At 43.8% G+C, this 52,852-nt stretch carries 71 protein-coding genes and 1 tRNA gene (2 of these 72 only partly in view); 54 read left to right on the top strand and 18 right to left on the bottom strand.

Annotation, left to right across the window (positions count from 1 at the left end; all coding sequences use genetic code 11):
• The 28 genes from rpsJ to rplQ all read left to right on the top strand — a co-directional run.
• A protein-coding gene (gene rpsJ, locus ACI882_RS03485; RefSeq protein WP_008044356.1) for a 30S ribosomal protein S10 crosses the window boundary here: on the top strand, window positions 1-82 show its 3' portion. The gene continues 230 nt to the left of window position 1, outside the view; the window shows 82 of its 312 coding nt (coding positions 231-312); its start codon lies beyond the left edge, outside the window; its stop codon occupies window positions 80-82.
• Window positions 83-183: 101 nt separating this feature from the next.
• Complete coding sequence (gene rplC, locus ACI882_RS03480) at window positions 184-816, top strand: 50S ribosomal protein L3 (protein ID WP_411743272.1); 633 nt, start codon at window positions 184-186, stop codon at window positions 814-816.
• A 9-nt stretch (window positions 817-825) separates the two neighbouring features.
• The gene (rplD, locus tag ACI882_RS03475; protein ID WP_216000492.1) at window positions 826-1,434 is read left to right on the top strand and encodes a 50S ribosomal protein L4; all 609 of its coding nucleotides are present in this window, start codon (window positions 826-828) and stop codon (window positions 1,432-1,434) included.
• Window positions 1,431-1,727 (top strand): 50S ribosomal protein L23, encoded by a 297-nt coding sequence (gene rplW / locus ACI882_RS03470; protein WP_411743273.1) that lies wholly within the window; start codon window positions 1,431-1,433, stop codon window positions 1,725-1,727. The genes rplD and rplW overlap by 4 nt, the downstream gene beginning before the upstream one ends.
• 17 nt (window positions 1,728-1,744) lie before the next feature.
• On the top strand, window positions 1,745-2,569 hold the full coding sequence (gene rplB / locus ACI882_RS03465; protein ID WP_411743274.1) for a 50S ribosomal protein L2: 825 nt from the start codon (window positions 1,745-1,747) through the stop codon (window positions 2,567-2,569).
• 22 nt (window positions 2,570-2,591) lie between these two features.
• A complete protein-coding gene (gene rpsS, locus ACI882_RS03460; protein WP_411743275.1) occupies window positions 2,592-2,864 on the top strand; it encodes a 30S ribosomal protein S19 in 273 nt (90 codons plus the stop codon).
• A gap of 12 nt (window positions 2,865-2,876) precedes the next feature.
• Window positions 2,877-3,212: a 50S ribosomal protein L22 gene (gene rplV / locus ACI882_RS03455; protein ID WP_411743299.1), complete on the top strand. Its 336-nt coding sequence runs from the start codon at window positions 2,877-2,879 to the stop codon at window positions 3,210-3,212.
• A 15-nt stretch (window positions 3,213-3,227) separates the two neighbouring features.
• The gene (rpsC, locus tag ACI882_RS03450; protein ID WP_411743276.1) at window positions 3,228-3,920 is read left to right on the top strand and encodes a 30S ribosomal protein S3; all 693 of its coding nucleotides are present in this window, start codon (window positions 3,228-3,230) and stop codon (window positions 3,918-3,920) included.
• Between the two features lie 12 nt (window positions 3,921-3,932).
• Window positions 3,933-4,346, top strand: a complete 414-nt coding sequence (rplP, locus tag ACI882_RS03445; RefSeq protein ID WP_216000487.1) for a 50S ribosomal protein L16 — start codon at window positions 3,933-3,935, stop codon at window positions 4,344-4,346.
• Window positions 4,346-4,537, top strand: coding sequence for a 50S ribosomal protein L29 (gene rpmC / locus ACI882_RS03440; RefSeq protein WP_216000486.1), 192 nt, complete (start codon window positions 4,346-4,348; stop codon window positions 4,535-4,537). Before rplP ends, rpmC begins: the two co-directional genes overlap by 1 nt.
• A gap of 1 nt (window position 4,538) precedes the next feature.
• Entirely contained in the window at window positions 4,539-4,799 is a 261-nt protein-coding gene (rpsQ, locus tag ACI882_RS03435) for a 30S ribosomal protein S17 (RefSeq protein WP_411743277.1), read from the top strand.
• 16 nt (window positions 4,800-4,815) lie between these two features.
• Entirely contained in the window at window positions 4,816-5,184 is a 369-nt protein-coding gene (rplN, locus tag ACI882_RS03430; RefSeq protein WP_411743278.1) for a 50S ribosomal protein L14, read from the top strand.
• A gap of 49 nt (window positions 5,185-5,233) precedes the next feature.
• On the top strand, window positions 5,234-5,563 hold the full coding sequence (gene rplX, locus ACI882_RS03425) for a 50S ribosomal protein L24 (protein WP_411743279.1): 330 nt from the start codon (window positions 5,234-5,236) through the stop codon (window positions 5,561-5,563).
• Window positions 5,564-5,574: 11 nt separating this feature from the next.
• Complete coding sequence (gene rplE / locus ACI882_RS03420) at window positions 5,575-6,114, top strand: 50S ribosomal protein L5 (protein WP_411743280.1); 540 nt, start codon at window positions 5,575-5,577, stop codon at window positions 6,112-6,114.
• A gap of 12 nt (window positions 6,115-6,126) precedes the next feature.
• Window positions 6,127-6,432: a 30S ribosomal protein S14 gene (gene rpsN, locus ACI882_RS03415; protein WP_411743281.1), complete on the top strand. Its 306-nt coding sequence runs from the start codon at window positions 6,127-6,129 to the stop codon at window positions 6,430-6,432.
• A gap of 70 nt (window positions 6,433-6,502) precedes the next feature.
• Window positions 6,503-6,895 carry a 30S ribosomal protein S8 gene (gene rpsH / locus ACI882_RS03410; RefSeq protein WP_411743282.1) on the top strand — a complete coding sequence of 131 codons (393 nt, stop codon included), beginning with the start codon at window positions 6,503-6,505 and terminating at the stop codon, window positions 6,893-6,895.
• A gap of 14 nt (window positions 6,896-6,909) precedes the next feature.
• On the top strand, window positions 6,910-7,443 hold the full coding sequence (gene rplF / locus ACI882_RS03405) for a 50S ribosomal protein L6 (protein WP_411743283.1): 534 nt from the start codon (window positions 6,910-6,912) through the stop codon (window positions 7,441-7,443).
• 11 nt (window positions 7,444-7,454) lie between these two features.
• A complete protein-coding gene (gene rplR, locus ACI882_RS03400) occupies window positions 7,455-7,805 on the top strand; it encodes a 50S ribosomal protein L18 (RefSeq protein WP_411743284.1) in 351 nt (116 codons plus the stop codon).
• Between the two features lie 12 nt (window positions 7,806-7,817).
• On the top strand, window positions 7,818-8,324 hold the full coding sequence (gene rpsE / locus ACI882_RS03395) for a 30S ribosomal protein S5 (RefSeq protein WP_411743285.1): 507 nt from the start codon (window positions 7,818-7,820) through the stop codon (window positions 8,322-8,324).
• Window positions 8,325-8,329: 5 nt separating this feature from the next.
• Window positions 8,330-8,515 carry a 50S ribosomal protein L30 gene (gene rpmD, locus ACI882_RS03390; RefSeq protein ID WP_216000476.1) on the top strand — a complete coding sequence of 62 codons (186 nt, stop codon included), beginning with the start codon at window positions 8,330-8,332 and terminating at the stop codon, window positions 8,513-8,515.
• A gap of 4 nt (window positions 8,516-8,519) precedes the next feature.
• Entirely contained in the window at window positions 8,520-8,954 is a 435-nt protein-coding gene (gene rplO, locus ACI882_RS03385; RefSeq protein ID WP_411743286.1) for a 50S ribosomal protein L15, read from the top strand.
• Between the two features lie 6 nt (window positions 8,955-8,960).
• Window positions 8,961-10,265: a preprotein translocase subunit SecY gene (secY, locus tag ACI882_RS03380; protein WP_411743287.1), complete on the top strand. Its 1,305-nt coding sequence runs from the start codon at window positions 8,961-8,963 to the stop codon at window positions 10,263-10,265.
• 42 nt (window positions 10,266-10,307) lie between these two features.
• Window positions 10,308-10,424 (top strand): 50S ribosomal protein L36, encoded by a 117-nt coding sequence (gene rpmJ, locus ACI882_RS03375; protein ID WP_411743288.1) that lies wholly within the window; start codon window positions 10,308-10,310, stop codon window positions 10,422-10,424.
• 129 nt (window positions 10,425-10,553) lie between these two features.
• On the top strand, window positions 10,554-10,910 hold the full coding sequence (gene rpsM / locus ACI882_RS03370; RefSeq protein WP_411743289.1) for a 30S ribosomal protein S13: 357 nt from the start codon (window positions 10,554-10,556) through the stop codon (window positions 10,908-10,910).
• A gap of 35 nt (window positions 10,911-10,945) precedes the next feature.
• Entirely contained in the window at window positions 10,946-11,335 is a 390-nt protein-coding gene (gene rpsK / locus ACI882_RS03365) for a 30S ribosomal protein S11 (protein WP_216000471.1), read from the top strand.
• Between the two features lie 18 nt (window positions 11,336-11,353).
• Window positions 11,354-11,974: a 30S ribosomal protein S4 gene (rpsD, locus tag ACI882_RS03360; RefSeq protein ID WP_411743290.1), complete on the top strand. Its 621-nt coding sequence runs from the start codon at window positions 11,354-11,356 to the stop codon at window positions 11,972-11,974.
• Between the two features lie 23 nt (window positions 11,975-11,997).
• On the top strand, window positions 11,998-12,999 hold the full coding sequence (locus ACI882_RS03355; protein ID WP_411743291.1) for a DNA-directed RNA polymerase subunit alpha: 1,002 nt from the start codon (window positions 11,998-12,000) through the stop codon (window positions 12,997-12,999).
• Between the two features lie 36 nt (window positions 13,000-13,035).
• Window positions 13,036-13,422: a 50S ribosomal protein L17 gene (gene rplQ / locus ACI882_RS03350; RefSeq protein WP_411743292.1), complete on the top strand. Its 387-nt coding sequence runs from the start codon at window positions 13,036-13,038 to the stop codon at window positions 13,420-13,422.
• 375 nt (window positions 13,423-13,797) lie between these two features.
• Here the strand turns inward: rplQ and ACI882_RS03345 are convergent, their stop codons facing one another.
• The 4 genes from ACI882_RS03345 to ACI882_RS03330 form a co-directional block, all read right to left on the bottom strand.
• On the bottom strand, window positions 13,798-15,063 hold the full coding sequence (locus tag ACI882_RS03345) for an inorganic phosphate transporter (RefSeq protein ID WP_411743293.1): 1,266 nt from the start codon (window positions 15,061-15,063) through the stop codon (window positions 13,798-13,800).
• Between the two features lie 33 nt (window positions 15,064-15,096).
• Window positions 15,097-15,777: a TIGR00153 family protein gene (locus ACI882_RS03340; RefSeq protein ID WP_411743294.1), complete on the bottom strand. Its 681-nt coding sequence runs from the start codon at window positions 15,775-15,777 to the stop codon at window positions 15,097-15,099.
• A 184-nt stretch (window positions 15,778-15,961) separates the two neighbouring features.
• Complete coding sequence (locus tag ACI882_RS03335; RefSeq protein WP_411743295.1) at window positions 15,962-18,043, bottom strand: alpha-amylase; 2,082 nt, start codon at window positions 18,041-18,043, stop codon at window positions 15,962-15,964.
• A 111-nt stretch (window positions 18,044-18,154) separates the two neighbouring features.
• On the bottom strand, window positions 18,155-18,550 hold the full coding sequence (locus tag ACI882_RS03330) for an acyl-CoA thioesterase (RefSeq protein ID WP_411743296.1): 396 nt from the start codon (window positions 18,548-18,550) through the stop codon (window positions 18,155-18,157).
• Window positions 18,551-18,757: 207 nt separating this feature from the next.
• Here ACI882_RS03330 and ACI882_RS03325 point away from each other — a divergent pair, with 207 nt between their 5' ends.
• From ACI882_RS03325 to phoU, 5 genes are all read left to right on the top strand, one after another.
• Window positions 18,758-19,792: a substrate-binding domain-containing protein gene (locus tag ACI882_RS03325; protein WP_411743297.1), complete on the top strand. Its 1,035-nt coding sequence runs from the start codon at window positions 18,758-18,760 to the stop codon at window positions 19,790-19,792.
• Between the two features lie 110 nt (window positions 19,793-19,902).
• Window positions 19,903-21,291: a phosphate ABC transporter permease subunit PstC gene (gene pstC / locus ACI882_RS03320; RefSeq protein WP_411742941.1), complete on the top strand. Its 1,389-nt coding sequence runs from the start codon at window positions 19,903-19,905 to the stop codon at window positions 21,289-21,291.
• Window positions 21,284-22,597, top strand: a complete 1,314-nt coding sequence (gene pstA, locus ACI882_RS03315) for a phosphate ABC transporter permease PstA (RefSeq protein ID WP_411742942.1) — start codon at window positions 21,284-21,286, stop codon at window positions 22,595-22,597. Before pstC ends, pstA begins: the two co-directional genes overlap by 8 nt.
• A 34-nt stretch (window positions 22,598-22,631) precedes the next feature.
• Window positions 22,632-23,465, top strand: coding sequence for a phosphate ABC transporter ATP-binding protein PstB (gene pstB / locus ACI882_RS03310; RefSeq protein ID WP_411742943.1), 834 nt, complete (start codon window positions 22,632-22,634; stop codon window positions 23,463-23,465).
• A 10-nt stretch (window positions 23,466-23,475) separates the two neighbouring features.
• A complete protein-coding gene (gene phoU / locus ACI882_RS03305) occupies window positions 23,476-24,189 on the top strand; it encodes a phosphate signaling complex protein PhoU (RefSeq protein WP_411742944.1) in 714 nt (237 codons plus the stop codon).
• Here phoU and ACI882_RS03300 read toward each other — a convergent pair.
• Window positions 24,179-24,958, bottom strand: coding sequence for a hypothetical protein (locus ACI882_RS03300; protein WP_411742945.1), 780 nt, complete (start codon window positions 24,956-24,958; stop codon window positions 24,179-24,181). The genes phoU and ACI882_RS03300 overlap by 11 nt on opposite strands.
• A 162-nt stretch (window positions 24,959-25,120) precedes the next feature.
• Here ACI882_RS03300 and ACI882_RS03295 point away from each other — a divergent pair.
• The 7 genes from ACI882_RS03295 (at window position 25,121) to ACI882_RS03265 (ending at window position 28,888) form a co-directional block, all read left to right on the top strand.
• Window positions 25,121-25,196 (top strand) — tRNA-Thr (locus ACI882_RS03295).
• 242 nt (window positions 25,197-25,438) lie between these two features.
• A complete protein-coding gene (locus ACI882_RS03290) occupies window positions 25,439-25,810 on the top strand; it encodes a VOC family protein (protein WP_411742946.1) in 372 nt (123 codons plus the stop codon).
• A gap of 154 nt (window positions 25,811-25,964) precedes the next feature.
• On the top strand, window positions 25,965-26,348 hold the full coding sequence (locus tag ACI882_RS03285; protein WP_411742947.1) for an ester cyclase: 384 nt from the start codon (window positions 25,965-25,967) through the stop codon (window positions 26,346-26,348).
• Between the two features lie 41 nt (window positions 26,349-26,389).
• Window positions 26,390-27,022, top strand: coding sequence for a GyrI-like domain-containing protein (locus tag ACI882_RS03280; protein ID WP_411742948.1), 633 nt, complete (start codon window positions 26,390-26,392; stop codon window positions 27,020-27,022).
• 362 nt (window positions 27,023-27,384) lie between these two features.
• The gene (locus ACI882_RS03275; RefSeq protein WP_411742949.1) at window positions 27,385-27,720 is read left to right on the top strand and encodes a hypothetical protein; all 336 of its coding nucleotides are present in this window, start codon (window positions 27,385-27,387) and stop codon (window positions 27,718-27,720) included.
• A 101-nt stretch (window positions 27,721-27,821) separates the two neighbouring features.
• Window positions 27,822-28,121 carry a hypothetical protein gene (locus ACI882_RS03270; RefSeq protein ID WP_411742950.1) on the top strand — a complete coding sequence of 100 codons (300 nt, stop codon included), beginning with the start codon at window positions 27,822-27,824 and terminating at the stop codon, window positions 28,119-28,121.
• A gap of 152 nt (window positions 28,122-28,273) precedes the next feature.
• Window positions 28,274-28,888 carry a 3'-5' exonuclease gene (locus tag ACI882_RS03265; RefSeq protein ID WP_411742951.1) on the top strand — a complete coding sequence of 205 codons (615 nt, stop codon included), beginning with the start codon at window positions 28,274-28,276 and terminating at the stop codon, window positions 28,886-28,888.
• A gap of 50 nt (window positions 28,889-28,938) precedes the next feature.
• Here the strand turns inward: ACI882_RS03265 and ACI882_RS03260 are convergent, their stop codons facing one another.
• Complete coding sequence (locus tag ACI882_RS03260) at window positions 28,939-29,643, bottom strand: hypothetical protein (RefSeq protein WP_411742952.1); 705 nt, start codon at window positions 29,641-29,643, stop codon at window positions 28,939-28,941.
• A 159-nt stretch (window positions 29,644-29,802) separates the two neighbouring features.
• On the opposite strand from ACI882_RS03260, the gene ACI882_RS03255 reads away from it, so the two are divergent.
• From ACI882_RS03255 to ACI882_RS03235, 5 genes are all read left to right on the top strand, one after another.
• A complete protein-coding gene (locus ACI882_RS03255) occupies window positions 29,803-30,078 on the top strand; it encodes a hypothetical protein (protein ID WP_411742953.1) in 276 nt (91 codons plus the stop codon).
• A gap of 60 nt (window positions 30,079-30,138) precedes the next feature.
• On the top strand, window positions 30,139-30,465 hold the full coding sequence (locus tag ACI882_RS03250) for a DUF3392 family protein (RefSeq protein ID WP_411742954.1): 327 nt from the start codon (window positions 30,139-30,141) through the stop codon (window positions 30,463-30,465).
• A complete protein-coding gene (locus ACI882_RS03245; RefSeq protein WP_411742955.1) occupies window positions 30,390-31,241 on the top strand; it encodes a S1/P1 nuclease in 852 nt (283 codons plus the stop codon). Before ACI882_RS03250 ends, ACI882_RS03245 begins: the two co-directional genes overlap by 76 nt.
• A 453-nt stretch (window positions 31,242-31,694) precedes the next feature.
• Entirely contained in the window at window positions 31,695-32,501 is an 807-nt protein-coding gene (locus tag ACI882_RS03240; RefSeq protein ID WP_411742956.1) for a hypothetical protein, read from the top strand.
• A gap of 66 nt (window positions 32,502-32,567) precedes the next feature.
• Entirely contained in the window at window positions 32,568-33,485 is a 918-nt protein-coding gene (locus tag ACI882_RS03235) for a response regulator (protein ID WP_411742957.1), read from the top strand.
• Window positions 33,486-33,548: 63 nt separating this feature from the next.
• On the opposite strand, the gene phoR is transcribed toward ACI882_RS03235, so the two are convergent.
• From phoR to ACI882_RS03215, 4 genes are all read right to left on the bottom strand, one after another.
• Window positions 33,549-34,844: a phosphate regulon sensor histidine kinase PhoR gene (phoR, locus tag ACI882_RS03230; protein WP_411742958.1), complete on the bottom strand. Its 1,296-nt coding sequence runs from the start codon at window positions 34,842-34,844 to the stop codon at window positions 33,549-33,551.
• Between the two features lie 3 nt (window positions 34,845-34,847).
• Window positions 34,848-35,549 carry a phosphate regulon transcriptional regulator PhoB gene (phoB, locus tag ACI882_RS03225; protein WP_411742959.1) on the bottom strand — a complete coding sequence of 234 codons (702 nt, stop codon included), beginning with the start codon at window positions 35,547-35,549 and terminating at the stop codon, window positions 34,848-34,850.
• 103 nt (window positions 35,550-35,652) lie between these two features.
• The gene (gene ubiA, locus ACI882_RS03220; protein ID WP_411742960.1) at window positions 35,653-36,507 is read right to left on the bottom strand and encodes a 4-hydroxybenzoate octaprenyltransferase; all 855 of its coding nucleotides are present in this window, start codon (window positions 36,505-36,507) and stop codon (window positions 35,653-35,655) included.
• Entirely contained in the window at window positions 36,504-37,016 is a 513-nt protein-coding gene (locus tag ACI882_RS03215) for a chorismate--pyruvate lyase family protein (RefSeq protein WP_411742961.1), read from the bottom strand. Before ACI882_RS03215 ends, ubiA begins: the two co-directional genes overlap by 4 nt.
• 284 nt (window positions 37,017-37,300) lie before the next feature.
• Here ACI882_RS03215 and ACI882_RS03210 point away from each other — a divergent pair, with 284 nt between their 5' ends.
• Complete coding sequence (locus tag ACI882_RS03210) at window positions 37,301-37,579, top strand: HU family DNA-binding protein (protein ID WP_411742962.1); 279 nt, start codon at window positions 37,301-37,303, stop codon at window positions 37,577-37,579.
• Between the two features lie 47 nt (window positions 37,580-37,626).
• Here the strand turns inward: ACI882_RS03210 and ACI882_RS03205 are convergent, their stop codons facing one another.
• The gene (locus ACI882_RS03205; RefSeq protein WP_411742963.1) at window positions 37,627-38,541 is read right to left on the bottom strand and encodes a LysR family transcriptional regulator; all 915 of its coding nucleotides are present in this window, start codon (window positions 38,539-38,541) and stop codon (window positions 37,627-37,629) included.
• Between the two features lie 125 nt (window positions 38,542-38,666).
• On the opposite strand from ACI882_RS03205, the gene ACI882_RS03200 reads away from it, so the two are divergent.
• The 5 genes from ACI882_RS03200 to ACI882_RS03180 are packed head-to-tail and all read left to right on the top strand — an operon-like array spanning window position 38,667 to window position 43,186.
• Window positions 38,667-39,902 (top strand): acyl-CoA dehydrogenase family protein, encoded by a 1,236-nt coding sequence (locus ACI882_RS03200; protein ID WP_411742964.1) that lies wholly within the window; start codon window positions 38,667-38,669, stop codon window positions 39,900-39,902.
• On the top strand, window positions 39,899-40,711 hold the full coding sequence (locus ACI882_RS03195; protein ID WP_411742965.1) for an SDR family oxidoreductase: 813 nt from the start codon (window positions 39,899-39,901) through the stop codon (window positions 40,709-40,711). The genes ACI882_RS03200 and ACI882_RS03195 overlap by 4 nt, the downstream gene beginning before the upstream one ends.
• Window positions 40,704-41,771: a phosphotransferase family protein gene (locus ACI882_RS03190; RefSeq protein ID WP_411742966.1), complete on the top strand. Its 1,068-nt coding sequence runs from the start codon at window positions 40,704-40,706 to the stop codon at window positions 41,769-41,771. Before ACI882_RS03195 ends, ACI882_RS03190 begins: the two co-directional genes overlap by 8 nt.
• Window positions 41,768-42,433 carry a histidine phosphatase family protein gene (locus tag ACI882_RS03185; RefSeq protein WP_411742967.1) on the top strand — a complete coding sequence of 222 codons (666 nt, stop codon included), beginning with the start codon at window positions 41,768-41,770 and terminating at the stop codon, window positions 42,431-42,433. Before ACI882_RS03190 ends, ACI882_RS03185 begins: the two co-directional genes overlap by 4 nt.
• Before the next feature lie 6 nt (window positions 42,434-42,439).
• Window positions 42,440-43,186 carry an SDR family oxidoreductase gene (locus tag ACI882_RS03180; protein WP_411742968.1) on the top strand — a complete coding sequence of 249 codons (747 nt, stop codon included), beginning with the start codon at window positions 42,440-42,442 and terminating at the stop codon, window positions 43,184-43,186.
• Window positions 43,187-43,263: 77 nt separating this feature from the next.
• Here the strand turns inward: ACI882_RS03180 and ACI882_RS03175 are convergent, their stop codons facing one another.
• Window positions 43,264-44,937 carry a TIGR01244 family sulfur transferase gene (locus ACI882_RS03175; protein ID WP_411742969.1) on the bottom strand — a complete coding sequence of 558 codons (1,674 nt, stop codon included), beginning with the start codon at window positions 44,935-44,937 and terminating at the stop codon, window positions 43,264-43,266.
• 168 nt (window positions 44,938-45,105) lie between these two features.
• On the opposite strand from ACI882_RS03175, the gene ACI882_RS03170 reads away from it, so the two are divergent.
• Both ACI882_RS03170 and ACI882_RS03165 read left to right on the top strand, forming a co-directional pair.
• Complete coding sequence (locus tag ACI882_RS03170; RefSeq protein ID WP_411742970.1) at window positions 45,106-45,474, top strand: SCP2 sterol-binding domain-containing protein; 369 nt, start codon at window positions 45,106-45,108, stop codon at window positions 45,472-45,474.
• 88 nt (window positions 45,475-45,562) lie between these two features.
• Window positions 45,563-46,453 (top strand): adenylate kinase family protein, encoded by an 891-nt coding sequence (locus tag ACI882_RS03165; protein ID WP_411742971.1) that lies wholly within the window; start codon window positions 45,563-45,565, stop codon window positions 46,451-46,453.
• A gap of 23 nt (window positions 46,454-46,476) precedes the next feature.
• On the opposite strand, the gene ACI882_RS03160 is transcribed toward ACI882_RS03165, so the two are convergent.
• The 3 genes from ACI882_RS03160 to metE form a co-directional block, all read right to left on the bottom strand.
• On the bottom strand, window positions 46,477-46,806 hold the full coding sequence (locus tag ACI882_RS03160; RefSeq protein ID WP_411742972.1) for a hypothetical protein: 330 nt from the start codon (window positions 46,804-46,806) through the stop codon (window positions 46,477-46,479).
• Between the two features lie 32 nt (window positions 46,807-46,838).
• A complete protein-coding gene (rnk, locus tag ACI882_RS03155; RefSeq protein ID WP_411742973.1) occupies window positions 46,839-47,234 on the bottom strand; it encodes a nucleoside diphosphate kinase regulator in 396 nt (131 codons plus the stop codon).
• A gap of 477 nt (window positions 47,235-47,711) precedes the next feature.
• On the bottom strand, window positions 47,712-50,000 hold the full coding sequence (metE, locus tag ACI882_RS03150; RefSeq protein WP_411742974.1) for a 5-methyltetrahydropteroyltriglutamate--homocysteine S-methyltransferase: 2,289 nt from the start codon (window positions 49,998-50,000) through the stop codon (window positions 47,712-47,714).
• A 113-nt stretch (window positions 50,001-50,113) separates the two neighbouring features.
• Here metE and ACI882_RS03145 point away from each other — a divergent pair, with 113 nt between their 5' ends.
• Window positions 50,114-51,025 carry a LysR family transcriptional regulator gene (locus ACI882_RS03145; protein ID WP_411742975.1) on the top strand — a complete coding sequence of 304 codons (912 nt, stop codon included), beginning with the start codon at window positions 50,114-50,116 and terminating at the stop codon, window positions 51,023-51,025.
• Window positions 51,026-51,044: 19 nt separating this feature from the next.
• On the opposite strand, the gene ACI882_RS03140 is transcribed toward ACI882_RS03145, so the two are convergent.
• The 3 genes in view from ACI882_RS03140 to ACI882_RS03130 are tightly spaced (each overlapping or abutting the next) and all read right to left on the bottom strand, a layout consistent with a single transcriptional unit that may run on beyond the window.
• Complete coding sequence (locus tag ACI882_RS03140) at window positions 51,045-51,737, bottom strand: response regulator transcription factor (protein WP_411742976.1); 693 nt, start codon at window positions 51,735-51,737, stop codon at window positions 51,045-51,047.
• Window positions 51,737-52,735 (bottom strand): tetratricopeptide repeat protein, encoded by a 999-nt coding sequence (locus ACI882_RS03135; protein ID WP_411742977.1) that lies wholly within the window; start codon window positions 52,733-52,735, stop codon window positions 51,737-51,739. The genes ACI882_RS03140 and ACI882_RS03135 overlap by 1 nt, the downstream gene beginning before the upstream one ends.
• Window positions 52,732-52,852, bottom strand: partial view of a hypothetical protein gene (locus ACI882_RS03130; protein WP_411742978.1) — the 3' portion only. The gene runs 293 nt beyond the window's last position; 121 of the gene's 414 nt are visible here — the last part of the coding sequence; its start codon lies beyond the right edge, outside the window — the gene reads right to left on this strand; its stop codon occupies window positions 52,732-52,734. The genes ACI882_RS03135 and ACI882_RS03130 overlap by 4 nt, the downstream gene beginning before the upstream one ends.

The following is a 52,852-nucleotide window of genomic DNA, read 5'->3' as shown; positions in this document are numbered from 1 at the left end:
TGAACCAACCGAGAAAACAGTGGATGCACTGCGGAAGTTGGATTTGGCAGCAGGTGTGGATATTCAGATTAGCTTAGGCTAGTAATAAAGTAGATGCTCTACTGTAACGGCCTTGAGGTTGCTGCAAAGTAACATTGGGGCGGCCATAGCGGGTTTTAGCCCCGTACATAGAGGAATAAAGTAATGTCAATTGGTTTAATTGGCCGTAAACAAGGTATGACTCGTATCTTCACTGAAGATGGCGTATCAATACCAGTAACGGTTGTAGAGGTTGAGCCTAATCGCGTTTCGCAAGTTAAAACTATCGAAACCGATGGCTATGTCGCTATCCAGCTTACAGTTGGAAATAAGCGTGCAAATAAAGTTAGCAAGGCAGAGGCAGGTCATTTTGCTAAAGCTAACGTTGAAATGGGTGATTCTACTCGCGAATTCACAGTAGCAGATGCTTCAGAATATGAAGCTGGTAAAGAGCTAACTGTTGGGTTGTTTGAAGCGGGTCAGAAAGTTGATGTGACCGGAACCTCTAAAGGTAAAGGCTTCGCTGGCTCTATTAAGCGCCACAACTTCTCTATGCAAGACGCAACTCATGGTAACTCCCTTTCTCACCGTGCTCCTGGTTCTATCGGGCAGTGCCAAACGCCTGGTCGTGTTTGGAAAGGTAAGAAAATGGCAGGTCACATGGGTGCAGTTCGCAATACCGTTCAATCTTTAGAGGTTGTACGTGTAGATGTAGAGCGTAACTTGCTACTCATTAAAGGTGCGGTACCCGGTGCAACCGGTGGTCGTGTAGTTGTTCAACCCGCGGTTAAAGGCTAGGAGGTAGCAATGGATATTCAAGTTGCTGGCAATGCTAGTACCAAGGTTGAGCTAAGCGAAGCCACCTTTGGTAATGAATATAATGAAGCGTTAGTCCATCAAGTAGTTAATGCTTATTTGGCTGGTGCTCGTCAAGGTAGTCGTGCAACTAAGACTCGTTCTCAAGTTGCTGGTGGTGGTGCTAAGCCATGGCGTCAAAAGGGTACGGGCCGAGCTCGTGCTGGTACTATCCGCTCCCCTATATGGGTTGGTGGTGGTCACGCTTTTGCACGTACTCCACAAGACTGGTCTCAGAAAGTTAACCGTAAAATGTATCGTGGTGCGGTTAAATCTATCTTATCTGAGTTAGTTCGTCAGGATCGTTTAGTTGTTGTTGAAGATCTTAAATTTGAACAACCTAAAACTAAATTGTTCTTGGCAAAAATGAAAGAAATTGATGTAACGAGCGCTTTGATCATCGCAGATGAAGTTGATCAAAACCTGCATCTTTCTTCTCGTAACGTTCCACACATTGAAGTAAGTGACGTTGCTGGTGTAAACCCAGTCAACCTTGTTGCTTATAAGAAAGTGTTGGTAACTGTAGCTGCGCTTAAGAAGCTTGAGGAGGTTTACGCATGAACCAGGAACGTATCTATCAGGTCGTTTTAGGTCCGCACATCTCTGAAAAAGCGACGATCGTAGCGGAAGGGAATAGTCAATACGTTTTCCGTGTGGCTAAAGATGCAACTAAGCCTGAAATCAAAAAGGCTGTCGAGCAATTGTTCGAAGTTAAGGTTGACTCAGTACGTACTCTTGTTCAAAAGGGTAAAACCAAGCGCACACAGCGTGGCATGGGTAAACGTGTTGATGTTAAGAAAGCTTACGTTCGATTAGCTGACGGTCAGGAAATTGATTTCCTGGGCGCAGAATAAGGTAGGGGTTTCGAGCAATGGCTATTGTCAAAGCAAAACCGACCTCAGCGGGTCGTCGTCACCTAACTAAAATAGTACACGAAGAGCTTCATAAGGGCTCTCCGTACGCTCCTTTAGTTGAGAAGAAATCTAAATCAGGTGGTCGTAATAACAACGGTCGTATCACTGTTCGCCATATTGGCGGCGGTCATAAGCATCACTATCGTCTAGTTGACTTTAAACGCAACAAAGATGGTATTGCCGCGAAAGTCGAGCGTTTGGAATACGATCCAAACCGTTCTGCGCATATTGCATTAGTTTGCTACGCAGATGGTGAGCGTCGTTATATCTTAGCACCGGGCGGTTTGAAAGCTGGTGATCAAGTTATATCTGGCGATCACGCACCAATCAAAGTTGGTAACACAATGCCTTTGCGCAGCATGCCTGTTGGTTCTGTTGTGCATAATATTGAAATGAAGCCAGGCAAAGGCGGTCAAATCGCTCGTTCAGCCGGCACTTCAGTTCAGTTGGTCGCACGTGAAGGTGCTTATGCAACTCTTCGTTTGCGTTCAGGTGAAATGCGTAAAGTTTTATCTGATTGCCGAGCCACCTTAGGTGAAGTCAGCAACTCAGAGCACAGCTTACGCCAACTTGGTAAAGCAGGTGCTTCACGCTGGCGTGGTGTTCGTCCGACTGTTCGTGGTGTTGCCATGAACCCGGTAGATCACCCGCATGGTGGTGGTGAAGGTCGTACTTCGGGCGGTCGTCATCCAGTTACTCCTTGGGGTATTCCAACTAAGGGTTACAAAACACGTAAGAACAAGCGCACGGATCAGTACATTGTCCGTCGTCGTTCTAAGTAATTTATTTTAAGAGGAAAAGGCTGTGCCACGTTCACTTAAGAAAGGTCCATTTGTAGACCTGCACTTGATGAAAAAGGTAGAGGCTGCACTGGAAGCGGGCGAAAAGCGACCAATTAAGACTTGGTCTCGTCGCTCCACAATCTTCCCAGAATTTGTTGGGTTGACCTTTGCAGTCCATAATGGCCGTCAACATGTGCCAGTGTTTGTAACCGAAGATATGGTTGGACACAAGTTGGGTGAGTTCGCACTTACCCGTACTTATAAAGGCCATGCTGCGGACAAGAAAGCTAAGTAAGGGGTAGATATGATGGAAACACAAGCTGTAATGCGCGGTGCGCGTCTGTCTGCTCAGAAAGGTCGACTTATTGCGGATCTAATCCGTGGCAAGTCGGTTGCTGATGCTTTAGACATTCTAACGTTTAGCCCTAAAAAAGGTGCTGACTTAGTTAAGAAAGTTCTTGAGTCTGCAGTTGCAAACGCTGAACACAACAATGGTGCTGATGTTGACGAGTTAAACGTCTCTACTGTCTTCGTAGATGAAGGCATGACCATGAAACGTATTCGTCCGCGTGCTAAAGGCCGTGCAGACCGGATCCTAAAAAGATCTTGTCATATCACGGTTAAAGTTGCCGAGCAGAATTAATAGGAGAAAGTTCAAATGGGTCAAAAGGTTCATCCGACTGGTATCCGACTCGGCATTACTAAAGACCATAATTCGGTCTGGTATGCGGAAAGTGATACTTACTCGAAGAAACTATTGAACGATATTGAAGTTCGTAGCTTCCTAGAGAAGAAATTAGAAAAGGCGTCTGTTAGCAAGATCGTTATTGAACGACCTGCGCAGAATGCGAAAATCTCAATTCATACCGCTCGTCCAGGTATTGTGATCGGTAAGAAAGGTGAAGATGTTGAAGTATTGCGTCAAGAGTTGACTGCAATGATGGGCATTCCTGTCCACATCAATATCGAAGAAATTCGTAAGCCAGATCTTGACAGCAAGTTAGTTGCTCAGTCTATAGCTGGTCAGCTAGAGCGCCGTGTAATGTTCCGCCGTGCTATGAAGCGCGTTATGCAGAATGCTATGCGTGGTGGTGCTCAAGGTATACGTGTACAAGTAAGTGGTCGTTTAGGCGGCGCTGAAATTGCTCGACAAGAGTGGTACATGGAAGGTCGAGTACCTTTGCATACCCTACGTGCTGACATTGATTACTCTACTGCCGAAGCTAATACCACATACGGTATTATCGGTATTAAAGTTTGGATTTTTAAAGGTGAAGTTTTAGGCGGTATTGATGAAGTACGCGCCAATGCGAAAGCAAAAGCAGCACCTAAGAAAAACGCGAAGCGATAAGGAGTACGTTCAATGTTAATGCCTAAACGTACGAAATTCCGCAAGATGATGAAAGGCCGTAACCGTGGCCTTGCACTTCGCGGAAGCAAAGTAAGCTTTGGTGAATATGCACTTAAAGCAACTGGCCGTGGTCGTATTACTGCGCGTCAGATTGAAGCCGCACGTCGAGCTATGACTCGTCATATTAAACGTGGTGGTAAAATCTGGATTCGTGTATTCCCAGATAAGCCGATTACTCAGAAGCCTCTAGAAGTGCGTCAGGGTAAAGGTAAGGGTAACGTTGAATACTGGGTATGCCAGATTCAACCAGGTAAAGTTCTATACGAAATGGAAGGTGTTAGTGAAGAAATTGCACGTGAAGCTTTTGCTTTAGCGGCTGCAAAGATTCCTATTGCTACTACATTCGTTAAACGACAGGTGATGTGATGAACACAAAAGATCTTCGTGAAAAGTCTGTTGAAGAGCTGAACAACACTCTGTTGGACTTGCTACGCGATCAATTTAAATATCGCATGCAAAAGACGACTGGTCAGTTAAGCCAGACGAATTTGCTTGGGCAGGTCCGTAAGGATATTGCACGTGTGAAAACTGTATTGAACGAGAAGGCAGGTGCTTGATATGTCTGAAAACACAGCTCGTACCGTAACTGGTCACGTTGTCAGCGATAAAGCTGACAAGACAATTACTGTATTGTTGGAGCGTCGCGTTAAACATCCTATTTATGGGAAGTACGTGAAACGTTCTACTAAGATCCATGCTCATGATGAAAAGAATGAGTGCGGCTTAGGCGATACCGTAACTGTTGAAGAGTGCCGTCCATTGTCTAAAACAAAGACATGGCGGTTGGTTAGTATCGACGAACGCGCAGTTCGCGTTTAATTCGGGAGTTTGATCCATGATCCAAACAGAATCCGTATTGGATGTAGCTGACAACAGCGGTGCTAAACGCGTCCAATGTATTAAAGTTTTGGGTGGCTCACACCGCCGTTACGCTCATATCGGTGACTTAATTAAAGTTTCTGTGAAGGAAGCAATTCCTCGCGGTAAAGTTAAGAAAGGTCAAGTTATGAACGCGGTAGTAGTGCGCACCAAGAAAGGTGTTCGTCGAGCGGATGGTTCTGTTATCCGTTTTGATGTAAACTCAGCGGTTTTGCTGAACGCAAACAACGCGCCAATTGGCACCCGTATTTTCGGGCCAGTGACACGCGAATTGCGTACAGAAAAATTCATGAAAATCATTTCCCTGGCGCCGGAAGTACTATAAGCCCTTCGGGGCTTGTTTTATGAGACGGTAGCAGGAGGTGGAGTAAAAAATGCAAAAGTTAATAAAAGGCGATGACATTATTGTTATTGCTGGTAAAGACAAAGGTAAGCGCGGCAAGATTTCTTCCGTGATCTTTGATGAGAAGAAAGGTGATAAGTTCTTGGTTTCTGGCATTAACCTTGTCAAGAAAAACCAAAAGCCTAATCCTCAAGCTGGTGTCCAAGGTGGCATTATTGAGAAGGAAGCGCCTATTGCGGTATCTAATGTTGCAATCTTCAATCCAGAAACTAACAAGGGTGACCGTGTTGGATTTTTGGTAAAAGAAGATGGCAAAAAAGTACGCATCTTTAAGTCCACGAAAAAAGTGATTGGTGAATAAGGGATACAACTATGTCTAGACTAAAAGCTCTATACAAATCTGACGTTGTGTCTGCGCTCCAAAAAGAGTTCGGCTACAAGAACGTTATGGAAGTCCCACGAGTCACTAAGATCACCCTAAACATGGGCGTGGGCGAAGCAATCGGCGACAAGAAGCAAATAGAAAGCGCAGTGCGCGATCTAGAAGCAATTTCTGGTCAAAAGGTTGTTGTTACAAATGCACGTAAATCGGTTGCAGGCTTCAAAATTCGTGAAGGCTGGCCAATCGGTGTAAAGGTTACTTTACGTAAAGATCGCATGTGGGAATTTATGGACCGTTTGGTTGATATCTCTCTACCACGTGTACGTGACTTCCGGGGTATTAACCCTAAGTCATTCGATGGCCGTGGTAACTACAGCATGGGTGTTAAAGAGCAAATTATTTTCCCTGAAATCGAGTATGACAAGGTAGATAAATTGCGCGGTATGGATATCACCATTACCACATCTGCAAACACCAATGATGAAGGCCGCGCTCTATTGAAAGCGTTGTCCTTCCCGTTCAAAAGCTAAGGGGATAGGTTCATGGCTAAAGAGAGTATGAAAGCTCGCGAAGCGAAGCGTACCAAGCTAGTTGCTAAGTATGCAGAAAAGCGTGCAGCGCTTAAAGCGACCATAAATAGCCCTAAATCTTCAGCTGAAGATGTATGGGAAGCACAAATTGCACTACAAAAGCTGCCAAGAGACGCAAGTCCTGTTAGAATGCAGCGCCGTTGCCAAGTGACGGGTCGACCACACGGTGTATACCGTAAGTTTGGCCTATCTCGTAACGTACTCCGTGAACAAGCCATGTTAGGCAACATTCCCGGTCTTAAAAAAGCAAGTTGGTAAGCTAAACGGTCTGGGCCGGGGTATTTCACCCCGGCTACCGCGTTTAAGCTGAACATAGAGGTTATATCTAATGAGTATGCAAGATACGCTTGCGGATATGTTTACACGTATTCGTAACGCACAGCGATCAGGCCATGCTGCCGTTGCTATGCCTTCTTCTAAAGAGAAGATGGCTATCGCAGAAGTATTAAAGAATGAAGGTTTCGTAGCTGGCTATGCCGTTGAAGGTGAAGCTAAGAAAGTTATGACCATTGAGCTTAAGTATTTCGAAGGCAAGCCTGTAATCGAATCAATTCAGCGTGTATCCCGCCCTGGTTTACGTCAATACCGTAGTGCAAAAGATTTGCCTAAGGTATCTGGTGGCTTAGGAATCGCGATCATTTCTACTTCTCATGGTGTCATGACCGACCGAGCAGCTCGTGCTGCAAGTGTTGGTGGTGAAGTCATTTGTGAAGTTTTCTAAGGAGTGAACTAGCGATGTCTCGAATAGCCAATTCCCCAGTGACAGTTCCTGCCGGTGTTGAAGTTAAATTAGACAGTGAACTTATCACTGTTAAAGGCGGAAAAGCAGTGCTTTCGCAAGCAATGCATCCTTCTGTTGAAATTAAACAAGAAGGCGAAACTCTTACTTTTGCAGCACGTGATGGTGGTAAAATATCACGCGCGATGTCGGGTACAATGCGTGCGTTAGTCAACAACATGGTTGTTGGTGCGTCAGAGGGTTTTGAAAAGAAACTTCAGTTAAATGGTGTTGGTTACCGTGCGAAAGCAACCGGTAACTCTATCAACTTAACTTTAGGTTTTTCTCATCCAGTTGATTACGTACTTCCTGAAGGCGTTACAGCAGAAACTCCGAGCAATACGGAAATCGTATTGAAGGGCGCGAACAAGCAGCAGCTTGGTCAAGCGGCCGCAGAGATTCGCGCTTTCCGTCCGCCAGAGCCATATAAAGGCAAGGGTGTACGCTACGCAGACGAATACGTTCGTCGTAAAGAAGCCAAGAAAAAGTAAGGGCATAGGTCATGAGCGAAAAGAAAGTTTCCCGTTTGCGCCGTGCTCGTCGCAGTCGTGCAAAAATGCGCGAATTGTGTACGAATCGCTTAAGCGTAAATCGATCAAATCAGCACATATATGCGCAGATTATTTCAGAAGATGGCAGCAAGATTTTAGCAAGTGCTTCTACTCTAGATGAAACATTGCGTGCAAGTGCAACAGGTAATAGCGAAGCAGCAGCAAAAGTAGGCACTCTGATAGCAGAGCGCGCTAAAGCAGCTGGTATCGAAAATGTAGCTTTCGACAGATCTGGTTTTAAATACCACGGTCGAATGAAAGCATTGGCAGACGCGGCCCGTGAAGGCGGCCTGAAATTCTAAGGGGTTTGACTGATGGCGAATAATGATCAAGTTCAAGCTGGCGGCGATCTGCAAGAAAAGTTAGTACAGGTCAACCGTGTAGCTAAAGTAGTTAAGGGTGGCCGTATTTTCGGTTTCACAGCTTTAACAGTAGTTGGTGATGGTGAAGGTAAAGTTGGCTTCGGTCGCGGCAAAGCGAAAGAAGTGCCTATTGCTATCCAAAAGGCCATGGACGCAGCGCGTCGTAACATGGTTGAAGTTAACATTGTAGACGGCACGGTACAGTACGCTGTAACGGCTCGACATGGTGGTTCTAAGGTGTATATGCAACCAGCCTCTGAAGGTACTGGTGTGATTGCAGGCGGCGCGATGCGTGCTGTTCTTGAAGTTGCAGGCATACACAACATCTTAGCTAAGTGTTATGGATCTACGAACCCAGCAAACATCGTTCGCGCGACTGTTAAGGGTTTGACCATGATGCGTTCACCTGAAGATATCGCTGCGAAGCGTGGTCTGTCTGTAGACAAGATTCTGGGGTAAACACCATGGCTAAGAAAACAGTAAAAGTTCAATTGTTCCGCAGCCCGATTGGTGCTCAACCTAAACACCGCGCGTCGGTTAAAGGTTTAGGTCTCACCAAGATGAATCAGGTACGCGAGCTAGAAGACACTCCCGCAGTACGCGGTATGATCAACAAAGTGCACTATTTAGTGCGCGTGGTTGAGGGATAAGCAAATGTATTTGAATAAAATAAGCCCAGCAGAAGGATCCACCCATGCACCTAAGCGTGTTGGTCGTGGTATCGGTTCTGGTCTAGGTAAAACTTGTGGTCGTGGCCATAAAGGCTTGAAATCACGTTCTGGTGGTTCAGTTAAAGCTGGTTTTGAAGGCGGTCAAATGCCTTTACAGCGTCGCTTGCCAAAGTTCGGCTTCAATTCTCGCATGGCGGGAAAAACAGCAGAGATTCGTTTGAACGAATTGACGTTGATTGAAGGCGATGTTGTCACAGTTGACGCACTAGTTAAGGCTGATGTTATCAGTCATAACATCCAGCGCGCTCGCGTTATCCTATCTGGTGAAATTACTAAAGCTGTTACCGTTAAAGGCTTAAAAGTAACCAAGGGTGCGAAAGCAGCGATTGAAGCAGCAGGCGGTAAGGTAGAGGAATAATCCCTAATGACCACACAAGGACTACCTGCAGGAATGAGTGGTAAAGGGCTGGGCGAACTTTGGGTTCGCCTCCGTTTCGTACTTCTAGCATTGCTAGTTTATCGAATCGGTGCCCATATCCCTGTTCCTGGTATTAATCCGGATCAGTTGGCAGCAATGTTCGAGCGTAACCAAGATACTATCTTAAGCATGATCAACATGTTTTCAGGTGGTTCTTTGGAGCGTATGAGTATATTTGCACTCGGTATTATGCCGTATATTAGTGCTTCTATTATCATGCAGCTGATGACTGTAGTAAGCCCTCAGTTAGAGCAGTTAAAGAAAGATGGTGAATCGGGTCGTCGTAAGATGTCTCAATACACTCGTTATCTGACACTTGCACTAGCCGTTGTTCAGTCGTTTGCTATTTCGGCAGGCCTAGCAAGTCAAGAAATCGCATTTGAATCTAGCGCTAGCTTTTACTTTATTGCTGTCGTTACGTTCACTACGGGCACCATGTTTATGATGTGGCTTGGCGAGCAGATTACTGAGCGCGGTATTGGTAACGGTATTTCTTTGTTGATCTTTGCGGGTATTGTTGCTGGTCTACCAGGCGCTATTGGCCAAAGTTTTGAGTCTGCTCGTACGGGCAGCTTAAGCATTATTGCACTGTTGTTGATTGGTTTGTTTGCCATCGCAGTTGTCGCATTTATTGTCTTTATTGAACGTGGCCAACGTCGAATTACCATTAATTACGCAAAGCGCCAGCAAGGCCGTAAGGTTTTTCAGGCGCAAAGCAGTCATTTACCTTTAAAAGTTAATATGGCTGGTGTGATTCCACCAATCTTTGCATCAAGTATCTTGCTGTTTCCAGCATCGCTTGGTAATTGGTTTGGTGCGAGAGAAGGTTTAGGATGGTTGCAGGATGTAGCATTGCTGTTAGGCCCTAACCAGCCGTTGTATCTCGTATTGTTTGCGGTAGCGGTTATTTTCTTCTGCTACTTCTACACTGCGATAACCTTCAATCCGAAAGATGTTGCTGAAAACTTAAAGCGTAGCGGAGCATTTATTCCTGGGATACGTCCTGGTGAGCAAACGTCACGTTATATCGATGGTGTCTCAGCACGATTAACATTTTTTGGGGCTTTGTATATCACCGCCGTGTCTTTGCTTCCGCAAGGCTTGGTGATGGCAGCAGATGTACCGTTCTATTTAGGTGGTACTTCTTTGTTGATCGTGGTGGTGGTTGTCATGGATTTCATGGCCCAAGTACAGAGTCATCTAATGTCGCATCAGTATTCATCATTGATGAAGAAGGCGAATTTGAAATAACCGAGCGTCTTTTTGAGACCCGGTAACTGGATGGAGTTAAGCATGAAAGTACGTGCATCCGTAAAGAAGATCTGCCGAAACTGCAAAATTATCCGTCGTAACGGTGCTGTGCGAGTGATCTGTACAACAGATCCAAAACATAAGCAACGCCAAGGGTAATATAGTTTATTGGGATATTACTTGATTTTAAATTTATCAAGCGGTATCCTTTCGCGCCCTCAGATTACTGAGGGTTTTTGTTGGGGCGCATTAACGCAGCCCCAATTTTATTACTAACGGAGAAGTTGAATGGCCCGTATAGCAGGCGTCAATATACCTGACAACAAGCATGCGGTGATTTCCCTGACTTATATCTTTGGTATAGGCCGCACCCGTGCTAGTGGCATCTGTAAGTCTGTTGGTGTTGAACCAACGACCAAAGTGTCCAGTCTCGATGAAGCTAAGCTTGACGAGATTCGCGCTGCAGTCGGAGAACTCACTGTTGAAGGTGACTTGCGCCGTGACATTCAGATGAATATCAAGCGCTTAATGGATTTAGGTTGTAATCGTGGGATTCGTCATCGTCGTAACCTGCCCGTTCGCGGACAGAACACGAAGAATAACGCACGCACCCGTAAAGGTCCTAAGAAGCCTATCAAACGATAAGTTTGATTTGAATTAATTTACATAGGAAATCGAAGATGGCAAAGCCAGGTACGAAGGCACGAAAGAAGGTGAAAAAGCAAGTAGCGGATGGCATCGCGCACATCCATGCTTCTTTTAATAACACCATCGTGACTATCACGGACCGCCAAGGCAATACCCTGAGTTGGGCAACTGCTGGTGGCTCCGGTTTCCGTGGATCACGTAAGAGCACTCCTTACGCTGCACAGATCGCCGCTGAGCGAGCTGGTGTAGCAGCACAGGAATATGGTCTTAAGAATTTAGATGTGGAAGTTAAAGGTCCAGGTCCAGGTCGTGAGTCTGCGGTACGAGCATTAAACGCGGTGGGTTATCGCGTCAGTAACATAACTGACGTAACACCGATTCCTCATAACGGTTGTCGCCCGCCTAAAAAGCGTCGCGTTTAATTAAGGAGACAGAAATCAATGGCACGTTATATTGGTCCTAAGTGTAAGCTGTCTCGTCGTGAAGGCACAGACCTCTTTCTAAAGAGCGGCGTTCGAGCACTTGATTCAAAGTGTAAACTCGAAGCAGTTCCAGGAGTTCACGGTGCACGTCGTGGTCGTTTATCTGACTACGGTGTTCAGCTTCGCGAAAAGCAGAAAGTTCGTCGTATTTACGGTGTTTTAGAAAAGCAATTCCGTAACTACTACGCAGAAGCCGCTCGTCTTAAAGGCGCAACAGGTGAAAACTTGTTAAAGCTTTTAGAACAGCGTCTAGATAATGTTGTTTATCGAATGGGTTTTGGTGTAACTCGTGCGGAATCGCGCCAGTTAGTATCACATAAAGCTATTTTGGTGAATGGCCAGACGGTTAACATTCCGTCATACCAAGTTAAGCCTGGTGACGTTATATCAGTTCGTGAAAAGTCTACTACTCAGTTGCGCATTAAAAACGCAATAGATGTAAACGCGACACGTACTGCAGTTGTCTGGTTAGAAGTTGATACTAAGAAAATGGAAGGTAAGTTTAACTCTATTCCAGAGCGAGCTGAACTTTCACAAGATATCAACGAAAACTTGATTGTAGAATTGTACTCTAAGTAATCTCACTGCAAATAGGGGCATCTATGCAGCGTTCAGCCAACGAGTTTTTGACACCACGTCACATCGATGTGCAGGAAATCAACGCAAATCGCGCTAAAATTACGCTTGAGCCATTAGAGCGTGGTTTCGGCCATACCTTAGGTAATGCGTTGCGTCGTATTCTGTTGTCGTCTATGCCAGGCGCGGCTATCACCGAAGTAGAAATCGACGGTGTATTACATGAATACAGCACAATTGAAGGTGTTCAGGAAGATGTACAAGAAATCTTACTCAACCTGAAAGATGTGGCTGTTAAATTACATGAAAGAGACGAGTGCACACTTACTTTGAAAAAGGCAGGTGCAGGTACTTTGACAGCTGGAGATATTCAGCTCGATCATGGTGTTGAAGTCGCGAACCCTGACCATGTGATTGCTCACTTGGGCAGCAGCGCAGACGTCAACATGACTCTGAAAGTTACTGTTGGTCGTGGTTACGTACCAGCAGAAGCCCGCAGCAGCGAAGAAGACGAGAGTAAACCGATTGGTCGCTTGCAATTGGATGCGACATACAGCCCTGTGGTTCGGGTAGCCTACGCCGTAGAAAGTGCGCGTGTAGAGCAACGTACAGACCTCGATAAGCTGGTAATTGAATTAGAAACTAACGGCACTTTAGATCCTGAAGAAGCGATTCGTCGCTCTGCAACGATCTTGCAGCAACAAGTTGCTGCGTTTGTCGATCTAGATCACCAAGCAGAAACGGTACAAGAGAAAGAAGAAGATAAGATCGATCCTATCTTGTTACGTCCTGTTGATGATTTAGAGCTAACCGTACGTAGTGCAAACTGTCTAAAAGCAGAGAACATTTACTACATTGGCGATCTAATTCAGCGTACAGAAGTTGAGTTGTTGAAGACACCGAACTTGGGTAAGAAGTCTTTAACTGAAATTAAAGATGTTCTTGCATCCAAAGGTCTCTCTCTAGGCATGGTCCTAGAAGCTTGGCCACCTGCAAGTTTAAAGAATGATGACAAGGTTCTCGCTTAAGCGAGGCCTGTCTTCTGGCTGGTAAGGAATTTAGAAATGCGTCATCGTAAAAGTGGTCGTCACTTTAACCGCACCAGTGCTCACCGAAAAGCTATGTTGCAAAACCTAGCGAACAGTTTGTTTGAGCACGAAGTGATAAAAACGACCCTGCCTAAGGCAAAAGAATTGCGTCGCGTTGCAGAGCCATTAATTACATTAGCAAAGAATGATTCAGTTGCTAACCGTCGTTTGGCTTATGACCGTACACAATCAAAAGAAATGGTAGGTAAATTGTTCACCGATTTGGGTCCTCGTTATAAAGAGCGTCCAGGTGGTTACTTGCGAGTACTTAAGTGCGGTTTCCGTGCTGGTGATAGTGCTCCAATGGCAATCGTTGAACTAGTTGACCGTCCTGAAGTTGAAGCTGATAACAGCGAAGACTAAGGTCAGAGTTAACGAAAAAGCCCAGCAATGCTGGGCTTTTTTATGCCTGTTGGTTTTTTAAATCGGCTGAGAGCTTCGGGCTGCGTGCTGCGGGTACGGTCAAAACCATCGCGTTTTCACTTTGCTACGAACGCTCCTACTTTTGGTGTTGGTTAATGTTTCGGTAGGAGCCTTCGGAATGAAATGGAGAGGCGATTTGTAGTTTAGACATTCAGTTAGTGAATGGTACCGACTGTAGGCGTGCTCAATAACCCTCGCGTCTTCGCTTTGTTATGTATTGGGCTACCATTCTTTTGATTTTACTCGAAACACGCAGCTCGCAGCCCAAAAAAAAGGACGCTATAAGCGTCCTTTTTTGCAACTCAAAAACAGCCCTTAAGAAAACATCCCCTTCAACATAAAGAAGAAGATTATAGATAAGAACGCTCCGGCTGGTAGTGTGATGACCCAGCTTGAGACTATGTTGGCTAGTACTCGCAAGTTTAATGCTGAAATACCGCGGGCTAGGCCTACACCTAATACTGCGCCTACTAGGGTGTGTGTTGTTGAAACGGGTAGGCCGGTTCCAGAGGCTAATACAACGGTAGTTGCTGCGGCGAGTTCTGCTGCAAAGCCGCGGCTTGGTGTCAGTTCGGTGATCTTCTTACCGATAGTTCCCATGACTTTATAGCCGTAGGTCGCTAGTCCAAATACGATACCGGCGCCACCTAGTAGTAAGATCCAGCTTGGCAATGCGCTTTCAGCCAAAATTGCACCGTTATTATGAATAATGCCGACCACGGCAGCGAGTGGACCGATCGCGTTTGCTACGTCGTTAGAACCATGAGCAAAGGCCATCGCACAGGCTGTGAAGATCATTAAGATGGCAAAAACTTTTTCTACGGAAGCAAAACGAAAGTTGCGATCTGCTTCTTCATCTATTTTGACTCTTGAAAGGAATACATAGCCAATGCCCATGACTACTAGGCCAATAATTGATGCCAGTCCGGCTGATTGGATGAAGCTATAGTCTAAACCAACGTGTTTTAGGCCCTTGACCATGGTTACCATAGAAATCATAAAACCAACAAAAAACATGTATACCGGAACGTACTTTTTGGCGTTAGCGAATGGATCATCGGTGTTCAGAATAAGCCGAGATACACTACGGAAAATTAGGAAGGCCATGGTTCCGCTTATTAAGGGCGAAACAACCCAGCTTGCAACAATGGCAGATACTTTGCCCCAGTTAACTGAATCTACGCCTATCCCGACTGCTGCGAAGCCTACAATAGCACCAACAATTGAATGAGTGGTGGATACTGGCCAACCCTTAGACGAAGCCACTGCTAGCCAAATGCCAGCAGCGAGTAACGCAGACATCATGCCGTAAACTAGGAGCTCGGGGTTATCTACAAATTGGCTAGGGGTAATAATGCCTTTGCGAATGGTATTGGTCACTTCTCCGCCAGCAAGATAAGCTCCAGCAAATTCGAAGATCATGGCAATAAATATTGCTTGTTTAACGGTGAGTGCCTTGGAGCCGACAGAAGTACCCATGGCGTTTGCAACATCGTTTGCACCCACACCCCAGGCCATTAAAAAGCCAAAGAAACAGGCCATTATTATGAGTATTTGTCCGTATTCACTGATGACAAACATAAAGAATCCTCAATTAATCAGTACATGCCGTAGTTAACGGGCGATTAAAATTTGAAGGCGAGACCCAACGCGTTGTGCAACATCTGCAAGGTCACCAATTTGGTCTATGACGTTATAAAGGAACATCATATCAAGTGGAGGGTATTTCGATTCTATGTCTCTAAGCGCCCGGCGCATTTGGATTTCAAAAACATCCGTTTTGTGCTCTTGGTCATCAAGCTTACTTAATAAAGAAGCCACAAAGCTCACTTCTTTACTACCAAAGCCTGTTTCGTACAATTCGTCAAGTTCTGCTAGTGCATCCTTTGCACGGCGGCTGGTACTGATTGCTGCCAACAGATATTCTTTCATTAAGGGTTGAACTTCATCTGGAATCATCATTTCACGGCCTAGCATAATGCCGGAAATATCCTTTGCTTTATTGGCGATTCTGTCTTGCATGCTCAAGAGCTCTAACAGGTCCGAGCGTGGAACAGGCATGAATAGACTATTGGGTAAATGTGCGCGAATATCCTTTTTAAGCACGTCAGCTTCGTCTTCAAGTCTTGTAATAGCTCCACGGCATTTCTCAGCTTCTATGTAATCACCCTTCATAGCAGCTTCAAAGAAAGGGACAAGCTCTTCTGTACAGGCATGAGCTTTGCTTATGTGCTCTTGCATGGGCTTTACGGGCGACCGTCCAAATAAAACGGACAGCGGGCTGGTATTGTTCATGGTTGATTCCTCAATCAAACGGCACAAATGCGCGTCGCATTATAGTGCCTTTGACTTGTAATAAAACTGCCAAACAAAGAAAAGTTGGTGTTTATTTGATTAAAACCCTTATAAAAGTCACCTTTTTAATTAACTATTTAAATTGAACCGCTGTAAAACTTAACTAGTGCACCAATATGGCGCGTTAATTGGCTTCGTTACCTGCAAAGACGATAATGACACGGTCGTTTTCCGTAGTGCGGCTAAATACATAGGGTGCCTCACTAATTTGTTGATGAAAGCCCGAGCCTATCGCTGCGTGTTTCTTTCGAAACTTGCCAATAATTTGCCAATGGCTTAACAAATCGGAATTATCGTCTGTAATACTAGTCCAGTTCATATCTGATCGTGTGCCCTGATGGAAATCGTCACCATAAGGGCCTAAAGGGCGGGCGGTCTCGTCACCATAGTAAATTTGGACACCGCCTGGTAGTAGTAGGAACGGAGCGGCTACTTTCTTTTGCAGGCTTAAGTTTTGGTACTTTGCGTAAAATAACGTTGTGTCGTGGCTAGAGATATAGCTGAGTGCATTAAATGCGGGGTCTGTATTAATCGCGTTAGCGTAATGACTGTAAGTGCTGTCAATATCAGACATACATAAGGCAAAGTCATGAGCTTTTTCTTGGAACTCGAAGTTTATTAGACTGTCAAAACCGTAATTGTAGTAATAATCCTTAAATAAAGGGTGATCAAACACCTCGCCGACCATCCAAAAGCTATCATCACCCGTTAGCGGGTTAGTGTCTTGTTCTGCTTGCCAGCCTTTATAAGCAAGTTTGGCTTTTTGCTTAAGCGTTAGCCAATGTTCGAGTTCAACATGTTTAGCGGTATCGCTACGAAAGCCATCAATTCCAAACTCTCGAACCCAATAGGTTTGCCAATCAGTTAAATGATCGATGACGGTTTGTGAGTTACTTTTTGCTCGAGTATCACTTTTGTTTGCTAAAATCGGTGGCAGGGTAACTTCTTGGTTCGAATCAGTAAGGTAGTCTGGCAAACCAGCTAAAGCGAGTGATAAGTCATCAGCGCCTGGTTGAATGTAACCTGGAAAGGCGGCGCGAATCCAATCGTTTGACCACCATTGTCTATTCCAATTAGGGCTCTGGTAATCAATGAGTTGGTTGTAGCTGTGCCAATTTTGGTTAGGACCAGGTTGCCAATTATTGCCTAGGTTTTCTAAGCCTTCATTTAAAACACCTACTTGGAAATCTTTCAAATCGGCCAATGTTGCGTAGCCAGCGTGGTTGATCACGGTGTCCCATATAAGTCGAATATCTCGCTCATGGGCCTCTTTGACTAGAGTACGTAGATCTTCATCCGTGCCAAAGTTAGGGTCTAGTTTCGTGTAATCAAGCGCCCAATAGCCGTGATAGGCATAAAATGGGAACTCGCCATTTTTTCCGCCACCGACAAAACCATGAACCTGCTCGATTAATGGCGTCATCCAAATGGCGTTTATACCTAGGCTTTCAATGTAGTCCAGCTTGTTAATAACTCCCTTAATGTCGCCACCATGAAATGTGCCTATTTCGTCGTTGCCATCTTGCTTGCGATTGAACTGCAAATCGTTATTAGTGTCGCCATTGCTAAAACGGTCGGTCATGATGAAATATACGAGGGCGTTATCCCATGTAAAGGGAGTAGGCTCTGAGTTTATTGCTTCTATTAAAAGTAAACCATTACTGCCATTTGCTGGCGTTAGGGTGACGTGCCCTTGCTTTACGGTTGCTACTTGACCGGAATAAAAATCACGTATTTGTTCATTGTCGTCAAACTGGCTAGATACATTGACAGTGACAGGTTCACCCTGCCAAGTAGCGCATTGGGTTTCAGGCAGCGGGCGTACATAAGGTTCTGCCTTTGCATTTTTTAGTAGTAACAGGAGGCTAATACTCGTGTTTTCAGGCGTGTAGGTAAATTGTATATTACCCGCGACTCTGACCTTTAGCTCAAGGGGTTTAGTTGCACAAGTTTGCAGTTCAATGGGTTTATTAAAGCGCGCCCGAGAGTCTTCTTGTGCACCAAGGGGAAATAAACAAGATTCTTGATTGCTAAGGTGAAACAGGTAGTTACCTTTTACTAAAGGCACATCAACAGGCTGGCTAATATCATGTTCAGAGTGTTTTTCGAACCCAGTCTCTAGTGTTCCTTGTTGAATCACGAGTGTTGGCTGTGCAGAAACAGCTGATATGCTGAGTAACCATATGCTAAAAAAAATAGGTCGCATTGTCTTTCCTTTAATAAAAGCAGGTAAAGACTAGCGGCTCTCAAGGCTGTGGGCTAGGTTGTTTTTGCGTAAGTTGGATTGTCAGGCAAGGCTGGCAATCACTTGAGCGTGCTAAAGCTCGATAGAGCGAATGCGTCGATTCTCATCAATTGCTACATAAACAAACTCAGCCTCGGTGACTTTACTGCGCTCCGCATCCTCAGGCATTCGGCTCCAAACCTCAATTGCTATACGCACCGAACTTTTGCCTACATGGGCAATGTGGGTATAACAGCAAACGACTGAACCAACACGAATGGGACGCATAAAGCTCATATCGCCAATGGCCATCGTTGCGGTTCTGCCTTTAGCAATACGGCTCGCCACAATACTGGCAGCGTTGTCCATTTGAGAAACTAACCAACCCCCTGATATGTCACCATTAGAGTTAACTTCACTTGGCTGCGCAAGCACTCGCAACTGCAAGTCGCCTTTAGGCTCAGGATATGATTCATCTAATTTTTTCATGTTTATTTGTCAGTTCTAATCGTTGTTATATTTTCGAGTATTATATCCACAGTGCAAGCGCTTTCCTATGCTATTGGGCGCATTTCCAAAGATTCATAGATAAATTTAACAAATATGACGGTTTGTCACATAACTGTCATATTGCTTTCTTAATATGTCGCTCATGCCATCAACTGATGGTCAGTTATTCACTTGAGGAGCAATACAATGAAAAAAGTACTCTTATCAGCTGCAATGATGACCGTGACAGCACTTAGCGCAACAATCGTGCAAGCACGTGATCAAATTAATATTGTAGGTTCATCGACGGTTTATCCTTTCGCCACTGTAGTTGCAGAGCGTTTTGGTCGTGCAACCAACTTTGCTACACCAACAATTGAATCTACTGGTTCAGGCGGTGGTCTTAAGCTTTTTTGTGATGGTGTAGGGGCAAACACGCCTGATATCACAAACTCGTCAAGCTACATCAAGCAATCTCAATACGATGCCTGTGCAGAAAATGACATCGATATTATTGAAGTTAAGATTGGATACGATGGCATAGCGTTTGCGAACAGTAAGCAAGGCAACAAGATAGATGTATCTCAAAAAGATTTGTTTCTAGCCTTGGCCGCTAAAGTGCCTGGCGCCAAAAATGGCGAATTAATTGAAAACCCTTATAAAACTTGGAAAGATGTTAACCCTGCTTTGCCAAATGTCGCTATCCGTGTCTTAGGGCCACCGCCTACATCGGGAACTCGTGCCGCGTTTGTTGAGTTGGTTATGCAGAAAGGCTGCGCCAAATTTGATTGGATTAGTGACCTTAAGAGCTCAGACAAAAAGCAGTATTTAGAAATTTGTGATTCTATGCGTGAAGATGGTGCGTTTGTAGAAGCCGGCGAAAATGATAACTTGATTGTGCAAAAGTTAGAGGCCGATACAACTTCATTCGGTATCTTTGGTTATTCATTCCTAGATCAAAACAGCGACAAAATGCAAGGCGCGTCTTTTAATGGCGTTGATATTAGCTTTGATTCTATTTCCGATGGCACTTACCCTGTGTCTCGTCCGTTGCACTTCTTTGTTAAGAAAAACCACATTGGTGTGATACCGGGTGTTTTGGAGTATGTTAATACCTTCCTAAGCCCAGCCGCTCAAGGTGAAGAAGGCTACTTAGCTGAGAAAGGTTTAATACCTCTAGGTACTGCTGAACTAAAAGCAATGCGAGCTTCGGTTGCTGCTCAGCAAGTATTTAAAATGTAATTGAGTTATTAAGCGCAAATTAAAAGGAATCAACATAGGTTGGTTCCTTTTCTGCGTTTTAAACTGATTGAAATAATCGCTTAGGCGGTATCGTTGGATTGGGAGTATTTATGACATCATCGTCCCTGTTTTTACTCATTGTACTGTTTGCAGTTACGGCTTACTTTTTTGGGCGTAAACGCTCCGAAGTAGTCGCAAAAACAGTGGGTGGCGTAAGGCACTTACATTCGTTGCCAAATTATTACGGTTTAATGGCAGGTATATGGGCAGGCGTACCAGCGTTATTGCTTTTGTGCTTATGGGTCATCTTCGAAGACACCGTTATTCAAACTATAGTCTTTAGTTCATTGCCTAGTTCTTTCCAAGCATTGTCGAGTTCTGAAGCGGGATTAATTTGGACGGAAGTGAACAACCTGCAAAACGGTGTTCTTAGTATTGCTTCAAATGAAGTGCTCTTGGGTGCAGTTGAGCGCCTAGACGCTCTTGAGCGTGGTAGTGCTATTTTAAGAACCGTCCTGGTTATTTCCTTAACGGCGTTGTGTGCAGGTATTGGTTGGATGCTCATACGACCAGGGCAAAAAGCACGACACCAATTTGAGCGTGTATTACGCACACTTCTCATGCTTAGCTCTTCTGTCGCAATTTTAACGACCGTTGGTATTGTCTTCTCGGTACTGTTTGAGTCAATACGATTCTTCCAAGCGGTACCCTTTACAGAATTTGTCTTTGGAACTAAGTGGAGCCCGCAAATGGCCATTAACTCCGAAGTTACGGGTTCATCTGGTGCCTTCGGTGCCATCCCTCTGTTTGTGGGTACATTAATGATTGCCAGTATCGCTCTTATTGTAGCGGTGCCCATTGGCTTGATGACCGCTGTGTACCTTGTTGAGTACGCAACGCCTAAAATGCGAAGCATTATAAAGCCTTTGTTGGAAGTTCTAGCAGGTATACCAACCGTGGTTTACGGCTTTTTTGCGGCATTAACGATGGCACCACAATTAAAAAGCTTTCTCGAAGGCTTCGGGGCTGATGGTGTTTCTTCTGAAAGCGCGCTGGCGGCTGGTTTAGTCATGGGTATTATGATAATCCCTTTTGTGTCCTCATTGGCCGACGATGTAATAAACGCAGTTCCTAACACCTTGCGTGATGGCTCCATAGGTCTGGGCGCTACACGCAGTGAAACAATTAAAAAAGTCGTCTTTCCTGCTGCTTTGCCCGGTATCGTCAGTGGTGTTCTACTTGCCGCTTCCCGAGCCATAGGCGAAACCATGATTGTGGTTATGGCGGCAGGGTTAGCCGCTAACTTAACGGCAAACCCTTTAGAAGCTGTCACGACTGTGACTGTACAAATTGCCACCTTGTTGGTAGGCGACCAAGAATTTGACAGCGCCAAAACACTATCAGCCTTTGCCTTAGGTCTGATGTTGTTTATTACCACACTAATGTTAAATATCATTGCGTTAGCCGTTGTTAAAAAATTCAGAGAGCAATATGACTAATCAAACATTGAATGCCATAGAGCGCCTAGCGCAAACTAAACAAGAGCGGCTTAACAGCAAGCTCAAAAAACGTTACGCGAAAGAAAAGCGATTTAAACTGTTTGGCATTATGTCAATTGTCATCGGTTTAAGCTTTTTAGCGGTATTGATCGGGACTATTTTCACAGCTGGGTTCTCGACGTTTTTTACCACTGAGATTCGACTGACGGTAAACTATGATGCTGAAACACTTGGTGTCACCGATCTTAATGATACCGAGCAGCTGCTTTACGCTGACTGGGGCGCGTTACTTAGAAATGCCATTAAAGAGCGTTTCCCTGAAGTCACCGGTCGCAGTGAAAAACGAAAACTCTATACTTTAAATAGTAGCGTTGGTGAGTATTTTCTAAAAGAACGTCTTTTAGCTAACCCTGAGTTGTTAAATTCGTCCGAACAAATTTGGGTGTTAGCCGATGATGAAACCGATGCCTTTATGAAAGGTCAGGTGGATAGGGACATGCCAGAGAATGAACGTCGTTTCAGCGACGCACAAATTGCTTGGATTGATCAACTCGTTGCAACCGGTGATATTCGCAAAACCTTTAATACGCAGTTCTTTACCAGTGGAGACTCACGTGAACCTGAACAAGCCGGTATACGCGGTGCTATGATAGGCTCGCTGTATACATTGCTTGTTACCTTGTTGTTATCGTTCCCCATCGGCATCGCGACGGCCATTTATTTGGAAGAGTTTGCACCGAAAAACCGCTTAACTGAAATTATTGAAGTAAATATTAATAACTTAGCCGCCGTACCTTCAATTGTATTTGGCTTGTTAGGGTTAGCGGTGTTTATTAACTTGTTTCATTTGCCGAGATCAGCGCCGGTGGTCGGCGGTTTAGTGTTAACTCTAATGACCTTGCCGACAATAATTATTTCATCGCGTTCGTCAATTAAAGCAGTTCCTCCTTCCATTCGTGAAGCGGCACTTGGCTTGGGCGCATCTAAAATGCAGATGGTCTTACACCACGTATTGCCACTAGCAATGCCGGGTATGCTAACCGGAACCATCATTGGAATGGCTCAAGCCTTAGGTGAGACAGCTCCGTTGTTAATGATCGGTATGGTTGCCTTTATTGTTGATGTGCCGAGTACGCCATTTGATCCATCGACCGTATTGCCTGTGCAAGTTTACTTATGGTCTGACTTACCCGAGCGTGCGTTTGTAGCGAAGACATCTGGCGCTATTATGGTTTTGCTTGGATTCTTAGCCACAATGAACTTATTCGCCGTATTTTTACGAAAGAAATTTGAACGTCGCTGGTAAACCCGGCCCCTAAAAGAATTTGAGGTGTATTAAAATGACCGACGAAAACAGAAGAATCGAAGAAACCTTTAATGGCTGGACAGATACCGTAGGTACGCCATTAATAGGCGATAATGCACGGATGAGTGCACGCAATGTCGACGTGTTTTATGGTGATAGCCAAGCCATTCATGGTATTGACTTAGATATTGGCAAAAACGAAGTACTTGCCATGATTGGACCATCAGGTTGTGGTAAGTCTACGTTTTTACGAACGTTAAACCGCATGAACGATACCATTGATATTTGCCGAGTCTCCGGTGATATAAAGTTAGATAACGAAAATATTTATGAAAAAAATATGGATGTGGTCAGCTTGCGTGCACGAGTTGGCATTGTATTTCAAAAGCCAAATCCATTTCCAAAGTCGATCTACGACAACGTTGCTTATGGTCCAAAAATACATGGCTTGGTAACGCGTCGAGTAGAGTTAGATGAAGTGGTTGAAACGGCACTTCGTAAAGCCAGTATTTGGGATGAAGTGAAAGATCGTCTTGATCAACCCGCGACAGGGTTGTCGGGTGGTCAGCAACAGCGTTTATGTATTGCGCGCACCATTGCAGTTTCTCCAGAAGTTATTTTGATGGATGAGCCGTGCTCAGCATTAGACCCAATTGCCACCGCACGCATTGAAGAGCTGATCGCAGAGCTATCTGAAAACTATACTATTGCAATTGTGACTCACAGTATGCAACAGGCAGCACGCGTATCTAACCGCACCGCATACTTCCATTTGGGTCGCTTGATTGAAGTAGGTAAAACTGAACAGATATTTACGGCACCGAGCCATAAATTAACTGAAGATTACATAACCGGACGATTCGGCTAAGGAGCTTGTCATGGCAAAACTAACCTTTGAAAAACACACTTCCGCGCAGTTTACGGCAGAGTTAGAGCAAGCTCGCAAACACCTAATGCAAATGGGTGGCCTGGTTGAGCAAATGGTTGAATCCGCTTTTACGGCGCTGCAAGAAGTAGATACCAGCTTAGCCGAGCAAACCATTAAAATGGACAAAGAAGTTAATGAAATGGAGCTGAAAATTGACCAAGAATGCACACAAATTCTTGCTCGAAGAAACCCAGCGGCTTCTGATTTACGGTTTATTCTGTCCGTGACGCGGGCCGTAACCGACTTAGAACGTATTGGTGATGAAGCCACTAAAATTGCAAAGCAAGCGATAGAAATTGCCGATGCTGGCAACGGCCCGCAAGGCTTTGTTGAGCTGCGTCATATCGGTGAAAAAGTACGCCAAATGGTTCATGGGGCACTTGATTCTTTTGCTCGGCTTGATACTGACTTAGCATTGTCTGTGCTGCATCAAGATAAAGCCGTAGACTTAGAATATGGTACGGCAATTCGTACCCTGGTGACCAAAATGATGGAAGATCCACGAACCATTTCTCATGCGCTTAACGTGATGTGGGCACTGCGATCGCTAGAGCGCATAGGTGACCATGCACGTAATATTGGCGAGTCGGTTATTTATTTAGTCAAAGGTAAAGATGTGCGCCATAAAAAGCTGGCCAAAATCGAAGAGCAACTCAATAAGTAATAGGCTGTTCATAGTGCTTAAATAAAGCTTCAGTGTCCTTGATACGGACTGCTTTCAGAGCAGTCCAGAATGCCTCAACTTGGTCTGGTCGCTGAGTATAGGTAGCCTTTGAAAAAGCTGCATACCACTGTTGGCTCATAAAAGGGATTTCAAGCGGAATAACTTTGCCCTCGAGCCCAAGTTCATTTATCAATGTTCTGCCTATTACCGCATCTATGATAAAGCCATCTAAAACCTGACTAGCGACTAGTGGCAGGGCTTTCCTTGCTTGAAGTTGTGCGATGGGCATAAAACCCATGGCCTGTAATTTTTTATCTGCGATATAACCTGGAGATGACTGTACATTTGCGCTGGCAGGAAGTAACACATATCCATCCCAGCTTAAAGCAGAGTCAGGGTGCGTAAAAATTATATAGTCGCTTTGATAAAAGAAACGGTCATCCAAAACGCCGTTAGTTTTTGGAAAGACAGACCAGCCATCCCGTTCTTCATTGAAAATGAACGCAGCGATCGCATCAATGTCTCCCTGAGCTAGCTCCGCCTGACAGCGTTTCCAAGGTTTCCGCTCAAAGGTAATCGTATTATCAAGGTTTTTAGAAGCCCTGATCAGCATGTCTGGCACTATGCCGTTTTGGCCTTCAATAAGAGCGCCTGTACCCAGAAGAAATGGTGCAACATGTTGGTTTTCAAGACAAAAATGAAAGTTTTCAGCGTGTGCGTACTGAAGCCCGAATATTGCCAGACTGAAAACAAGACATTGCTTTAACATTTATTACCATAAAATTTGCTACTGAGGTTCAATAAACCTAGTACAAAAACACCATGATTGCCCTAAACTTTAGCTATAAGACACAAATAACACAAAAAACCTTATATTTATCAATTAGTTGTTGACGATCTTAAATCACATATATATAGTTCGCCTCCGTTAGCCGGCATAGCTCAGCTGGTAGAGCAACTGACTTGTAATCAGTAGGTCCCGCGTTCGACTCGTGGTGTCGGCACCACATTCTAAAAGCCCCGTAACCCTTTGGTTACGGGGCTTTTGTCTTTTTGGACTCTCTAATAATCACACTTTCACCTCATAGTTAGCTCAATACTAATATCTGCAATGCTGTTCTTCATAGACTATGCTTAACTAAGAGATAAAATCGCTCCAATCTAAGGTTTAATGGAGCTGTATTGTTGCAGCAGTTTTGTAATACCTTTTTGTAATACCTTATTACTGATATCAAACAAGGTGGTTAAAATGGAATTAGGGGCGTTTTCAATAAGTTTGTCAGTGAGTAATATTGAAGAATCAAAAGTCTTTTATCAAAAAATAGGCTTTGAAGTTGTGGCTGGTGACCAAGCCCAAAACTGGTTGGTGTTACAAAATGGAGATCATAAAATTGGGTTGTTTCAGGGGATGTTTGAAGGGAATATGATGACATTTAATCCCGGTTGGGATCAAAATAGGGACACACCTGAAAAATTTGCCGATGTTAGGGAGCTCTTGAGTGCGTTTGAAGCTCAAGATGTCAATATAGTACAAAAATCAATTACCAACGAAAGCGGCCCTTCACACTTTACGATCAAAGACCCTGATGGTAATTTGATTCTGATAGATCAACATGTTTAAGGTGCTCTAACTCAGATTAGACCCTCGTTCAATATGCAAAAGTATATAGGGAATTACGCTTACTAAGACTGAATGGTAAGCTTTTCGAGCAATTAAATGAGATTAGGATTGTAAGTAGCACCTACCCTTTTATTAGCTCATAGGGTTACATTAAATGTCACACAATTTAGTCGCCAACAAAGAAAACGCTATCGCTTTTTATCGAACCGCCTATTTAGGTGCCCCAGCGGAGGCTATTAAAAAGTATGTCGGTGCTGAATACATACAGCACAACCCATCGGTGAGTAATGGAACCCAGGGGTTTATCGATTATTTTAATGAAATGGCTCGAGACTATCCCGAAAAAGAAATTAAATTTGTGCAAGCCATTGCCGAAGGTGATCTAGTCGCGCTTCATACGCATCAAACTTGGCCAGGCAATGATCAGTATGTCACCATGGATTTCTTCCGTTTTGATGAACAGGGTAAAATTTTCGAACATTGGGATTCTATTCAATCGGTGCCAGCTGACTCTAAAAATGGTAACCCAATGTACTAAGCGGTAATCCAAATCTTAGGCTGACATTAAAAGGATGCATCATGCCAACTAAGTATGAATGGAGAAAAAAAGAGAAAGAATTATATCTACCTAAAGCGCAGCCTATGGTTCTTGATGTGCCTGAATTCAAATTTTTAACCTTAGGAGGCGAAGGCAGCCCAGAGAATCAATTTTTTTCTGATGTTGTCGGTACGTTATATTCACTTTCTTATGGCGTGAAAATGCTGCCGAAAAAAATGACCACTCAACCTAAGGGCTATTTTGACTATACGGTATACCCTTTGGAAGGCGTTTGGGATATTAACGATGACGCTAAAAAAGTCTTTGATGGCACGGTCAAAAAAGAAGACTTCGTGTATCAAATGATGATTCGCCAACCTGATTTTTTAGATAACAATCTCTATTTTGAAGTATTCGATGCTGTAAAGAATAAGAAATCCAACCCGCTGTTAGAATGCGTTGAGTTCAAAACTATCTCAGAAGGTAAGTGTATTCAAATGTTGCACCTAGGTCCCTATGAAAATGAGCCTGTAAGCTTTATTCAAATGGAGGCGTTTGCCGCCAGTCAGGGATTGGAGCGAGTGTCGAAATTGCACAGGGAAATTTATTTGTCGGATGCTAGGAAGGTTGCCCCTGAAAAGTTAAAAACGGTTTTAAGGTTTAGTGCGAAATAACGAGCCCTGTTTAACAAAGTATTGCACTTGTTCACAAGTTATCCTGTGATGAATTTATGTAAACCATTTCATCGATTACTTTAATGAAATAGTCGCCCATGTATTAACTCAACGTATCATCATTCATCACCACAGGTATATATCATGACCACAAAGCACGACTGAAGAAAAGAGGAGAGGTTGCATTATTTTAAGGGATAGTTTTATCGCGAAAATGAGTTTACTAGGCTACTATATTAGCTAAACTCAATAGTAGCTTGGTATTTTCCGTCCTTTTCGCTAAGTAATACTCCGTGACGCATTAAATAAGCCTAAGCATATTCATTATTTTGATAGTCAATTTTTAGTTTAAAGGCAATGTAATGAAAAATATTTGTATCCTCTTAACTCTAATGTGCGCACTAAATACGGGTGCTTTTTCCCAAGTAGTTAGCGTTTCATTTGGTAACACGCTACCACCTTGGGTTTTGGATGGCGGCACTGAAGGTCTTTTGGTTGATATTATTTCCCAATGCTTGGAGCCTTCCGGTCATGTAATTAAGCCGATACTACACCCCTATACTCGTCGGATTATTGAATACAAAAGCGGCAATATTGACGCCGTTGTTGATATAAATCCCAACCTAATGCAAGAAGAACAACTAGAAGGTTTTTTACCGGTTTTATCTACCAATATCAAAATTATATTTATTCGTTAACTGAAAATGGTTTTTCACTTAAAACAATCAAAGATGTTGGCAATCGTAGCTTTGTTTCTTGGCAAGGTGCAAAAATAACCATCGGTGGGGAGTACACTGAAATGGCAAGTAGTAATCCCAATTATTTTGAAATTGACCGGCAAAGCTCCCAAGTACTAATGTTATTTAAGAAAAATGCTGATTTCATCCAAATGGACCAGAAAATATTCAACTACTATGCTCAAGAATTGGTTGTAAAAGGTATTCACAATGAATTAGCAGAAGTCACCATATACCCATTACTTGGCTCTAGTCCAAATGGTATTTTATTTCGTTCTGAGAAGCTTAGAGATGAGTGCATTGCCAACTTATCAAAAGTGAAAAAAGAATCAGAGCTATCAAAGATATTACTTAGACCCTAAGCGATTAAGAAGTTTGATTTATTACAAATCACTACTGGCTAGTAATGCAGGGTTTATTAGTGAAATAAGTCGAGTTATTTATATTTACAAGCTTACACTCCTGCCTAGTTATCTTATGATAGTAGTCAACTAAATATTATAGCTCTTTCAAAATGACCCAACTTGCCTTCAGTCAACGCCTTTCTAAGTTAGAAATAAAACAATTGCCTCCTTATGACGGGGTAGGCTTAGATGCGATCAAAATAATTTATCACGAATCTGATATTGACGATTTCGCACAGCGAATCTTAAATTCAACGGTAGTCGGCTTCGATACTGAAACTAAACCAAATTTTCAGGCAGGCAGTAAACAAAATTCCGTGAATATTGTTCAGGTTGCAAGTGAGCATGGAGCCCTAATACTTCGTGTAGATGATGGAAACTTATCGGCGGTTGTTCGCAAGTTAATTGGCTCGGAAAAGGTATTGAAAGTAGGTTTTGGTCTACACCAAGATAAGAAGCAGTTGTTTCGATTATTCGGTGAGCATTTAGAAAACTCAATAGATTTATCGGGTGCATTTAGTCAATTTGATATTAAGCAGCGCGTAGGCGCACAAGCAGCAGTCGCCTTAGTGTTGGGTGAACATCTTAGAAAGTCTAAAAAAATACAGTTATCAAACTGGGCGAATAAAGAGCTTACTAAAAATCAACTCCTTTATGCCGCTAATGATGCCTATTGCGCATACGATGTTTATAAAAAACTTCTAACAATCACCAATAAGATTTAGCTTTTATCTGAACCTTGCGTACACCGTGAGGTAGTTATAGGGCAGACTCATTAAAATTTAACTACGGTGCTAGTTAGTAGTTTGATCATTTTTTGCTTATCAAGAGGCAGGTTGTCGTCTTTGAACCAAGTATTGGCTTTACTTTTCATTATGTTATAAACAGCCTCTACAGATACATTGCCATTCATGTCGATGCATTGGCTTGGCGCGTTGACGAGTATTGCAAATGCTGCACCGAATATTTGTGCTGACTGAACAGAGTCGATGTTCTGCTTATTATCATCCTGCTCTAGCTTTAAATAAAAATATTTAAGCACTTGGAGAGAGTTTAATTTTTGTTGAATCATCCAGGGAACAAAGTCGGCAGGCTTTACGCGCCATAATGCTGGCTGATTATGGGGGTTAATTAGTTTAAGTGTTTTACCGTTGCTGGTCTTAGCGAGGGCCTTGGCTTCATTAAATGCCGTGATATTAACAATACCAATATCAGCCGTATCTCTGGGGTGAATGCCTAAGCAAATAGGTATTGCTTCGCTAAACACTAACCAAGTTTCTAAGCGTGTGAATTCTTGGCAGAACTTTTTTTGAGTCGTAGTGTCATTGATGACTGCAGCTTGGCGTTCAAGAGCGGCTTGCTGTGCTAAGTTGTCTGAGTTATTGCTAGGTAGGTTTTCGGCACTTGGTTTTTGTGCGGGTTCGGCAAACATGCCCATTGGATCGGCATATAATTTAGTTTGATTTTTCGGGTCGCTCATTTAACACCCTGTCTTCATAGTCAATTTCACTAATCACTTTGGTTTATAATGGGCTATTATGAGCTAGAGCAGTCAATTTGAGTATGTTTTTTAATAAGATGCCAAGAGGGCAGGATATTGAGGGTTTTAAAGCGGTTTGTTGGGTATCTTGTATTGTTGATGTCGATCAGCGTGGGCTTGTGTGCTTTAGTGATAGTTTATCAGTCGACTTTGACCATTGAAGTGATCGACAATTCCTTAGCTCGGCACGAGGCCCAATATCTGATTGAGAAGACAACCCAGCAGCTGGTTAGTCGTGAGCTGGCGATATTACACTCATGGTTGGCTGTTACTGCTGTGTTGTTGCTCATAGCAATCGCTATGGTGGGGGGATTACTGCGTTACATCTTAATGCTCGAAGCCAAAAATGAACCGAAACTCAACGAAGTGCGGTAGTCTTTATTGGATTCTCTGGCACAATAAGCTTTCATTTTTTAGTTTTAGGCGAATTCTTTAATGTCCGACATTTTAATCACATTTTCTAGCTGGTTTCGACCACACTTAACCTTTATAGCATCTGCCTATATTGCCACTATACTGGTGATCTATGGCGCACGAATTAATAAAGCGGTGTGGGCGCTGGTTAAGGGCGCTCATTTTATTGTGCGAACGTTAGTTTTTGTCGCCTTATGCGCGATTGGGTACGGTACTATTTCTGTTTATTTAGTACCCGTAGTTCGGGATTTATTGTTACTTGCAGGTGCATTATGGCTAGGGCCACTCGTGGTATTAAGTTTTTTACTAATTGGTTGGTTAGCAGAGCATCACAGCCGAAAAGGTTGATCGCAGCAGGGTTGGTTGCCATTGCGTCAACGGTGTCAGCTTTTGAAGAGCAAGGCCACACGATGGCCGCGCAATTGATGACGATGTATTTAAATGAGGGTGCGAAAACCTATTTAACAGAGCTAATTGGCGAAGACTGGCAACGGCAGGTCATAGCCCTTGCTCCTCGTGTAGAGCAAGACGTGACCCGCGCTAAAAACCGCCCGTATCTGCCTTTGCAACAAACCCTTTTTTCTATAGAAGACACTGAATTTGAGGCCGCTAAACATTGCCCAAATAACGCCTGTTCGGTGGGTGCAGTTTTAGAAAGCCGGCAAGTACTTCTAGAGAGCCAATACTCCAATGCTAAAAAGCGCCAAGCGTTAGGCTTTTTAATGCATTACATGGTGCAGCTGCATAGTCCCATTAACTGTGGATTTGAACGGGATATGGGAGGGCAAAAAATATATCTAAAGGACTCCGATCTCAAGCCAGTAAACTTAGCATGGATATGGAATTACGACCTATATCGTAAGTTTGAAGAGCGTTGGTTTACGCTTGCGCAACGGTATTATCGAGATATGGAGAAAATAGATTTAGAGTCCTGGGTCGAAACACTCAGTCCACAAGAATGGGCGTTTGAATCTCACTTGATTGCCAGAGAGACTGTCTATGGTTTAGCAGTTGAAGGTCGGTACAGCGCAAAGTTAGTAAGAGAGGGGCAAAAAGTCATTGAAACTCAGTTGCAAAAGGCGGCGTATAGAACGGCAATGCTGCTGAATGAAATGTGGGGCTAATGAGTTTTGTTGCTGGAAAAAGGAAGGGGAAAGTAAACTTTCCCCTGGAGTCGTAAGCAATATTCATCCGTGAATGGTTTCATCCTGAAACAGCTACGTCCGTATAACTGGCTTGCCCGATCCAGGGCGTGTCCATAATTTCATCCGTGGTGCATCCAATGCGCTCAATCCGTTGAGGTTCTTCCTATGCCCGCTTCCAAGCAGCGCATTTCCATCCGTTGGTCGCCTTCCTAGCGATATTTCCTTGGGGTTCTTCCTGAACAAGATCTATTATAGGGAAATTGAACATTGAGAAATGATTATTTTAAGGGTCAAATCTAGGCTGAAAAACTTGTAATCGTTGAAACCTACGTCCGCCGCGGGGGTTACGGAAAAGTGTCGACCCGATCACATGTTTTTTCCATTAATCGTACGAACGTTGTAGGAGATATCTTACAAACGGAGTAGCTAAAAATGACAAAAATGGATGCATCGTTGCATTTATATGGTTCTAACGGCTTATTGGGTCACTTAAAAAATGGAAGGTTGCCACTTTCTCAGGGCGATTCTATGTTGAACCCCTACCTTGAAACTGGCCTTGAGGGTCGGCAGACCCATGCGCCCATTCCTGACCATGAAATAGAACAGGAAATGAAGCGGCAATATGAATCCTTACCGAGTCATATTAGTGCTCTTTTAGGCTATGAAGATTATAAAAAACAGTCCGAAAAGCTAATGCCTTCAATAATTGATGCCATTCAACTGAAACGGAAGGGGGCTCAAGCAGACGTAAGTGATCAATATAATAAAGCTCGATTTGCAAAAGTAAGCTACTTACGCCTATTTAACAGCGCCAAATGTCATTTTGGTTGGGAAACCTTAGCGAATAACTTTACCGGCATGTGCATAGAGCTGAAGGCGAATCATGAGGTTTTTAGTAGCAATCAGGATCGCTTAGCCTTAATTAAGCCGGTGGGCTACGGTGCCACGCATGATTTCCAAGTCAGTGCGGCAAACCCTATCCCTGGATTTTTTATGGATTGTGAAGAAAATGCTCCTCGGCAGGAGTGGCGTGCCGCTTTTTTGTTTAAAGAGCAGCAACAAACTCTCAAGCTTGCCAGTGCCGCGGTTAAGCATATTTACCTTTCGGCGAATGCAACAGCAGAAGATATCGACGCCGTCAAACGCTTTGTTAGCCAAGATATACGCTTCCGTCATGTTGGCGTGTCATTAGTTTTGCCCGATGAACAGCGATGGCGTTTGCGTGTTAAGCCGCTTTGATAATATCAGCAAGGTTTGTCAGGATCGTCTACGCTTATTCTTAATGACAACTGAGACCAAAAAAACATGCAAAAGTTGAATTTCCTAGTGGTGGATGATGCCGCATTCATTCGCGACCTGGTTAAGCGTACCTTGAAAAAACAGTTTACGCAGTGCCATGTAGATGAAGCGATCAATGGTAAAAAAGCGCAAACGTTATTGACGAAGAACAGTTATGACCTTGTACTCTGTGATTGGGAGATGCCGGTATTATCGGGCTTAGAGCTCTTAGTGTGGTTTCGGCAGTACGAAGTAGAGCAAGAACAGTCCAAAACGCCGTTTATGATGGTCACCAGTCGCGGTGATAAAACGCATGTTGTCGAGGCTGTTCAGGCAGGCGTGTCAGACTACATAGGCAAGCCGTTTAGCAGCGATCAAATTCTTAAAAAAGTCTTTAAATTGCTAGCCGTTAATCATCGTGACTTAGTTCGCTCTATCTTAAAAGGTACAGCGGCTATGGGGCAAGCACAGGGTACGGGCAATGAGTCGGCCAGTGTCTTGATGGGCGCGCCAGCAATAGAGCCTAAGACGAATACCGTCACTAGTGCATCGGTATTGACCGGCGGCTCGCCGAGTTCAAAATTAGTGGATAAAATCGCTGCCAGAGCTACTAAAGCTAAGCCAAGCTCATTAGCAAAAGTATCGATACGTTCGGCCAAGGGAGCATGGAAAGGTGATTTACGTGATATTAATTTGACCGATTTAAGCATGGTGATTAACTTCGCGGAATCGAATCCTCCTACCGTACTTGATCAGGTGGTGGTCGATGTTGTGCCTAAAAATGACCCAGAAGCCGTTGCCCGTATCAACACGATAGTCACTGCAATTGCCCTAACTGAAAAAACCATTGATTGCAGTATCGCGCATATCAGTGTTCACATTGTCGATGAAGATCAAGATAAACTAGCGACGCTGAGCAAATTTATTGCCCAGGTAAGGCGGTAATCGCTATAGGGTATTCAAATTCCAAGCAATAGGCCGCTTCTAAACTATGGGCAGCTGTGATTCTTAGCGTAAACGTTTAGTTGAAAAAATACAGCTAAACGTAGAGCCCACTTTTGGTTGGCTTTGAATATTAAGGTGAGCATTGTGATGATTCAATATGTGCTTAACAATGGCTAAGCCTAAACCAGTGCCGCCGCTTTCACTTGAACGTCCAGAATCAACTCGGTAAAATCGTTCTGTGAGTCTAGGAATATGCTGGTGTTCAATGCCGTAACCTCGATCTTGTACAGTTAACAATCCGCCCAGCTCACTGACCTTCCAGCTTAACGTAATTTTACTGCCTTTCGGGCTATAGCGAATAGCATTGTAAAGTAGATTGCCAAGGGCGGTACGCAGCTGACCAAAGTCGCCCATTAAGTTTTGTGTCGATTGGTTTAATAGTTCTATTTGGTGGTCACTATCGATACTTTTAGAAAACTGCCGAGCGTCGTCTAGTGCTTGCTGCAAAAATAGAGGCATGTCAATCTCACTTAAGTTTGCCTCAGCCGTTTCAACATCTAGCCTACTCAAAACTAGTAGATCGTTAACCAAATTGTTCATCCGAATGGCTTGGCTCGACATACTCGTGAGTGCTTTAAGCATAGGCGCAGGAATATCATCGTTGAACGCTAAAATATTTTCTAAATGTCCTTGTACGACGGTGATCGGTGTTTTTAATTCGTGTGAGGCATTGGCCACAAAGTCTTGGCGCATCTGCTCTAGCTTTTCTATGTGCGTGGTGTCTCGCAGCAGGAGTAAGCGCTCACCTTCGCCGTAAACCGTCATAGATATTTGTAATGATCGATGTGCTTGTGCGGGGTTCTCAATCGTGATGTATTCTTGATGGTCAGCTTGGTTGTAAAAGTCTAAGAACAGCGGATCACGAATTAAGTTAGTGAGTAGATGGCCTTCATCAAATGTTTTTAAATCTAACAATTGAACAGCGGCTTTATTCCAAGACTCGATTCGTCCTTTCACATCTAATGTGATCACGCCATCAGACAACGCTTGGGTTGAGGTGCGAATTTTTCGGATAGTTTCACGATATCGGCGTACCTGTTTGCGATGTTTTTTTCTGACGATATATAAATGATCAAACACAACTCCCCATAAACCGACTGCGTTGGGCGGAGAGTTTTTAGCGCCTTTAATCAGCCAGGAGATTAACCGATGTTGCTGATAAAGAATCCACACTAAATAACCAGTACTGGCACCCGCGACAAAAAGCCAAGGTTCGCCAAAGTAACGTCCCACTATTAATGCTAACACCATTGTAGCGGTGAGTTTTTTGTAATGAGATCGGCGTAAATCTCTAATCATCGTTTAGTTGCGCTCGTTGATAGTGGTTGAGAAGCGATAGCCAGTGCCGCGCACTGTTTGAACCAAATCTTTATGATCATCGCCGAGTGCTTTTCTAAGCCTGCGAATGTGTACATCAACTGTACGCTCATCGACATAAACATTCCCCCCCCAGACTTGGTCGAGTAATTGGCTTCGGCTATAGGCTCGTTCGGTGTGAGTCATGAAAAACTGCAGTAGCTTAAATTCAGTTGGGCCCACATTGAGTTCAGAGCCATTGGTAAATACACGATGACTTGTCGGGTCTAGAGTTAAGCCTTGAATCTCGATAGCAGATTCAACACCAACGGGTGTTGACCTGCGCAATACTGCTTTTAAACGAGCAACTAATTCACGAGGGGAAAAGGGCTTAGTAATGTAGTCATCTGCACCGGCGTCCAAACCAGAAATTTTGTGTTCCTCTTCTCCCTTTGCCGTCAACATAATAATGGGGATTTCCTGGGTTAAAGCATCGCGCTTGAGTCTTCGCGCGAGCTCAACGCCACTGGTACCTGGCATCATCCAATCGAGTAAAATTAGGTCGGGCTTTTGATCGACAACAAGCGAATGAGCTTGTTGTGCATTGCCAGCTTCTATCGTGCGATAACCTGCCATTTCTAGTGCTGCCGCAATTACCTCGCGGATTGCAGGCTCGTCATCGACAATCAAAATGCTTCGAGTAGACATGTCATTTCCCTGATTGCAGTTCATATTTACTTACGATTAAAGAGCAGTAATATGACAGTTCGATGACAAAATTCATTATTTTGTCATTTAGCAGCGCAGATACTTATAAATAATGTAAAACCACAGCAATAAACAAGCCCATACCGACCCAATGGTTATTCAAAAAAGCTTGAAAACAAGCATCTCTATCTCTATCTCGAATTAACCATTGTTGGTAAGCCATTAAGCCAGAAGCAAGTATTAAAGCTAGCCACCAGAATAGGCCAAGCTCAGCTTTTAAACCCGCAGCGACCCACGTTAGAATTGCCAAGGCTTGCAATAAGCCGATCATTAACTTATCGGAATCGCCGAATAAAATTGCCGTTGAACGCACACCGATTTTAAGGTCATCATCGCGATCGACCATTGCGTATTGGGTATCGTAAGCAACGGTCCAGAGGACCTTAGCTGTAAATAAAAGCCAGACCGTATCAAGCATTGGCGCTTCGACTGCGGTGAAGGCCATTGGAATCGCCCAGGCAAATGCAGCACCGAGTACGACTTGCGGCAAATAAGTATGGCGTTTCATAAAAGGGTATAAGGCAGCGAGGGCGAGGCCAATAAATGACATATAAACGGTCAGTTTATTGGTTAACAAGACTAAGATGAAAGAAATGGCGACTAAGGCTGCAAAGAGTAAAAGCGCTTCTTTTTCACTGACAATGCCTTGAGCCAAAGGTCGAGTTGTAGTGCGTTTAACATGGCCATCTAGGTGGCGGTCGGCATAGTCGTTTATTACGCACCCAGCAGAGCGCATAAACACCACACCGAGGGTGAAAATTATTAACTGTTTAACTTCAGGGAAGCCACCCGATGCGATCCAAAGGGCCGTTAACGTTGGCCATAGTAATAAGTAGGTGCCAATCGGTCGGTCCAGTCGCGTTAGCTTTATATATTGTTCAATCGCGAGTTTATTCATGCTTGCTTAATGAGTTCCGGTAAAAAGTATTCAGTGACCATTAAAGGTAAGCCTTGTAGCCAGTACCTTGAACGTCGCCCCCAGATATTATCAAAAAAGGTGATCTCGTTATTGTCCTTCTTAACCTTCGGGTCTGCAAATAACAACTCACCTAAAGGGCGTTCATTTAGGTGAGTAAGTTGATCTAAACCTTGCTGTAAACTCGATTCGGGAATCAGAGTATGGGCCATAACCCACGGAGTTTGATGATGCTTTAAGGCAACTTTACGTGAGAAAAGTGTGGTTTCTTGGCCTTGTTCAGAGATACCCAATAACGGCTGAGTGTTAACCAAGCACTCTTCTTTCAGAACTTGCACTGAAAAACTGTCCGACCGTTGTTTGAGTGCCTTAGTTAAGCTTCCAGGCAAAAACAGCCAGTGACGGTATTCTTCCGGGATGGGTGTTTGAAATGCGGCTGGCACCTGCCATTGGTGGTATCGAGTGTCTAAATTAAAAATAGGTGTATCCACAACTAAATCAACTGGTTTTTAAAAGGCCAGTGTACCTGAGGATGCCCCTGAAATTGAATGCCTATTGTTATTTTGCATTGACGAAAACCAGATAAATACTTGAATTCAGTCATTTTTTTCGAAATTCAGCAAAATTTAGCCCTTAAAAGCGAATTTAAGTCTTGGCAAGATATGCTAGAACTAGGTAGTCTAGGGTATTAATAGCTAACAGGTAGAGTAGTTTTAGTCTGCTGATCGTTAGCGATTGCTTGATATAACAATAAAAGACATAAAAGGAAGTTACCATGCGTAAGCCCGATTTATCCGCTGCAATTGCAGACCACGCCGATTTGACCAAAGATAAAGCCGCCGAAGTACTGAACGTATTGTTAGACCAAATTACCCAAACAGTAGCAAAGAAAGAATCTGTTACGTTAGTGGGCTTTGGTACCTTCGAAGCACGCTCGCGTGCCAAGCGTAAAGGCAAAAACCCCCAAACGGGTGCTGAAATAGAAATCCCTGCTAGTAACACGGTTGCATTTAAAGCGGGTAAAGCTTTAAAAGACAGCGTGAATAACAAGTAAATAACGCTAGGCAATAAAAAAGGGCCCAAGGGCTCTTTTTTATTGCTTTAAGAAATGTTTTTTAGGCTTGCTAATAAAGTGGTTCTTAGCCAACTGTGTAAACTGTCCGATTGGGTTTGAGCGTGCCAGTAAAGGTGCGTCTCGACTGATGGAACTTCAAAGGGCATTGGCATAATTTTAAGCTCAGAATCTAGCAGTGATGTCGCAATAGACAGTGGCAGCGTCAAGATTGTTTTTTGCTGCTTTAACAGCTGTACTGCCGTAGGATAGCTCTGGCAACGTGCTTTTATTGCTCTATTAAAGCCCAGCTTAGCAAAGGCAAGATCTTCTAATACCTTGCCGGTGGGCCGATTAGAAACAGTAACATGGTTAAGTTGGCCATAATCCTTAGTATTGATTTCTGGTTCCAAAAAAAAGCGTTTTCCACCCAAACAACAAAAAGCAGACTTCGTAATACAATTGTGTTCAATGGGCGACGACAAAGGCCTAGCAATATCTATCGCAAAGTCTATCTGCCCCGACTCCAGCTGCATAGGCAAAGATTCACGCTCCAATTTAACACTGTGAAAGTTCAAATTCGGCGCCGACTGTTGAAAGACGCCTAAGATGGCAGGGAAAAACAGTGGCTCTAAGGCGTCGTGTATTGCCAGCTTTAGCGTTTGACAGGCTGTTTGCGGATCAAAAATGCCCAGTGATTGCAAAGATCTTCGTAGCTGGCTGAGTGTCTTAATAATATCGGGCATGACGCGTTGGCAAACGGGTGTGGGTTGCATTTTAGCGCCTTGACGCGTAAAGAGCGGGTCATCTAATGCCTCGCGCAAGCGTTTTATTGAATGGCTCACAGCAGAAGGCGTAATGTTTAGTTGTTCGGCCGTACGAGTCATATTCTCATGCTGATAGAGAGCTTCGAGTACCTTGAGCAAGTTAAGATCTAGTTGAGCGATGGTTTTAAGGTTAATCATTATGAATTCATTTCATAGTGGCTTTTGACTAAGTTTCATTTTATTCACAGTAAGGTCTTACGTAAACTGAGTCAAACCGTTCCGAACACTTATGCTCGGTAAAACAACAAAAATAAGGGTGCCGTATGGATTTCTCCAACTCAGCTCGCAGTGATGATTACCTAGCACGACTCAATGCATTCATGACAGAACATGTTTTGCCAATGGAGTCGACAATTTTAGCGGCCAATCGACAATTAAATCCAACAGGCGACTGGCAGAGCTGGTCTACCATTGCTGAAGTTGAGCAACTTAAAAAGCTGGCCAAAGCGCAAGGGCTATGGAATCTGTTTTTACCCGATGACACGCTCGGCCAAGGCTTAACTTGCACCGAATATGCACCGTTAGCCGAAGCGACGGGCAAAGTTATTTTTGCCCCTGAAATATTCAATTGCAATGCTCCCGACACTGGCAATATGGAAGTGTTGTATCACTTTGGTTCCGATGCCCAAAAGCAACAGTGGTTAACGCCTTTGTTGGCAGGGGACATTCGCTCTGTTTTTTGCATGACTGAACCTGCTGTCGCCTCTAGCGATGCCACCAATATGGAAGCCACTGTGGAAGTCGATGGTGATGAACTTATCTTAAATGGCAGAAAATGGTGGTCGACTGGTTTGGGGCATCCAAACGCTAAAGTGGCTATTTTCATGGGCCGATCAAATACAACTGCCCCTAAACATGCACAGCATGCCATGGTTTTGGTACCGTTAGACAGTGACGGCGTTTCTATTGAACGCATGTTAACGGCCAGCGGTGAATATGATGCGCCTTATGGGCACGGCGAAGTTCAGTTTAACAATGTCCGGGTACCAAAAACTAATTTAATCTGGGACTTAGGCAAAGGTTTTGCTATTGCACAAGGCCGCTTAGGGCCTGGGCGAATTCATCATTGCATGCGTGCGATTGGCGCAGCAGAACGAGCCTTAGAGCTAGCGATCCAACGTGGGCTCTCGCGTGTTGCTTTTGGTCAGCCGTTGATTAAATTGGGCGGTAATACAGAGCGCATTGCGCAAGCTCGCATTCAAATAGACCAAGCTAGGTTATTAACGTTAAATGCTGCTTGGAAGATAGACAATTTTGGTGTCAAAAATGCCATGACGGAAATTTCTGCCATTAAAGTTGCGGTGCCAAACATGTTGCAAAGCGTGGTTGATATGGCCATACAAATACATGGCGGAGCCGGTGTTTCGGATGATCTACCCTTAGCAACCTTTGCAGCAATGGCACGTATGCTGCGCTTAGCGGATGGTCCTGATGAAGTACACATGCACATGGTTTCACGTTTAGAAATAGCTAAGCATATAGCAAAGGTCAGCGTATGAAAACGATACTGATTACCGGTGGTGCATCAGGATTAGGGTTGGCCATGGCATTGCGCTGGGCAAAGCAAGGCGCAACTATTTGTGTGGCAGACCGAACCGAAGAACTTAAACAACAAACAATAACAGCGATCAATAACGCCGGTGGTGTTGGCCATTTTGTGAGTTGCGATGTAACTTCACAAGCGCAACTCGATGCTCTAAAAACCTATACCGATACCCACCTAAATGCCATTGATGTGCTAATTAATTGTGCAGGTGTGCCAACGGCAGGTTCGATAGAAAGTGAATCACTAGAGGTGTGGCAGTGGGTCATTGATATTAACTTACTCGGCAGTGTTCGTTTGGCCAAACTTTATGTTCCCGACTTTCGCAAACGCGGACAAGGGCATATTGTTAATGTCGCTTCACAAGCCGGGTTAACCCCTATGCCGTTTATGGGGTCTTATAATGTTACTAAAGCTGCCTTAGTAGCATACAGTGAAACGATGAAGCTAGAGCTGGCCCCGTTCGGAATCGGGGTTAGCGTTCTTTGCCCTGCATTTGTTAAAACCAATTTAGATAAATCGTTACCTAAAGAACAGGCGGCGATGCAATCGGTGGTGACAAAGCTCGTTGAGCGAGGCACGGTGAGCGCTGACCAAGTAGCGGAGGCGACATTTAAAGCGGTAGCCGGCAATACCTTTTTAATAATTACCCATTCGGACGCAAAACGTATATATGGCCTCAAGCGATGGTTGCCGAGTTTTTATTATTGGCTAATGGCAAGAAAATCCAAACGCTTCACATTAAAGAGTTATGCCAATGAATAATTCAACTATGAATGAAACTGCGCAGAAAAGCCGAGCCGGTGAAGAGTTAGATGTTAAAGCGGTGCATCATTGGATATCACAACATATTGATGGATTAGCAGACCTACCCTCGGTAAAGCAATTTTCCGGCGGCGCATCAAACTGGACTTATTGTTTAACCTACTCCGATCGTGAATTAATTTTACGACGCGCCCCAGCAGGCACCAAAGCAAAGGGTGCGCACAATATGGTCCGAGAATATCAAATACAGAATGCCTTAAAGCCAGTCTTTAACTATGTGCCTACCATGTACGCCTTGTGTGAAGATGAACAGGTAATAGGTACCGACTTTTATGTGATGGAAAAAATTGACGGTATCATTCCACGAAAGAACTTACCCTCTAGAACGCGGCTCGATGAAAGCCAAGTCAAAGCATTATGTACCAATATGCTAGATGCACTCATTGGCTTGCACAGTGTTGATATAGATGCCTCAGGCTTAAGTGGCTTAGCCAAAGGCGAAGGCTACGTTGAACGGCAAGTAAACGGTTGGTCAAAACGTTATCAAGATGCGCGAACCTGGAACGTACCCTCAGGGAAAAAAGTAATGCGCTGGTTGCAGGAACATAAACCACAGCACGAAACTATTTGTTTAACTCATAACGACTTCCGTTTTGATAACTTAGTTTTAGCCGAAGATAACCCAAGCCAAATAGTGGGAGTTTTAGATTGGGAGCTCGCCACCTTAGGCGACCCGCTCATGGACCTAGGCAATACGCTGGCTTATTGGGTGCATGCAGACGATGACTTTATGGCAAAAGCTATGCGTAGGCAGCCAACTCACCTTATGGGTATGATGACGAGAAAAGAAGTTATCAACTATTACTTAGAAAAGCGTGGTCTAAGCCATATTGATTTCCGTTTTTATGAGGTATTTGGTTTGTTCCGTTTAGCCGCTATTGCGCAACAAATTTATTATCGATATCACCACAAGCAAACGACTAATCCAGCCTTCAAAAACTTTTGGCTGTTTATTCATTACTTGTTGTGGCGATGTAATCAAGCGATCAAAGCCAAATGAAAGTCATCTATTTAATCAGGCATGGCCAAGCGAGTTTTGGCCAAGCGGACTATGATCAGTTGTCACCATTGGGTTATGAGCAAAGCACGCTATTAGGTGCTTCATTAAGGTCGAAAGAGATTAGCTTTGATCATATTGAGCAAGGTACCTTGCTACGCCATCAACAAACATTTCTAGCGGCATTAGGTGATCGAACTGTGACAACCAATGCACTTTGGAATGAGTTTGATCATCGTGATATTACTAATCAATACTTACAAGTTCAAGGCACTAAGGTAGATGAGTTTTTGCAACTGAGCGATGCAGATAAACTAGCGCACTTTGCTAGAGCTATATTGTTGTGGGTAGACAACAACAACGATCGGCTTGAATATAATGAAACCTGGATGCAGTTTAAAGCGCGAATTACCCAAGCCCTTACGGAAACAATCGCTAGCACAAAATCATGCGCTTTGGTTTTTACTTCGGGAGGAACTATCTCATCGGTAATCGGAAGCGCATTCAATTTTACCGCAAGCCAAACGCTGAAGCTGAATTTACAGCTAGTGAACACCGGTGTAACGAAAATACTGGTGTCATCAAACGGTATAAACGTATCAACCATTAATGAATATACTCATTTAGAACAAAAACAAAATAATAAACTCATTACCTATAAGTAGAGTCACATGCGAAAAACCATATTGATAACCGGTGCTAGTTCAGGTCTTGGCCAAGGCATGGCAGAGAAATTTGCTTCACGTGGCCACCACCTGGCCTTGTGCGCAAGACGCCTCGATCGATTAGAAATTTTAAAAGCGTCACTTTTAAAAAAGTACCCAGCCTTACGCATTGAACTGTTGAGCTTAGATGTTAATGACCACGATGCCGTATTCCAAGTTTTTAAAGACTTCCAAGCCAGCTTTGGTGTGATAGATCGAATTATCATTAACGCAGGCATGGGTAAGGGCGCGTCAATCGGGACAGGTTTTTTTGAAGCCAACCGCGAAACCGCCATGACTAACTTTGTTGCAGCAATTGCGCAAACAGAAGCGGCTATGGAGATATTTCGGGCTCAAAATCATGGCCATTTAGTGACCATATCATCGGTCAGTGCAGTGAGAGGGTTTCGCCGGGCACTAAATGTTTACTCCGCAACCAAAGCAGGGCTAACCACATTGACCGAAGGCATTCGTATTGATGTGCTCAACACACCGATTAAAGTATCTTGTATTCACCCAGGCTTTATTCGAACCGAACTGAATGAAAAAGTCGAAAAAGTGCCGTTTATTGTCGATATTGAAACCGGATGTGCCGCATTAGTTAAAGCGATCGAAAAAGAAAAAGCTAACAGCTATACCCCAACTTGGCCTTGGTATTTGGTGCAAAAAATTATGCGGATCCTGCCCGATTCAATGCTTAGACGGTTTAGCTAAAGTCACGTTAATTAAAAAAGTGCTGCCCGTCACCTTGTCGCTGCAACGCAAACTAAAGATGACGGGATAGACAAATACTATTGTTGTTTGTCTGAAATAGTAGGTTTAGCCATCCATTCATGACCTTTTAACATGACCGACCAGTAGATTTCTGGCAAAAATCTTTCTTTCAAAATCCAAGCCGCTCGAGTTGGCTTAAGACCATTGATAAGCCAGCCAGGGAAACTGGGTAAAAGCTTGCCACCGTAACCAAATTCCGCCAAAACAATTTTGCCTCGTTCGACGGTTAGGGGGCAGCTGCCGTAGCCATTATAAGCTGACTGCCCCGGCTTGTTGTTTAACGTCCTTATTAAATTATAGGCCAAGACCGGAGCTTGCATTCTGACCGCCGCTGCTGTTTTTGCGTTAGGTGCATTCATCACGTCGCCAAGTGACCAGACATTTTCGAAACGCTTGTGCCTTAAAGTATGTTGATCAACATCGACCCAGCCGTTGTCGTCAGCTAATGGGCTGACGCGTATAAAATCGGGTGCTACCTGTGGCGGACATACATGAAGCATGTCGAATGTTACCTCTAAGAGTTGGTCGCTTGCACCTTCCCCCACTTGCTTAAACCAAGCCTTTTTATTTGGGCCGTCTACTTTCATCAACTGGTGTTGGAACTTAAGCTCAATCGCATATTTTTTGATGTACTCTTGTAGTGCTGGTACATAATCCTTAACACCGAAAAGGCCTGGCCCGGTATTATAAAACTCAACATCTATGTCCTTAAGTTGGCCGTTTTTGAGCCAAGTATCGGCCGATAAATACATCACCTTTTGGGGCGCACCCGCACACTTAATGGGCATCGGTGGTTGGGTGAATACCGCTTTGCCCTTTTTAAGGTTTTTGACCAATTCCCAAGTATAGGGAGCCAAGTCATAACGATAATTAGAGGTGACACCATTTTTGCCTAAGGTTTCATTGAGACCTTCAATGCCTTCCCAGTTAAGCTTTAAACCTGCGGCAACCACCAGTTGCTGGTATTTAATTGGACGACAACCTTCGAGCAATACTTGATTTTTTTCTGGTTCAAACTGCGCAACAGCCGATTGGATCCAATCAACACCTTTAGGTATGAGTGTTGCCATAGGACGTTTAGTTTTTTCAGGTTTAAAAATACCTGCACCGACTAGAGTCCAGCCGGGTTGATAATAATGCGTATCTGCAGGGTCTATGACTGCAATCTTTAGTTTCGCATCACGTTTTTGAATACTGGCGGCAGCGGCGAGTCCCCCTGCACCGGCGCCTACAATGACGACATCGTAACTTGGTATCACTTGTTGGGCGTCTGTGGTGTTCGTTAAGCGATCCGTCAAGCCACTGGCATCAAAGCCAGCATGAGTGAGTGTACTTAGGATGCTGACAACGTCGTCGCCTTCAGATTTTCGGTGTAACGCCCAGAGTGTTGAGCTGCGCATGCCTGTTCGGCAATAGGCATGTACCTGGCCTTTAGATGCTTTAAGAATTTCGCCAAACTGCACCGCCTGTGCATCGGTTGCTTTACCGGGTGTTACCGGTAGGTATTTTGCTTGGATACCCACAGCCTCCGCAGCCATGTGTATTTCTTCAAAGTTCACTTGATCAGAGCCTTCGCCATCGGGTCTGTTGACAATGATCGTGGTGATACCTGCTTGTGCTAAGGGAGTAAGGTCATTGACTTGAATTTGGCCTGAAATACTCAGTGTTTCATTAATTGTACGACTATCCATAATTTGGCTCCGTCAGTAGGTTATGTTGCTACTTTAAATTAGAATGAGCTAATATACAATTAGACTTTAGTATTCTAAGCATATATCAACAAGCTATATGTTGCTCCGCTATACAACTGTCTAGTAATCAGGTAGATTCAAACACTTGTTTGAATGGATCGGGAAATTATGAAATTTAAGGCACTTCTGTGGCTGATGGCCATTATGTATCGTCGAGCGGCGCGCAATAACCTGAAAATGAAAGGTTATTTAGACAAAGTAGATAATTCTATATTGTTTACCACCGATGCAGAGACGACGAATCGGTTGTTTGTGTTTAAAGATCAACAGGTGCAAACCAGCACAAAATCAACTGAAAGTGCAGGGATGACTGTGCGCTTTAGTACAGACAAGGTTGGGTTTAATACCTTATGGGCGATGGCGACTGGTAAAGACAAAAATGCCTTTATGAAAGCGATCCAAGATAAGGCCGTTAAAATCGAAGGCGACATGATGTTGCTAATGTGGTTCCAAAAAAGCGTTAAATATATTCGATAGCGACACTAATCGGCTGTTTTCAGATAATTCACTTGAATTCAGCCGGAAAGATAGCGAAGATTCCCTAAATCGATTATTGGGGAACACAATGGAAGTTAAAAGCCGCCTTAAATCACTAGTGCAGGTTGAAAAAGTAACCGTGCGAGAACCAGGGGTGATTATTCTAACCGGCCCCTCAAGTTGCGGTAAAGGCGAAGTCGCCAGCGCCTTATGTCGCACACTATCTATCCGACCTGAAGCCCACTTATCTATGGGTGAAATATTACGCAGTACCTTCCGCGGCGCCAAAGAAGACCCTGAATTCGCCGAATTGTTAGCCTCTAAGTATGACCTTAGTTCAGCCACCAATATTTTTGATTGTATTGATTCCTCAGAAAGCTTGTCTGCAAAAGTTCGTTCGTATCAAGGCGAGCTTGAAAAATACTTCGAAAAACCGAACATGGATTTATTCACCTCACAGCTAGATTGGCTAGAATTTTGTACCATGAATGGTCTTTTAGTGCCGAACCGTTGGACAGAAAATTTTGTCGCCGCCCATATTGAACAAGCTCGTGGCACGCGCGAAGAAAGCTTTATTTTAGATGGTTATCCTCGAACCGTTCGAGCTGCTGAGCATCTGCTCGCATTTTTAGAGTCGATGAATATACCGGTGCTAAAGGTTATTCATTTAAGTATCAGTCGCGAAGAGATGATGGCACGAGCCCAGTCACGAGGACGTGCTGATGACGATGATCAGTCGTTGGTGAAGCGCTTTCAGTTTTATATAGAAAATGTACAGCCGAGCGTTGACTACATGAAAACTAAATTAGGCTCAGACCGAATTGCTTTGATAGATGCGCATCAGCCCGTGTTTGATGACTTTCCTGAAAACAAGAAATTCAACTTAACGGAGTCGATCAATAACGTAGTGGCTTCAGTATTGCGCGCGCTTGGCGTGCCGAGAGTCGTACTAGCAGACCTACTATATGGTAAAGACTAATTAGTTTTACGCGCTTTCTTTAACTAATAAGTGCCTTCTGCAAAGTAAGCACTTAAGTAACGATTGAGCATGGAATCCAAAAACTGTTGAAGTTGAACTGGCTCGGTAAATTCGATGCTTTTTGATTCTAAAACTTTATCAGTGCTGACAACAACCAATGAATATGAGATTTCGGAATCATCTTTAATAGTTACCTTGATCGCATGCTCATGAGTGTTGAGGCGTAAAGAGGATATTGCACCACCTTCGTCTAGTGGCTTATATTTAATCGCACTTTTTATTTGGCGCGCTGAAATTTCAGAGCGCCTGCTCTCAACCCATTCTTCTAATAGTAAAAATCCTTCAAGACTCATAAGTCACCCTCCGTTCGGCGGCAAATGACCTGCTAAGCAGTTTTTGTGGCTAATGGAGCCGGAGCTACATCGGTAATACGTACTGTTACGTTTTTACCGCCATTCATTGGCCACTCAATAGTCTGACCAACGGTTAAACCAATAATAGCTGTACCAATGGGTGACATAATAGAAATTTCAGTTGGCTCTAAGTTTGCCTTAGGTGCGATCAACTTATAGGTGAACTCTTTCTTAGTGGCTTCAATAATAAAGCTTACCGTTGAGTTGATAGAAACGACATCAGACGGTAAGTCTTTTCGTTCAACAACGTTAGCTCGGTCTAACTCTTCGCTGAGCTTTAATATTTCAGGAGAAGATTTCATCGCATCTATCAGGTCACTGATAATGTCGAAGTCATGTGTAGAAATTACAATTTCTGGTGTAACCATTGTTAGGATCCTCATTTTTAGGTTGAGTTCAGTACAGTTCGACAATCAAACTTCAAATGAGTCTAGGCTGTAATGACGAAATATATTTTATGTGCAACTAATGACCAAGTTTTCGGTTTAAATAAAAAATGATTCAATGAAAGCTGACACCGCCAACTCCAATTGAATCGTGTAAACACTAAAGCTATCTATTGATAGCGAGGTAACTAGTTGAAAATAAAATAAGGTTTTTATGGGCGACTAAGTAAGAATGCGCTTAATCGCCCTTAAACGGGAAAAGCACTGCTGGATCGAACGAACCGCAGTGAAAAAATTAAATGTAAGGTGATATGTGATAAGTATTTCATACCTGAAGCTTAGCACGCAAAATTTAAAATGGAAGCTCAAAAGCGACAATTTAGACTATACATAAGCAAAGCATCAATGAACGTCCCATTTAAGCTAATTTTGCACCGTTAAACCGCAGTTTCTATACTGCTAAGCAACATTTTTACGTAAAGTAATCGCTGCAGATACCATATTCTCAAGCGCTGGCCGAACTTCACTCCATTGTCGTGTTTTTAGACCGCAGTCTGGGTTAACCCAAAGGCGCTCGGTTGGAATACGTTCAGCAGCTTTGGTCATCAACGCCACTATTTGCGCCACCGTTGGAATATTGGGTGAATGAATATCATATACCCCAGGCCCAATTTCATTCGGGTAGTGGAAATCGTTGAATACGTCGAGCAATTCCATGTCAGAACGCGATGTTTCAATGGTAATTACATCGGCATCCATGTTCGAAATAGACTCAATAATATCGTTAAACTCCGAATAACACATGTGCGTATGAATCTGAGTCGCATCTTTGACTCCATTGGCAGAGATGCGGAATGCTTCAATTGCCCAGTTTAAATATTGTTGCCATTGCGCCTGTCGCAAGGGCAGCCCTTCTCGCAATGCAGCTTCGTCGATCTGAATAATAGAAATACCTGCTCTTTCTAAATCAAGTACTTCCTCACGAATAGCGAGCGCGAGCTGATAGCACGATTGCGATCTTGGTTGATCATCACGAACAAAAGACCAGTTTAGTATAGTCACCGGGCCGGTAAGCATGCCTTTCATTGGCTTGTCAGTGAGTGACTGCGCGTATTGAGTCCACTCAACCGTCATTGCCAAAGGACGATGAATATCTCCGAATAAAATCGGAGGCTTCACGCAACGTGATCCATAAGACTGCACCCAGCCAAACTGACTGAAGGCGTAACCTTCTAATTGTTCACCAAAGTACTCAACCATATCATTGCGTTCGGCTTCACCGTGAACCAGCACATCTAACCCTAGTGCCTCTTGTTCGTTAATGCTGGCTAAAATTTCTTGCTGCATTTGATGTTTATAGTCGGTTAAATTAATCGCCCCTTTTTTAAATTGCTGTCTAGTCGAACGAATTTCAGCTGTTTGTGGAAAGGATCCAATTGTTGTCGTGGGGTAATTTGGAAGTTGAAGAATGTTCTGTTGTAATGTCGAGCGAGTCGAATATGGACTCGTTCGTTGACCTAAAGTAGGGGCAATTTCTGAAACAGCCTTTTTAACTTGTGGGTTATGAATGCGCGTCGAGTTCTTACGACTGTCTATTGCCTTTTGGTTATCGCTCAAAGCTTGTTGGACACTAGGTCTGCCCATGTTAATTGCCGAACAGAGTACTTGGAGTTCTTCAAGTTTTTGAACGGCAAAAGCTAACCACTGCTTAATTTCAGTATCAAGTTTTACTTCGCTGTCTAGGTTTACGGGTACATGCAGTAGCGAGCAAGAAGGAGCTAGCCAAAGCCGGTCTTGTAACTTAGTTGCTAATGGCTCAAGCCAATCAAGTGTTGAATTAAGATCGGTTTTCCAAATGTTTCGACCATTAATAATACCCAGAGAAAGAATTTTATATTCGTCTAACCATTCGATGGCTTGGGTGGCCTCATGCTGAGCATTAATCGCATCAATGTGTATGCCTTGAACAGGGAGTTGGCATAAAGTTTCGAGGTTTTCTTCAAGAGAACCAAAATAAGTGGCTAAGAGAATTTTAATTGAGGTGTCTTCTAGGTATTTATAGGCGGTTTCTAATGCACGTATCCAACTAGCCGATAGCTCAGTCACTAGGATAGGTTCGTCAATTTGCACCCAATCAACACCTTGTGCAGCGAGTGTGGATAAGAGCTCTTTATAGGCGGGCAGAATATGCTTTAACAAGTCGAGCTTATCGCTGTTGTCTTTGGCTTTCGCTAACCATAAGTAAGTGACCGGGCCAATAATAACAGGTTTTGCAGCAACACCTTGTTGTCTGGCTTCGTCTATTTGTGCCAATAAAATACTCGGATCTAAGGTGAATCGGCTGTCAGCATTTAATTCAGGCACAATGTAATGGTAGTTGGTATCGAACCATTTGGTCATTTCACCCGCCGCGACATTACAGCAACCTGCAGCATCTTCATTTACACCTGAGCGTCCACGAGCTAAACGAAAATAATTATTGAGCTGTGAGTCAGTTTGTCTTTTGATTCGCTCAGGGAGGTTGCCTAATGCGAAGCTCATATCAAGAACTTGATCATAAAATGAAAAATCGCCTACGGGTAACCAATCGAGGTCTTTTTGGTATTGCCAGTTTTGTGCTCTTAGTTGACGGGCGGTTTCATTTAGCTTTTGTTCGGAGCTTTGTCCTTTCCAGTAAGATTCAAGTGCAAACTTCAATTCGCGTTTTGCGCCAATGCGCGGAAATCCGAGGTTATGTGTGATGGCCATCTAAATGTTCCTTTGTTGATGAATGGGTCATGGGGGCCAGATACTAGTAAGTTTCATATATGACGTATAATGGTATATATTCAGCGATTCATTATTAATATTCATGGATCAACATGTTAGAGCGCATTCATTTGACCATTATTCGAGAGACAGACCTTTTAGGTTCTCTGACTGCTGCGGCCAAAAAGCTATGTTTAACTCAATCAGCGTTGAGCCATACAATGCGCAAGTTAGAGCAAAACCTAGGTACCGAAATATGGTTGAGAGAGGGTCGAAGTTTGCGCTTAACACAAACCGGAATTTATCTGCTAGAAGTCGCCAATAGGCTGTTGCCGCAACTCGAGAATGCCGAGTTAAAGCTGCGTCAATATACTCAAGGTGAGCGTGGCGCTTTGCGTGTCGGGATGGAATGCCATCCATGTTATCAATGGTTACTAAAGGTAGTATCACCGTTTCTAGCGCAATGGCCCGATGTTGATATAGATGTAAAACAGAAATTTCAGTTTGGCGGAATGGGCGCACTGTACGGCTATGAAATTGATTTATTAGTAACGCCGGACCCCCTTTTTAAGGCAGGTTTGAGTTTCGAACCTGTTTTTGATTATGAGCAGGTATTGGTGGTGCCCCGCAATCACCGCTTTGCTAGCATGAGCTTCATTCGGCCGATCGATCTACAAGATGAAGTACTTATTACCTATCCAGTCGATATTGATCGACTAGATATTTACACTCAGTTTTTGGCTCCAGCCGGGGTTACCCCTTTACGGCATAAAACCATAGAGACCACGGACATCATGCTGCAAATGGTAGCCAGTGGGCGCGGCGTAGCTGCGTTACCTCGATGGTTGGCGAATGAATATTTAACCAAACTCGACATAACACCAGTGCGTTTAGGGGCAAATGGGATTGCTAAGCAAATATATTTAGGTATACGTGATTCTGACCGAGATGTTGAGTATCTTCGTGCCTTTGTAGCACTAGCAAAACAGCAACAGCCGCATGCTACAGGTGGTTTAACACCTTAGGTGAGGCAAAGTTTAAAACTTACTCTGAATTTAGCCAAATATAACCCTGACCTCTTATGGTTTTTATCCATTCACCTGGGGGGAGCTTTTTGCGCAATTCGGATACTAAAATATCCGCAGTACGAGAGAGCCCATCATATTCAATGCCTCGAATGCTTTTCATTATGTCATCACGTGACACAATTTCGCCGCTTTGTTTGAATAAGCAATGCAACAACTTAAACTCTGGTTGAGATAAAGGTAGTACTGAACCGTTATAGCGAACTTCAAAACTAGCAAGATCAAAACTAAAGGCTGACGGCCGACTGGGTGTCGTATTTGTGGCAGGTTGTATTGTTCGGCGTAGGCTTGCTCTGATACGGGCGAGTAGGCGTCTCGGTTCGACTGGTTTAGCTAAGTAATCATCTGCGCCGAGCTCTAAGCCAAGAATTTCATCAATAGAATCCCCGCGAGCCGTCAAAAAAATAATAGGTCCGTCGTAGCGTGGCCTAATTTGTCGACATACACCTAAGCCGTCTAGTCCAGGTATCATGATGTCTAAAATGACTAAATCGGGTGCTTTTTCTGGAATCGTTTCTGCAGCGGCAATGCCATCGGTAATAATATCTACCAAATAGCCATGGCTTTCTAAGTAGGTAGCCGTTAATTCGGCTAACGCTAGATCGTCTTCGACTAAAATAATTCTCGCATATTCAAACTCTGGTGCTGTCATCAATATACCTTCCAGTCTACGCCTAACCGGGTAGACCAATTTGTTGGGGTCAGAGGGTCAATGGTGGTCTTTAAAGATAATTTAAACGAAGTACTCAACCTAGCTTGGATGTTTGTGCCAATACTATGTTCGTGTGAATTTAATGAGTAGTGCCCGAATACTCCAAATCGCCAGCGTTGCCCGTAATTAAACTCACCATTCAATGATTGCCAAGTATTTTGATAAACGGCAGAAATTTCGGAATCAAATTTAGATTGCTTTTGTCTAACCTTAGGTTCGAACTTCCACTGCTGATCTGAAAAATAATAGGTTGCAGCAGAACTGAAGGTAAAGTCGTTCCAGGTAACGCTTGGTTTGAACGTCGCATTATAGGTATTACGAGCGCTCATCATGATCATGTTAAACGACAAAGGTGCTTGCCAGTTTTTCCAGTGGCCATTTGCGCCAAGCTGCAGCAAACCAAGAGTCTCAGTTTTTGAGTTTTGTTGTCGCAGTAATCCACCGTAGCCGACATATAGCTCGGGAAATAATGGCGACTGTTGTATGTTTATGGCGGGCAATCGAACTCTAGTCTTACCCTGAAAAGACCAATTCATGACCGTTGCTTGGGCAGGCATTTGAAACGCCACGGTTGTTCTAGCCAAGAGTAGGTGATTTAAAAGTTGCTTGTGCTTTTGTTCAGCATCAATAATCTTAAGCCTGACCTTAAGTATGACATTCTCTGGTAGCGAGTAATTCTCTAAGGCAAACTGCCAAACAGAAATTGCCGCTTCATAACGTTTAAGACTGTAGAGAATTGAGCCTTTTTCAAGATATAGCCTTGCTGCATCAGGGCACTGTAAAATAAGTGGGTCTAGTTCTGCTAACGCGATAAAAGGCTCACCTTCGTTATGGGTAGCCGTAATGTGGGCTATTTGACTCTGCCAATCACAGCCCAGTGCTGGCATTGCGGTTAACATGGCAGCGAATGAAATATAACTGATAGGTGATAGGTTCAATTTGAATCCTCTTCATCATCGTCTTCATCCTCTAGCTCGTCCTCATCATCCTCATCATCAAGGTCGTCGTCTTCAAGGTCGTCATCTTCGAGAGCCTCTTCTTGCTCTTCTAGTCGG

The sequence above is a fragment of the Reinekea sp. genome (assembly GCF_046710285.1).
In the GTDB taxonomy this organism is placed as follows: domain Bacteria; phylum Pseudomonadota; class Gammaproteobacteria; order Pseudomonadales; family Natronospirillaceae; genus Reinekea.
Note: the sequence above shows the minus strand (reverse complement) of the source record. Positions and strands in the feature narration are given on the sequence as shown.

Excerpts from the sequence above, each read along its gene's own strand:
- rplC (WP_411743272.1), top strand. The coding sequence starts at position 184 with ATGTCAATTGGTTTAATTGGCCGTAAACAAGGTATGACTCGTATCTTC.
- rplD (WP_216000492.1), top strand. The coding sequence starts at position 826 with ATGGATATTCAAGTTGCTGGCAATGCTAGTACCAAGGTTGAGCTAAGC.
- rplW (WP_411743273.1), top strand. The coding sequence starts at position 1,431 with ATGAACCAGGAACGTATCTATCAGGTCGTTTTAGGTCCGCACATCTCT.
- rplB (WP_411743274.1), top strand. The coding sequence starts at position 1,745 with ATGGCTATTGTCAAAGCAAAACCGACCTCAGCGGGTCGTCGTCACCTA.
- rplV (WP_411743299.1), top strand. The coding sequence starts at position 2,877 with ATGGAAACACAAGCTGTAATGCGCGGTGCGCGTCTGTCTGCTCAGAAA.
- rpsC (WP_411743276.1), top strand. The coding sequence starts at position 3,228 with ATGGGTCAAAAGGTTCATCCGACTGGTATCCGACTCGGCATTACTAAA.
- rplP (WP_216000487.1), top strand. The coding sequence starts at position 3,933 with ATGTTAATGCCTAAACGTACGAAATTCCGCAAGATGATGAAAGGCCGT.
- rpmC (WP_216000486.1), top strand. The coding sequence starts at position 4,346 with ATGAACACAAAAGATCTTCGTGAAAAGTCTGTTGAAGAGCTGAACAAC.
- rpsQ (WP_411743277.1), top strand. The coding sequence starts at position 4,539 with ATGTCTGAAAACACAGCTCGTACCGTAACTGGTCACGTTGTCAGCGAT.
- rplN (WP_411743278.1), top strand. The coding sequence starts at position 4,816 with ATGATCCAAACAGAATCCGTATTGGATGTAGCTGACAACAGCGGTGCT.
- rplX (WP_411743279.1), top strand. The coding sequence starts at position 5,234 with ATGCAAAAGTTAATAAAAGGCGATGACATTATTGTTATTGCTGGTAAA.
- rplE (WP_411743280.1), top strand. The coding sequence starts at position 5,575 with ATGTCTAGACTAAAAGCTCTATACAAATCTGACGTTGTGTCTGCGCTC.
- rpsN (WP_411743281.1), top strand. The coding sequence starts at position 6,127 with ATGGCTAAAGAGAGTATGAAAGCTCGCGAAGCGAAGCGTACCAAGCTA.
- rpsH (WP_411743282.1), top strand. The coding sequence starts at position 6,503 with ATGAGTATGCAAGATACGCTTGCGGATATGTTTACACGTATTCGTAAC.
- rplF (WP_411743283.1), top strand. The coding sequence starts at position 6,910 with ATGTCTCGAATAGCCAATTCCCCAGTGACAGTTCCTGCCGGTGTTGAA.
- rplR (WP_411743284.1), top strand. The coding sequence starts at position 7,455 with ATGAGCGAAAAGAAAGTTTCCCGTTTGCGCCGTGCTCGTCGCAGTCGT.
- rpsE (WP_411743285.1), top strand. The coding sequence starts at position 7,818 with ATGGCGAATAATGATCAAGTTCAAGCTGGCGGCGATCTGCAAGAAAAG.
- rpmD (WP_216000476.1), top strand. The coding sequence starts at position 8,330 with ATGGCTAAGAAAACAGTAAAAGTTCAATTGTTCCGCAGCCCGATTGGT.
- rplO (WP_411743286.1), top strand. The coding sequence starts at position 8,520 with ATGTATTTGAATAAAATAAGCCCAGCAGAAGGATCCACCCATGCACCT.
- secY (WP_411743287.1), top strand. The coding sequence starts at position 8,961 with ATGACCACACAAGGACTACCTGCAGGAATGAGTGGTAAAGGGCTGGGC.
- rpmJ (WP_411743288.1), top strand. The coding sequence starts at position 10,308 with ATGAAAGTACGTGCATCCGTAAAGAAGATCTGCCGAAACTGCAAAATT.
- rpsM (WP_411743289.1), top strand. The coding sequence starts at position 10,554 with ATGGCCCGTATAGCAGGCGTCAATATACCTGACAACAAGCATGCGGTG.
- rpsK (WP_216000471.1), top strand. The coding sequence starts at position 10,946 with ATGGCAAAGCCAGGTACGAAGGCACGAAAGAAGGTGAAAAAGCAAGTA.
- rpsD (WP_411743290.1), top strand. The coding sequence starts at position 11,354 with ATGGCACGTTATATTGGTCCTAAGTGTAAGCTGTCTCGTCGTGAAGGC.
- ACI882_RS03355 (WP_411743291.1), top strand. The coding sequence starts at position 11,998 with ATGCAGCGTTCAGCCAACGAGTTTTTGACACCACGTCACATCGATGTG.
- rplQ (WP_411743292.1), top strand. The coding sequence starts at position 13,036 with ATGCGTCATCGTAAAAGTGGTCGTCACTTTAACCGCACCAGTGCTCAC.
- ACI882_RS03345 (WP_411743293.1), bottom strand. The coding sequence starts at position 15,063 with ATGTTTGTCATCAGTGAATACGGACAAATACTCATAATAATGGCCTGT.
- ACI882_RS03340 (WP_411743294.1), bottom strand. The coding sequence starts at position 15,777 with ATGAACAATACCAGCCCGCTGTCCGTTTTATTTGGACGGTCGCCCGTA.
- ACI882_RS03335 (WP_411743295.1), bottom strand. The coding sequence starts at position 18,043 with ATGCGACCTATTTTTTTTAGCATATGGTTACTCAGCATATCAGCTGTT.
- ACI882_RS03330 (WP_411743296.1), bottom strand. The coding sequence starts at position 18,550 with ATGAAAAAATTAGATGAATCATATCCTGAGCCTAAAGGCGACTTGCAG.
- ACI882_RS03325 (WP_411743297.1), top strand. The coding sequence starts at position 18,758 with ATGAAAAAAGTACTCTTATCAGCTGCAATGATGACCGTGACAGCACTT.
- pstC (WP_411742941.1), top strand. The coding sequence starts at position 19,903 with ATGACATCATCGTCCCTGTTTTTACTCATTGTACTGTTTGCAGTTACG.
- pstA (WP_411742942.1), top strand. The coding sequence starts at position 21,284 with ATGACTAATCAAACATTGAATGCCATAGAGCGCCTAGCGCAAACTAAA.
- pstB (WP_411742943.1), top strand. The coding sequence starts at position 22,632 with ATGACCGACGAAAACAGAAGAATCGAAGAAACCTTTAATGGCTGGACA.
- phoU (WP_411742944.1), top strand. The coding sequence starts at position 23,476 with ATGGCAAAACTAACCTTTGAAAAACACACTTCCGCGCAGTTTACGGCA.
- ACI882_RS03300 (WP_411742945.1), bottom strand. The coding sequence starts at position 24,958 with ATGTTAAAGCAATGTCTTGTTTTCAGTCTGGCAATATTCGGGCTTCAG.
- ACI882_RS03290 (WP_411742946.1), top strand. The coding sequence starts at position 25,439 with ATGGAATTAGGGGCGTTTTCAATAAGTTTGTCAGTGAGTAATATTGAA.
- ACI882_RS03285 (WP_411742947.1), top strand. The coding sequence starts at position 25,965 with ATGTCACACAATTTAGTCGCCAACAAAGAAAACGCTATCGCTTTTTAT.
- ACI882_RS03280 (WP_411742948.1), top strand. The coding sequence starts at position 26,390 with ATGCCAACTAAGTATGAATGGAGAAAAAAAGAGAAAGAATTATATCTA.
- ACI882_RS03275 (WP_411742949.1), top strand. The coding sequence starts at position 27,385 with ATGAAAAATATTTGTATCCTCTTAACTCTAATGTGCGCACTAAATACG.
- ACI882_RS03270 (WP_411742950.1), top strand. The coding sequence starts at position 27,822 with ATGGCAAGTAGTAATCCCAATTATTTTGAAATTGACCGGCAAAGCTCC.
- ACI882_RS03265 (WP_411742951.1), top strand. The coding sequence starts at position 28,274 with ATGACCCAACTTGCCTTCAGTCAACGCCTTTCTAAGTTAGAAATAAAA.
- ACI882_RS03260 (WP_411742952.1), bottom strand. The coding sequence starts at position 29,643 with ATGAGCGACCCGAAAAATCAAACTAAATTATATGCCGATCCAATGGGC.
- ACI882_RS03255 (WP_411742953.1), top strand. The coding sequence starts at position 29,803 with ATGTCGATCAGCGTGGGCTTGTGTGCTTTAGTGATAGTTTATCAGTCG.
- ACI882_RS03250 (WP_411742954.1), top strand. The coding sequence starts at position 30,139 with ATGTCCGACATTTTAATCACATTTTCTAGCTGGTTTCGACCACACTTA.
- ACI882_RS03245 (WP_411742955.1), top strand. The coding sequence starts at position 30,390 with ATGGCTAGGGCCACTCGTGGTATTAAGTTTTTTACTAATTGGTTGGTT.
- ACI882_RS03240 (WP_411742956.1), top strand. The coding sequence starts at position 31,695 with ATGACAAAAATGGATGCATCGTTGCATTTATATGGTTCTAACGGCTTA.
- ACI882_RS03235 (WP_411742957.1), top strand. The coding sequence starts at position 32,568 with ATGCAAAAGTTGAATTTCCTAGTGGTGGATGATGCCGCATTCATTCGC.
- phoR (WP_411742958.1), bottom strand. The coding sequence starts at position 34,844 with ATGATTAGAGATTTACGCCGATCTCATTACAAAAAACTCACCGCTACA.
- phoB (WP_411742959.1), bottom strand. The coding sequence starts at position 35,549 with ATGTCTACTCGAAGCATTTTGATTGTCGATGACGAGCCTGCAATCCGC.
- ubiA (WP_411742960.1), bottom strand. The coding sequence starts at position 36,507 with ATGAATAAACTCGCGATTGAACAATATATAAAGCTAACGCGACTGGAC.
- ACI882_RS03210 (WP_411742962.1), top strand. The coding sequence starts at position 37,301 with ATGCGTAAGCCCGATTTATCCGCTGCAATTGCAGACCACGCCGATTTG.
- ACI882_RS03205 (WP_411742963.1), bottom strand. The coding sequence starts at position 38,541 with ATGATTAACCTTAAAACCATCGCTCAACTAGATCTTAACTTGCTCAAG.
- ACI882_RS03200 (WP_411742964.1), top strand. The coding sequence starts at position 38,667 with ATGGATTTCTCCAACTCAGCTCGCAGTGATGATTACCTAGCACGACTC.
- ACI882_RS03195 (WP_411742965.1), top strand. The coding sequence starts at position 39,899 with ATGAAAACGATACTGATTACCGGTGGTGCATCAGGATTAGGGTTGGCC.
- ACI882_RS03190 (WP_411742966.1), top strand. The coding sequence starts at position 40,704 with ATGAATAATTCAACTATGAATGAAACTGCGCAGAAAAGCCGAGCCGGT.
- ACI882_RS03185 (WP_411742967.1), top strand. The coding sequence starts at position 41,768 with ATGAAAGTCATCTATTTAATCAGGCATGGCCAAGCGAGTTTTGGCCAA.
- ACI882_RS03180 (WP_411742968.1), top strand. The coding sequence starts at position 42,440 with ATGCGAAAAACCATATTGATAACCGGTGCTAGTTCAGGTCTTGGCCAA.
- ACI882_RS03175 (WP_411742969.1), bottom strand. The coding sequence starts at position 44,937 with ATGGATAGTCGTACAATTAATGAAACACTGAGTATTTCAGGCCAAATT.
- ACI882_RS03170 (WP_411742970.1), top strand. The coding sequence starts at position 45,106 with ATGAAATTTAAGGCACTTCTGTGGCTGATGGCCATTATGTATCGTCGA.
- ACI882_RS03165 (WP_411742971.1), top strand. The coding sequence starts at position 45,563 with ATGGAAGTTAAAAGCCGCCTTAAATCACTAGTGCAGGTTGAAAAAGTA.
- ACI882_RS03160 (WP_411742972.1), bottom strand. The coding sequence starts at position 46,806 with ATGAGTCTTGAAGGATTTTTACTATTAGAAGAATGGGTTGAGAGCAGG.
- rnk (WP_411742973.1), bottom strand. The coding sequence starts at position 47,234 with ATGGTTACACCAGAAATTGTAATTTCTACACATGACTTCGACATTATC.
- metE (WP_411742974.1), bottom strand. The coding sequence starts at position 50,000 with ATGGCCATCACACATAACCTCGGATTTCCGCGCATTGGCGCAAAACGC.
- ACI882_RS03145 (WP_411742975.1), top strand. The coding sequence starts at position 50,114 with ATGTTAGAGCGCATTCATTTGACCATTATTCGAGAGACAGACCTTTTA.
- ACI882_RS03140 (WP_411742976.1), bottom strand. The coding sequence starts at position 51,737 with ATGACAGCACCAGAGTTTGAATATGCGAGAATTATTTTAGTCGAAGAC.